The following is a 56,304-nucleotide window of genomic DNA, read 5'->3' as shown; positions in this document are numbered from 1 at the left end:
GTCGATCACGTGCGTCGGTGCTCAGACCCTCGAAGGGGCGCTGTCCCGGTTGAGCCTCGTGCCGACCCTCGGCGCGACGATGGGCGTCGTATTCGGCCTCGCGCTCGACGGAGACGTACTCCTGCGTGTCACCGAAGGACGGAATCTCGGCGAGCTGGTCCTGCGGCTCGTCCTTGGGTCCCTGCGCAGGGGCCGTCGCGATGTCGATCGTCTGGCGCAGTGGGCGATTCGGAATGAAGATCACCGCGATCAGCGTGACGATCGCAACGAAGCCGGCGATCATGAAGATGCGTCCGGTCGCGTCGCCGTAGGCGGTGCGGACGACTTCGAGGACCGGCGCGGGCAGTGCGGTGAGATCGAGTGATCCACCGCCACCCGACGAGCTGTCGACACCGAGCTGGGCCAGGCCTGCCGCGGACTTCTCGGCAACCCGAGTTGCCAGGAGCGAGCCGAGAACCGAGACGCCGATCGCGCCGCCGAAGGTACGGAAGAACGCCACCGTCGACGATGCCGCACCGACGTTCTGCACACTGACCGTGTTCTGCACTGCGAGAACGAGATTCTGCATCAACATGCCGGTACCGAGGCCGACGATGGTGATGAAGATGCCGACCGTTACCAGGCTGGTCGCGTGGTCGATCGTGCCCAGGAGCAGGAATCCGACGACCAACAGAACAGATCCGGTGACGATGAACGGCTTCCACTTACCGAACTTGGTGATGAGCTGACCGGAGCCGACGGAGGCGACGAGCATGCCGAACACCAGTGGGATGGACAGTAATCCGGCCTCGGTCGGGGTGTAGCCGCGAGCGGTCTGGAAGTACTGGCCGAGGAAGGTGGTGGCTCCGAAGAGGCCGACGCCGACGGCGATGGACGCGACGATGGCCAGGCCGGTGGTGCGTTCGGTGACGATCTTGAGCGGGATGATCGGCGACTTGTGCCGCGCCTCGACGATGATCGTCAGGATGAGCAACAGCACTCCGCCGCCGACCAGGTAGGCCGTCTCACGGGAGAGCCAGGCGTAGTAGTCGGCCTTGCCTGCGAACGAGACCCACACGAGGAGAACGGAAACACCTGCGGTGAGCAGAAGTGCACCGAGCCAGTCGATGGAGACGTTGTCCTTGCGGATGGTCTTGATGTGCAGGGTCTTCTGCAGCAGGCCGAGGGCGATGACGGCCAGCGGTACGCAGACGAAGAAGCACCAGCGCCAGCCGAGCGGGCTGTCCACGATGACGCCGCCCAGGATCGGGCCACCGGACATCGACACGGCCATGACGGCACCGGTGTAGCCGGAGTAGCGGCCGCGATCACGCGGGGAGACGATGGTGCCGATGATGGCGATGACGAGAGCCGTCAGACCACCCATGCCGATGCCCTGCACCACGCGTGCGGCCAGCAGGACCGGCACGTTGTGCGCGAAGCCGGCGATCAGTGAGCCTGCGACGAAGATGAGAATCGCGCTCTGGACCAGCACCTTCTTGTTGAACAGGTCGGCCAGCTTGCCCCAGATCGGAGTGGACGCGGCATTGGCCAGCAGGGCAGTGGTGATGACCCAGGCGTACGCGGTCTGCGAACCCTTCAGATCACCGATGATGGTGGGCAGTGCCGTCGAGACGATGGTGGTGCTCAGCAGCGCGGTGAACAGCGCGGCGAGCAGGCCGGTGAGGGCTTCGAGGATCTGGCGATGCGACATCGCGTCGGGATCGACGACTGGCTGATTGGGCGGAGTATCCGCAGATGTGGTCATGTCTTATCTCGCAATCGATTCAATACGTGCCACGTCCTGATGCTGGGCGTGGGCGTCTTCGGTGAAGGTGTCGTTCAGTTTGCGGATCGAGTCGAGTGCATCGAGTGCCTCGTCCTCGCTCCAGCCGCTCAACATTTCTGCCAGGCGGCGTGCGCGTCTGTTCCAAATTTGTGTCAGTCGAACCTGACCGATGTCCGACACACAAACCCGTGACGCCCTTCGGTCGTCGGGATCGGGATGTCGATCGATGTAGCCGAGGTCGACGAGGTCCGCGATCTGTCGGCTGAGGGCCGACTGGCTGACGCACAGCCTGCTGGCGAGGTCGGTCTGCCTGCATTCACCCTCGGTCGCCAGGATGGCCAGAACTCCGGTCAGGGCCTGCGGCAGTGGTGAATCCTCGACTCCGGTGGTCACGGCCCGCTTCAGCGTGCGCCCGAAGAGGAAGACCTCTTCGACCAACGACTCCGCTGTCGTGGATTGAACTGCCATGAGTACTCCAACGCCGATGTTCATTTACTTGCTGTCTGCAACCATATATATAAATACATGTGCTAAGCAAATAATATTTCTGTCTGGTGGGTCACAGTGGTCGGTCGGCTGCTGATCGGGTGGATCCGCGTCGAGGCTGGCTACCGCGGGTAGAAGAACGACCGCCGGACGGTCAGCGCGACGGTGTCACCCACCTCGGGACGCGGTCCGCGTACCGAGCATCGGAAGTCCACATCGCCGGAGCGCACCAGAACATCGCTGGCATCGCGGCCGAAGAGTGACGAGGTGACGGTTCCCCTGATGGTGCTCTCGCGCTCGCCGTCGGGCACGAGCTCGATATCGGTCGGCAGGATTGCAACCGTCCCGGGGCCGGAGCCCTCCGCCGCGAGTGTCAGGGAGCCCGAGGTGAAGGTGCCGTGGGCGACGGTGCCGTCGACGAGGGTGGCGTCGGACAGGAAGTGGGCGACGAACGCCGACGCCGGAGCGCGCACCACGTCCTCGGGTGTACCGATCTGCGCGATGCTGCCCCGATCGAGGACGACCACCCGGTCTGCGAGGGCGAGGGCCTCGGTGCGATCGTGCGTGACGTGTACGACGGTCAGACCGGCTGCGCGCGTCAGAGATCTCAGCTCGAGGCGAAGCCGGTCTCGCAGTGGCTCGTCCAATGCCGAGAGCGCCTCGTCGAGTAGTAGTGCCCGTGGCGAGCCGACCAGAGCGCGCGCGAGGGCGACGCGTTGCCGCTGACCACCGGACAGCGTCGACGGGTCCCGGTTCTCGAGCCCGGGCAGCCCGACGAGCTCGAGCACGTCGGCGACCTTCTTCGTGCGCTCCGGTTTGGAGACCTTGGCCAGTTCGAGTGGGTAGGAGACGTTGCGCCCGACGCTGCGGTGCGGCCACAGGGCGTGCTGCTGGAATACCATGCCGAGCTTGCGCGACTCGGGAGGCGTCGAGAGTTGTTCGCTTGCAACCACATCCGGTCCGATGGAGATCGAACCGGCAGTCGGGGTCAGGAAGCCGGCGACGGTACGCAGCAGCGTGGTCTTACCGGAGCCCGACGGCCCGACGAGTGCGACGAACTCGCCATCGGCAATCTCCAGGTCGATGCCCTCCACGCCGACCGTGCCGTCGTGGTACCGGAGGCCGAGACGTTCGATCGTGATGGCAGACATCGGTTCTCTCTTCTCAGCGTTGGATCTACGGTCGCCCGGCTCGGGTGGACGCCACGAGGCCGAGGCCCGCGAATCCGACGAGCGCGACGAGTAGGGACAGGGCGGAGGCGGCGTTGTAGTCGCCGGCCTGCTGCAGGTTGAAGATGGACACGCCGAGGGTCTGTGTACCCGGAGCGACGAGGAGCACCGACATGGTCAGCTCGCGCACTGCAGTGAGAGCAACGAGCACCGCACCGGTGGCTGCAGCGGGGATCGCCATCTTCCACGGCACGTCCCACAGCGATCGAAGATGTGACGCGCCGGAGGATCTGGCGACTTCTTCGAGGGCTGTCGGAGTGGAACTCAGCGGTGCTCGAACGGCCTGGACGACGATCGCGAGGAACGCCATCACGTAGGCGCACAGGATGACCCACTTGGTGTCGAACAGTCCGGTGTACCGGCCGATGATCAACCAGCCCACTGCGATGACGAGGCCGGGAATCGCCTGCGGCAGCATCGCTGCCAGATCCAGGCCGACGTTGTCGCGAGACCTGGTGCGGGTGGTCAGTACCCCGATGGCCAGACCCAGGAGTCCGCAGACGACAGCGGCTCCCAGCGCCAGCGTCACCGAATTCTGAATGCCGACGAGGGTTCCCGGTGCGGTGACCGCGCTCTCGATACTCTGCAGCGTGAGGTTGCCCCAGGTGAGCGGCACGCCGGGGGCCGGAAGCAGGGCCTGCGTCGCCAACGCCAGGATCGGCAGGACCGTCAGAACGAGGCCGAGGATCCACGCAGCGAGACCTGCTGCAATTCGGCTGCGGCCCAACGGAAGTAGCTGCGGGGCCGTGACCGCACCGTCGAGCTGAACGGAGCGACGCCCCAGAACGCGGTCGAGTGCGACCGCGACAACGGCCAGTGCGAGGAGCCCGATGCCGATGGTGGAGACCAACTCCAGTGGTCGATCGACGGTGCCCGACTGTATGTATCGATACACCATCGTCGACAGGGTGACGTAGCGCTCGGGGAGTCCGACCAGCGCCGGAATGCCGAAATCGGCCAGATTGGACACGGCCGTCAACGTCAGCGACGCCAGGAGGGCGGGACGCAGCAGTGGCAGCGTCACATCGCGCATGGCTCGCCAAGGAGATGCCCCGGCGATCCGAGCCGCCTGTTCCAGATCGCCGGGTACGCGTCGTAGCGCCGCCGAAATGATCAGGTACGCAAGCGGATACGAGTGGATCGTCAGCAAGAAGATCACTCCGTCGCCGCCGTAGATGTTCCACAGCGGTCCGCCGCCGAAGGCGTCGTTCCAGTACGAGTTGATCATCCCGCTCGGGCCCAGCAGGCCTGTCCAGGCGATCGCGCCGACGAACGGCGGAATCAGCAACGGGCTGAGCAGAATAAGGCGCAGTACCGATCGGCCCGGCAGATCGGTGCGATCGAGAACGAGGGCCATGATGGTCGCAATCACCACCGCCGCGGCCGCCGACACACCGGCCGACACGACGCTGTTGGTAGTGGCCGACGCGATTCCGCCGTCGAGCAGCTCTTGTATGTGGTTGCCGCCCAATCCGATCGAGACCACGGCCGCCAGTGGAGCGCCGACCAGGGCCAGTACTGCCAACCACAGGCAGGCGCGAACCCAGGTGACGCGGTCAGCCAAGAAGATCGTTGAACGTGGCGACGGCATCGGGCTGGGAGGCGGTGATGGTGTCGAGGTCCGGGTTCAGCAGTTCGATGTCGTCGAGAGCGGGCGCGCCTTCCGGCGTGCCGACATCGGACCGAACCGGCAGGTATTGCTGCTCGACGGCGATCTCCTGACCGCGCTTGCTGACCAGGAAGTCCACGTACTTCTGCGCGGCCTCCTGATTGGCCGAGTCCTTGAAGATTCCGGCCGGTTCGGAAATGTACGGGACGCCATCGGTGGGGTACGACGCGGCGATGGGCGAGCCCTTCTCGGCCAACTCGCGCACCAGGTAGTCCACCACGATCCCGACCGGCTGGGTGCCGGCCGCGACGGCCTGAGCGACCGGGCCGTTGCTCTCGGCGACCACGGGTTCGTTGGCGACGAGATCGGTGAGCCACGGAAGGCCGAGGTCTTCCTGGCCCAGCCAGACGGCGGTGTTGAACGCTGCTGCGCCGGACACATCGGGATTGGGCAGCGTGATCCGGCCCTTGTACTGGGGGTCCGCCAGGTCCTTCCACGATGTCGGGGGCTGCGAGACGGTCCCGGTGTTGTACGCGATGACCGTCGGGATGATGCGGGTTCCCACGTAGTAACCGTCGGGATCGACGACGTTCGGGTCGAGCGCGTCGACGTCGGCCGGGGTGTACTGCAGCAGCAGGTCGTCGGCCTTGTACTTCTCGAACGTGGGGGCGTCCGCGGCGAGCAGGACGTCGGCACCGATGGAGCCGGTCTGCCGCTCCGACGCGATGCGCGCATTGAGATCTCCGGTGCCCGCGCGGAACACCTGTACGTCGATGCCGGGGTTCTCTGCAGTGAACTCGGCGTTGAGAGCGTCGATCTTCGCCTGCGGCTCCGAGGTGTACACCGTGAGAGTGCCGCCGGCCCCGTCGCCGTCTCCACCGGCATCGGGAGCCGCAGGCTCGGAGCAGGACGCGAGGGTGAGAGCGGCTGCGAGACCGAGGATTCCACCGGTGGCAACGCGACGAACAGTGTTCACTAGGTACATCTCCTGGAAGCATCGAGCACGGAAGTTGCTCATGCTTCCGACCTGAATCGACACGCAGACATGTGTTGTGGGAACTGCACGTGTCGCCGGGGTGAACGACTCGGGGGCAGGGGTTGACTACCCAGCTCGAGACGACAAGGCGTGTACCGCGAACTGCCGTCCCCAATCCGGTCCGGCCCCTTCGCGACCCAGGGTCGACGGCACAGCGCCGATCAGAGTCAGGAAGTCCAAGGTCGGTCGAGCGAGGTACTGGGCGTACGGTCTCTCCCTCTCGGGGATCATCCATCCGAGCGCCTCGAGGCTTCGGAAGACGAGCGAATTGCGTTCGTCTACAGAGCAACTCGCCGCAACCGACACCAGGAGCAGAACGCCCGCGTCTTTCTCGTACTGCTCGCGCCCAACGGGCATCCGAGCCGCGGCGTGTGACCACAGGCGGACCGGGTCGGTGGCGAGGGTGTTGCCCAAACGGGTGCGAAGAAGCCGCCCCTTCAGGACACGAACGAGTCCGAGTTGCGTCACAGCAGTCCGAAGCCAGTGCACCTGTTGATGGTCCACCTCGCGGTTGGCGCTTCCGAACCATCTGGTGACCCACTCGAGCTCGGTACGCATCGCCGCAACGTCCCTGGGCGGCACATAGCCTGCAGCGGTCAGTGTGATTCCGTCTTCGCCCACGCGCGCCAGCATCCACGTCAGCTTTTCCATTGCCGATGCCGCCACTGCGGGGTCCACCTGATCCACATCGACATCGACGCGCGCGAGGACATCGGGCAGATCGGGGTGATACTCGAGGGGCCCGCGTTCGAGAAGCGAGCCGAGTTTGGGTAGCCGTTCCCGTACGCGACCGGCCAACTCCGTCACCGCGCGCCGCAACGCGATTCTGTTGTTCGCGTCGGCCACCGCGAAGCGCTCGTCGAAGTCGCCCGCCCAGAGCTTCATGTGGTCGTGCTCAGGATGGTCGGTATCAGCGAGAACCTTCAGCAGTTCGGCGTAGCCCGACGAGCCGCCGCAGTCTTCGGGTGGGCAGGCGCGGTCGCCGTCCAGGCAGGCTGCAGTACCGGCTACGGGCGATACCTCTTCCACGACCAGGTGGTGTGTCCATCCGTCACCGAAGTCGTACTCGTACCCGAGACGATCCCCGACGGCACCGAGGACGTCGTCCACCCGAACGCCGTCTTCGAGTGTCCCGGTGCCGTCGTCCCACTCCTCGAGCGAGGACTTCATCTCGTAGCGTCGAGTGCTTCGAAGAGGATCGTCGCCGACGAAGAACATGTGCAGATGTCGGTCTTCCCAACCCATGACGTCCTGAATGACGTCGTGCAGCTCGGGCAGTGTGGCGTCGGAGGCGATGGTGAACCGCCGTCACACCACCGGCTCGACGTCGGCCAGAGTCACCCTGATCGTCAGCATCGTCAGGATTGTCCATCATGTGTGAGATGTTCGTCGAGCACGTCCCCGCGGGGACGTTGTCGCCGATACAGTCCGGGCATGGATGTTCTGCGCGCGATGCCATTGCTCACGGTCACCGATCTCGATGCGGCGCTGGACAAGTACGTCCAGGTCACCGGCATGGAGGTGGTGATGAATCACGGCTGGATCGCCACGCTCGCTCCGGCGGGCGACAGTGCGGCGCAGCTGAGTCTGATCACCACCGATCCCACCGGGCCGGTCAATCCGTCGGCATCGATCGAAGTGGACGACGTGGACGCGGCGTACCGGGCAGCGATGGACGCCGAACTCGAGATCGTCTACGAGATCACCAACGAGGAATGGGGAGTCCGCCGATTCTTCTGTCGGGATGCGGGCGGCAACGTGGTGAACGTGCTGTCTCACCTGTGATCGGGATGCAACAACTCTCCGCGCCGGATTCCGCGAACAGTGCGGGTGGCCACGGTGAGCCAGGCGGCGAGCAGTAGGACGTACAGGGCAACGGCCAGAGCCTGCACCGCACCGAAGTTCAGCGCATGACCCAAGGCAGTCGCTCCGGTGACGCAAGTCCCGATGGGGAACGTGAACGACCACCACGTCAGCGAAAACCCCAGGTCTCTGCGTGCCGCGTGCACGGTCAGAGCTGTCGCCAGCGCGAACATCAGCATTCCGAAGCCGCCCATGATCAGCCCGTAGCCGATACCGAAGACGTGTAGCCCGACGGCGACCGACGCCTGTGTACCGGTGAACACCATCGATGCGTCGGTGCCCAGCAGGTTGGCCGCCGTGATCGACTGGCCGATCAACCCCAACGTGATCCACACGGTCGGGGCCGCGTCGACGGGCGGCAGACCGCCGTGCAGCAGGCGCCCGTAGATCAGAGTCAGCGTGATCATCCCGACGATCAGCGACAGCCCGAACATCGCATAACAGGCGCACAGCAGCGCCAGCCGCCACTGGCCCTCGGGTAGGTGCGGAAGCAGCAACGCCCCTGTCGACGCCGACACCATCGGCGGCACCACAGGCATCAGCCACGCGGGCAGGGCTGCGACGTCACGATGATCGGACGCGGTGATCATTCGATACGGAACGACGACACTGGTGAGCAGACCGGCGATCGTCCCGGCGGTCCACAGGCCGGCGAACAGCGCGGTGGCCGCAGTCGGTCCGAGCACGTCCGCGCCGAGCAGGCCCGCTCCCGCGCCGACGGTGAGCATCGCCATGGGCGGAGCGCCGTAGAACTGCACCATCACCGGGTGTCGGGCGTACTCGACGGCCCGGTCGCGGTGCCGGATCCAATGCCGCGCGAAGGCTCCACCGATCACGGCTAGCGCCGTAGCGGCGATCACCCATACCGCAACGGCAAAGACGTGCAGTGTAGGAAACTGCACAGGCAGAGTTGCGGCCGCAGTGGCGACGATCCCGGTACCCATCACCGCGGCGAACCAGTTGGGGGTGATGTGCTCGAAAGTCCTGGGATGCACAGCGGGGGTGAGGGCGGTGACGGTCATGACTTCAGCGTGCGCGTAGCCGGTCACGTCCGGTAGGTACCGAAATGTTCGTTACCCATAACTGGACGTTATGGCTGGGTCTTTGCCGCCACGGACAGCAATTCAGCGGCGGGGCCGGTGGGGATGCGGCCGGACGGCCAGATCGCCCTCAACTCACGACGCAGAGTCAGTCCTGGGATCGGTACGCGGACCAGGGTTCCCGCGGCCAACTCGGGGGCGACGGCCAACGAGCTCAGCACGGCTCCGCCGATTCCCGCACCGACGGCGGACTTGATCGCCGTCGTCGAGGAGACCTCGAGAAACGGCGACATCGGCTGCCCGAGACCCGCTGCAGCCACCGCGCTTTCGTAGGCCGAGCGCGTTCCCGACCCCGCCTCCCGCGTCACCAGTGCGGTGGCGACGATCTCGGCGGCCGACGGCGCAGTGATTGTCCAGGAGTGATCCGGTGCCACCACGAGCACCAGCTCGTCGGCGGCAACGGTCCGGTGATCCAGAGCTGCAGGGACACTCAGGCTTTCGATGAAACCGAGGTCGGCGGCTCCCGCAAGTACCTTCTCGGCGACCACTGTGGAATTGCCCGACGTGAGGCTCGGAACGATGTGCGGAACGAGCGTGTGCAGCGTGACCAGCCATCGGGGCAGAAGATATTCTGCGACAGTCTGACTCGCGGCGATCTGCACATGGCCGACGCGTTCGGCGTGCAACGTGGCGATGGCCGTCGCCAGATCCTCGGCGGACCGCACGACCGGCGCTGCCCAGCTCGCGACCAGCTCGCCGAACTCGGTCAGCACCGTTCCGCGTGCGCCCCGTTTCAACAATGGAGCGCCGACCCGTCGCTCCAATGCACGGATGCGCGCGCTGGCCGCCGGCTGCGACATGCCGTGCGCTCGACCCGCTCGCCCGATGCTGCCGAGCTCGGCGACCGACAGCAGCAGGTCGATGCTGGTGAGATCGGCAACGTGAGGGGGGAGCGGCACAGGGCGAGCGTACGACGACCCGAGTCAGAACTCGCTGAACAGGTCCAACTCGCCTTCTGGGTCTGTGGCTCCTTCGATGTCTTCGGGCTCGTCGTCCGAGTCCGGGGCGCGCTCGTGCAGCACCGAACCCACCAGCGCGGTGACGTCGATCGCGGCGGGATCGGGAATGGGATGCCCCTCGACGAAGGCGAGTCGCTCGGCCGACAGGTAGGCCAGGCGCACGGCCTGGACCACGAGGACGCGTCGTAGACCCTCGGAGACCTCGCCGCGTTCGCGAGTGACGGCTGCCAGCCGTGAGATGGTCTCGGCGCGGCGCGCGATGCGAATGTCGGGGTGCCCGCGCTCGCGGCGGGTCTGCTCGGAGATCAGCGACCGACGCAGTGACGCGGGGAGTGCGATGGGCTCCGAGACCGGCGGAATCTTCTCGTTGAGGATCGCCTTGTGTCGAGACTTGTCGATGGCCTCGAGGTACGCCGTGTACTCGTGCGCATTCAGATCGCGCTCGGCTGCGCGGAACTGCTCTGCGCCGTCGGACTTCTTGAGATCCTCGTACTGCCACAGAGGCCAGATCTCGATCTCGGCGACCTCGAAGACGTCGAGTACCCGCATCGCGACGGCGTCGGTTCGCTGGTTGGTCAGATGACGCTGCACTCGGACGCTGAGCTTCTCCTTGGTCTGCCCCACGTAGATCGGCTCACCGTCGTAATCGTAGAACGCATACACGCCCCATTTGGCCGCCGACCATACTCGGCCCTGATTGTCTTTCTCGCTCAGCACTTCTCGCAGTGCGGTGCGAAAGGACTGCACGTCGTCCGCGGGCAGAGTGCTCTTGCGCGGAGCGACGGCGGACGACCGCAGCGAGGACTTACCGTGACTGGACATGTGCGGCTGTCGAACTCAGGGTCCCGCTGACCAGCGGCATCAGATAGTGCTCGGCGAGCCAGGCGACCACGGGAACGCACACCGCATCACCGAAACCGAAGAGCGCCTGGTTGTTTCGCAAACCGTCGAGTGTGTACTCGCCGGCACCCATCAGGCGGGCGTATTCGAGTGGCGTCATCCACCGCACCTGCAACCGGCCGTTGCCCATCTTGACCACCGCTTGTTTGGACGAACCGCCGCGGGCGGTACGGAGGCAACCGGAGATGTCGTCGGGGCGAGCTTCCCAGACGGCGACGCCGTTACGGGTGCGACGGTAGGCGGTACGGTAGCTGACCTTGCGGGCCTTCTTCAGGATCTCGATGCGCTGCAACTGAATCGGCGACAAGGACTGCACGAATGCTGCGGTACGGTCTGCATCCCACCACCGCTCGTCGCGGTAGTCCATGCGCTCGACCAGATCACCGAGGCCACTGGTCAACGGAATCGGCGGACTGGGCAAGGGTGCCCGATGGGTCAGCAATGTCGAATCGCCGTACACCGCTTGCAGCCAATCCGGCCGAAGCTCACTGTTGGGATCGCGCGCGTCCTCCGGGGGATTCTGTGCACCGACCAGGAAAAGGCGCGGACGCGACTGCGGAACGAAGCGTCGAGCATCGATGGTGAGGACATCCACGGAGTAACCGAGCTGGTTGAGCTCCCGGACCGCTGCGGCCAGATCGTCTCCACCGTGACTGGTCGCCAGCCCGACGACGTTCTCGAGCGTCACCACTTCGGGTCGAGCATCACCGAGCTCGCTCAGTACCCGCGTGAAATGACGAAACGTCGACGAGTTCTTACCCGCGAGCCCGGCCCGGCCGCCGGCCAACGACAGATCGGTGCACGGAAACGACGCCCACGCCAACGACAGCCCCTCGGGCAGATCGTCTCCTCGAGTGCGTGCGACATCGCCGAGCTGAAAATGGCCGGCCTCGCCACCGAAGTGCTGGCGGTACATGTGATGCTTGTCGCGCTCGATGTCGTTGGCCCACGACACCTCGAAACCGGCCTGCTCCAAGCCCATTCGCACCAGGCCGATACCGGCGAAGAACTCCGCGACAGTATGGATCCGACCGAGCGCAGGTGCCGAAGAACCACCCGGCACCACAGTCAACTTCGGCATGCACCCAGGCTAGTACAGAGCGCCGACAAGCTTGGTTATGCAGTGGTCGCCAGCGCCGCAGCCAAGCCGAACGCCACCGCCAGCAGGCAGATGTGCGCTGCGGCTCGGCCCACCGAGTGCTCGACAGTGGATCGGTGCGCGGCGACGGTGGGTAACCACGTCCCACGGATTCGGTGAGCGGACGCGATCAGGATCACCGTGACGAGAAGCTTCGCGAGAACGATTCGGCCGTAACCGGTCTCGACCACGGCAGCAAGGCTGTCCAGCTTCAGCACCGCGTCGAGCACTCCGGTGGTGGCAACCCCGACGACGCACCAGAACGCGACTCGCGAATAGACCGGCAACAGCGTCGCCCACGCGGATTTGCTCCGTAGGCTCAGCGCCATCGCACCCAGGACGCCGAGCCACACCGCTGCGCACACCACATGCACGGCGACGGCAAAAGACCCGAACGTGAACTGAGACATGTGCCCGGTGATCGGCCGAGCGACCAGCGCGAGGGATGCCAGCACGACCACCGGAATCGGTGACCAGCTCGCCCTCAGTCGATACCCGGCCACCCCGATGGCGCACAGGGTGAGCGTCAGGATCACCGTCGCAGAACCCAGACGGCCCACCGAGATCGAGGTGGCGAACGTGGCGAAAGCGCTGGGCGACAACGTCAGTGGCGTGCGACCGGCAGAATCGGCTGCCGCGGCGGCCAGCAGAACGAACTCGGCCACCGCCCACAGTCCCGACAGGTAGCCGATCGCGCGCCACATCACCGGCGGGTCCACGGCGGGGCGTCGGGAATCGGAACTGGCGTCCAGGACTGCGAGAACCCCGAACCCCAACACCACCGAGCCCGACGCCACCGCGATCACCCGTAGCCACGACGACCCACCGGGAAAGGTGGGGAACGCCAGCGCGAACGCTGCCGCGACCCCCACCAGCGCCGCAGCTGCGGCGGCGAGTACCAGCCGAACACTTCTCTCGCCCACCGCAGCCACGTCGGTGCTACTTCCGGGTCTTGGGCTTACGGAGCGCGAATCCCAATGCCCCGGCGAAGGCCAGAACCGCCACGGCGATCAGCGCGATCCGACCGTAGCCGCCGAGGAACGAGCCCTCGGACTCCTCTGCGCTTCCCGACGCGTCGGCGGGTGCCCCCGGAGTCCCTGACCCCTCCTGCGTCAGCGTGAACGACGCTGTGCCGCTGACCGGATGGCCATCGGCCGAGGTGATGCGGTACGCGAGGGTGTACTCGCCGACCGGCCCCAGCTCGCCGACGTCGACGACGACGCTCTGGCCCTCGATGCGCGCATCACCTTTCGACCAGATGTTGCCGTCGGGCCCGACGACGTTGAGTGTGGCGAACTGCGACTGCGGCACCTCGTTGAACGACACGGACGCCGTGGCCGGAGACGCGTCCAGGGAGGACCCGTCGGCCGGGCTGTACCCGGTGACCTGCGAATGAGCCGAGGCGATCGGTGCGGCGATCAACAGCATCAGCAGTGCTGCGACCGAGACGACCAGCGCCCTCGTGGACAGGACCAGTGATCTCATGAGCGCCGCGCCCTGAGCGTTGCACCGATGCCAAGGCCTGCGCCGACGGCACCGAGCACGAGTCCGACGCCGGCGAGCCAGCGGGCGGTGTTGTCCTCCGAAGACGTCGACGCCTGAGAGGCGGCGGTGGTCTCGGTGTGGGCGCTGCCGTGCGCATCACTGCCGGCCGCGGCGAGAGTCAGGGTGGGAGCGGGCAATTCGGGCTCGCTACCGTCCTCGGTCATCGGCTCGTTCCAGTCGACGACCTCACCGTCGGTGTAGGTCTGGGTGGCCGGGAACGAGACGGTCTCCTGCTCGGGCAGCGGGCCCGCCGAGAGCAGGAACTGCTGGAACTGGCCTGGCCCGACCTCGGAACCGGGGTTCGCCGTCCACGTCACCGATACCGCGAGATCGGCGGAGTCCTTCTCGACGGTGGATGTCCAGCCCGGAACGGGCTGTGTGCGAGCGGAATTGAGGCCGGGGAGGGTCACCTTGACCGAACTGGTCGAGGCGGTATCGGACTCGGTGGGAACGCGGAACGTCAGCACCGAGTAGCCGCCCTGCGCGGCGTCGGGAGCGGAGACGACGACGTGCGCGGACGCAGCGCCTGCGCCGATCAGCAGTGCGCCGACGGTGGCTCCCGAGACGAACAGGGCACGGGAAAGAGAGCTCTTCATGGGTTGGGTCATTTCTGTGCAGAGAAGCGGAAAAGGGTGTCGGTCAGAATGCCGACCGCGAGTGGAGCCCGCGGAACGAGCAAGACGACATCGGGGGACCGCGACGAGAAATGACCCAGTCCAGAGCGGTGCCGTCTACCGACGGAACCGCGACGGACATGGACACGCGACCGACGGCGGAACCGTCGGGCAGGGGAGTGAGGAGCGCGAGAATCGCTCGGACGATGGACGTGATGGGGCCGTAGAGGCGCTCGGCCGCGGCGATCATCAGGCCGGTGACGACCGAGGCGGCCGCGTGAAAGGCGATCATCGCTGTGCTGGGCAACAGTGAATGCGCGTGCATCTCCGCTGCACTGCCGAGGCTCAGCGCGATATGGGCGACGAGTTGTCCGCCCAGCAGAGCGGGAAGCAGCAGGACGGTCGAACGTCTGGGCAGGGCCGTCATGGCACCCACCCCGATGCTGACGACGACGAGCAGAGCCAGTGCGGAACCGTCGGGCCAACCGCCGCCGGCCATGCCGTGAGCGGCCACCGCGAGCGCCGCGGTGACGATACCGACAGCTCCGCCGCGAAGCGGGGCGGCAGAGCTGTCGGTCATCGGTTGTGCAGGGTTCAGCGCACGCCGAGGCGGGCGAGCAGATCGGCCTCGATGCCGTCGAGCTCTGCGGAGATCGCGGCGTGCGCGGTCTTGCGGCGAGCGGGCGGCATCTGCTCGGATGCGCGGACGGCGGTGGTCAGATCGTCCAGACGCTCGCTGATCGCGGCACCGAAGCTCTTGGTCTCGGGATCGGAGTGGCGCGCACCGATGGTGTCGAGCGACTTCTCGGCACCGGCGATGCGGGCACTGAGCTTTCCGCCGTGGCCGGTGTACTCGCTGAGCTGGTCGGGAGCGACACCGAGCTGCTGTGCCTTGCGGCTGTCCAGCTGCGCGCGAACGACGGTCGCACCGCGGTAGAGGATGGGAGCCAGCACCGGAATCAGCAGTCGAGCGATGCCGAGGTACTTGCGGATCTGAGCCACGCTGAGCGTTCCCTGTACCGCGGCCTTCTGCTGCGCCTTGAGAGCGGAGACCTGGGCCTTCTCGACGTTCTTCTGCGACTTCGCCTCCACCGCGCTGAGCTTGCGCTGCGCCTTGGCGATCGACTTCAACTGCTTGCGCTCGTTCTTCGCGCCCAGCTTCGCTTCGAGTGTTGCCTTGTGCTTGAGCGCCTTGGCCTCTGCCTTGCGAGTGGCTCGACCCTTACGCTTGCGGAACAAACCCATCGAAAAGGCTCCTGACGTGTGCTGCTAGGCGGGACAGTGCGTTACCCACACCCTATCGGGCGCTGATCTGTGCAGGCTGTCGGAGGGCTGACCTAGTGTCTAACAGTGTGAACGGTCAACGAGGCGCGGCAGCCACATCACCTGTGCCCGTGCTGCTCGATGCCGGATCGTTGACGCGGTGCAGGCATCGGCTCTATCTCGACACCGCGTACGGATCGTTGCTGCGCGGTGAACCCGAGAACCCAGGGGTGCGGCAGCGTCGAGAAGCAGCTCAGGCTCACCGCGAGAACGTCCGCGCGCAGCTGGCCGTGGACGATTCGACGCGGTGGATGGAGATCGACGAACCCACCGCCCGAGAGGCTGCCGACGCGACCGTCGCCGCCTGCCGGACCGGCGTGGAACGCATCTGGAACGCGGTACTGCCCCTCGAACGCGACACCGGACGACGCGGGCGCAGCGAACTGCTGGTCCGCGACGCGGCGGGCGGATACATCCCGGTGATCGTCGTCAACCACAAGGTCACCGACCCCGGCCGTGGCGCGCGCACCACTCCGCTCGACCAGTGGTCTCCGGCGATCGACGAGACTCGAAAGGTGCGCAGCCAGCTGCGCGATCAACTCCGGCTCGCGCACCTGTATCGGATGCTCGCGCACGAGGGCCTGGCCACGGCCACACCCGTCGGCGGCGCGGTGGGCTACAAGGGTGAATGCATGCTGGTGCACGATCTCACGACGGTCCTCGACGAATACGACATCCGCTTCGCGGACCGGCTCGAGGTGGCCCAGGGCGTCGCGTTCACCGTGCCCTCCCAGGTGAGCGAATGTCGTTCGTGTGCATGGTGGTTCGACTGCAAGCCGCAACTCGAAGCCGTTCGGGACGTCTCGCTTGTCGCCTCCGGGTCCCGCGCCGAGGTGTTGCGCAGCGCGGGCGTGCGCACCATCGACGAGTTGGCGCAGTGGACCGGCCCGGCTCCCGAGGAGTGGCCGTTCGGAAACTTCGACGACGCCGTGTCCGCCGCGCTGGCCTGGCGAGCGGACGTGCCGCTGCTCCGGCGCTCGGAGACCGTCTCGGTGCATCGCGCCGACGTCGAGGTGGACGTGGACATGGAGAGCTACCAGGAACACGGCGCGTATCTGTGGGGCACGCTGCTCACCGAGGCGGGCGGCCCGCCGCCGTCGTATCGGGGTTTCGTCACGTGGGATCCGCTGCCGACCGTCGACGAGGGACGCTCGTTCGCGGTGTTCTGGAACTGGCTGATGGACACCAGGGCCGACGCCGCCGCGCGCGGTAAAACCTTTGCCGCGTACTGCTATTCGCGACAGGCGGAAGACAAGTGGCTGCTCGACTCGGCACGCCGTTTCGCGGACGTTCCCGGGGTTCCCACCGAGGCGCAGATTCGCGAGTTCATCGACAGTGAGCAGTGGGTGGACATCTACCAGGCCGTGAGCGATCAGTTCATCTGCCCGAACGGCAAGGGACTGAAGAAGATTGCGCCGGTCGCAGGATTTTCGTGGCGTGACGACGAAGCCGGCGGCGAGGCGTCGATGGGGTGGTACCGGGAGGCCGTCGGATACGACGCCGAGCCCGACCACACGCAGCGCGAGCGACTGCTCGTCTACAACGAGGACGACGTGCTCGCAACGAAAGTGTTGCGCGAGTGGATGTCCGACCGCGCGGAGAAGGAAATCCCGACGGTAGCGGACCTGCGCGCTCGCGCGTGACCCCGCCTCGATCGGCGGGGTCACGCGCCAGTGGTCAGAGGTTAACGCGGAGCCATGCGGATCGCGCCGTCCATGCGGATGGTCTCACCGTTGAGGTAGTCGTGCTCGGCGATCATCTGGACCAGCTGCGCGTACTCGCTGGGCTGCGCCAGACGTGAGGGGAACGGCACCGAGGCCTCGAGGCCCTGACGGTATTCCTCGGTGACGCCTGCCAGCATCGGGGTGTCGACGATGCCGGGGGCGATGGTGTTGACGCGGATGCCGACCTGCGCCAGGTCGCGAGCTGCGGTGATGGTCATCGCGTGCACGCCGCCCTTGGAAGCGGTGTAGGCGATCTGGCCGATCTGGCCCTCGAACGCCGCCACCGATGCGGTGTTGATGACGACGCCGCGCTGGCCTGCGTCGTCCACGGTCGACTGCGACTGCATCCGGTTCGCGGCCAGGCGCATCACGTTGAACGTACCGAGCAGGTTGATGGTGATGACGGTGCGGAACAGCTCTAGATCGTGCGGTCCCTTCTTGGACAGGATGCGGCCCGCCCAGCCCACCCCCGCGCAGTTGACGACGATGCGCAGCGGCACTCCGGATTCGACGATGGTGTCCAGTGCGGCCTCGACCTCGGCTTCGCTGGTGACGTCTGCCGGAATGAGAGTCACCCCGGCCGGGACGCTGTCTCCGGCCCGCTCGATGGACTGTGGCAGATCGAGTCCGAAGACGGTGACGCCCGCGGCGGCCAGACGTGCGGCCGTTGCGGCACCGAGGCCCGATGCCCCGCCGGTGACAAGTGCTGCTGTTCCTGAAATCTCCACGTCGTACGATCCCCTTCGCTCACGGTGGCGGGCCGCGGCACAGGCTGCGACCTCGTAGTCGCTTGCACCATAACCGGCGGGGCACCTCACCCGCCCTCAGGCACCCTGGAGTGGGGCCTACTTGATACCGCTGCGCGCGAATCCGGCGATGAAGTATTTCTGGAAGAACAGAAACAGCAACGCCATCGGCACGACGTTGATCAGCGCGAACGCCATCGTGGCACCGTAGTCGCTGTTCGCCTGGCCCTGCAGGTACAGCAGGCCGATGGGGAGGGTGAACAACTCGTTCTCCCGCAGTGCGATCAGCGGCCACGCGAAGTCGTTCCACGATTGCAGCAGGCTCATGAAGGCGAGGACGGCGATCAGCGGTCCCGACAGCGGCAGCACGACGCGTCGAAAGATCTGCCAATGCCCGGCACCGTCGAGTCGGGCCGCCTCGAGCAGCTCACGGGGAATGCCGAGCATGAACTGGCGCGCGAGGAACAGCCCGAACGCCGACGCCGAACTCGGCAGGATCACCGCCCAGTACGTGCCGTACAGACCGAGTCCGACGACGATGCGGAACAGCGCCACCATGATCACCTGCACGGGCAGTACCAACGTTGCCAGCGCGATGAAGAACAGCGGCGTCGAGAATCGGAACTTCAAGTGCGCGAACGCATATCCCGCGAGCAGACTCGTCACCACGGTGATGATCGTGACCACGACGGCAATCGCGATCGAGTTGCCCAGCCACGTCGCGACCGGGAACGAGTCGAATACGCGGGTGACGTTCTCCCACGTCACCTGGCGGGGCCACAACCGTAGCTCACCCCCGCCCAGCAATTCCCCGCGAGTCGAGAACGCCACGGCCAGCATCCAATACAGCGGTGCGACGGTGATCAGGCCGATGACGGCGATGATCACGGTGCGCAGCACCAGTGCGCGGCGAGCGGACGCGTTTCTCGGCCCGCTCATTCGACCAGATCCTTCGTTCGGCTCGCGCGCCACTGCGCGGCGGCGAAGGTGAGGGCGAACAGGAACAGCACCATGCCGATCGATGCGGCATAGCCCTGATCGCGGGTGACGAAGCCCGTCTCGTAGGCGTAGGTGACCAGCACCGACGTCGCCCCGCCCGGTCCGCCGCCGGTGAGGACGAAGACCAGATCGAACACCTGGAACGAGTAGATGACGTTGAGCACCAGCAGGAAGAACGACGTGGGACCCAGCAGCGGCACCGTCACGTTGCGGAAGCGCTGAAATGCGTTCGCGCCGTCCAGCCGGGCCGCCTCGTAGAGGTCGGGACCGAGACCTTGAAGACCGGCCAGATAGATCAGCATGTTCAACCCGGTGCGCCACCACACCGTGGCGATGACGATCGACGCGAAAGCGGGCCCGGGGGAGGACTGCCAGTCGATAGCAGGCAGCCCGAGGAAACCGATGAGATTGTTGAGCACGCCCGAGTTCTGGTCGAACACCAGAATGCCGATCAGTCCGGTGGCCACGCCCGAGACGGCCATCGGCAGGATCACCAGCGAACGCCACAGCGGCCGCGCCGGCAACGCGGAGTTGAGCAGGACGGCCGCGATCAGACCGAACAGCATCGACAGCGGAGTGACCAACGCCGTGAACAGCAGTGTGTTGATCAGCGCCCGCCAGAACAGCGGATCATCCACCAGGCGTGCGTAATTGGCTGCCCCGACGAACTCACCTGCACCGAAGCCGTCCGTCTGCTGCAGGCTGACGACAAACGCGGCGACGAGAGGAACGAGGACGAACACGGCCAACAGTGCATAGCTGGGGGCCAGGAATCCGGCGGCCGCGAACGCTTCCTTCCTGGCCCCGGCGCGTTTGGTCTTCGCTCGTACTACAGCCGTCATGCGCCGGTGACCCCGGCGATTCCGCTCTGCAACGCCGAGACGGTGGCAGCGGCATCCTGCGAACCGGCGAACGCAAGATCGAGTTGCTCCTTGAGAACCGGAATGATCGCCGACATCGACGGCGACGCGACCTGAGCGGCATCCTGCGGCTGCACCGTAGTGGCCTGAGCTGCGAAGATCGGGGCCAGCTCCGACCGGATATCGAACTCGAGGTCGGAGTTGAGCAGATCGGTACGCGTCGGCAGCAACGAGGCGGCCCTGCAGAAGTTGCGCATCTGTTCCTGCTGGGTGACGAACTCGAGGAACGACGCCGCCAGCTCCGGCTGCGAGGTCTGCGACGTGGCGACGAGTGCGTTGCCACCGAAGTCGCCGCCGCCCCGGCGATCTCGGGGTGCGAAGGTGGCCGTCCAATCGAAACTGGCCGTCGCATCGGCGTCGGGCAATTGGAATGCACCCGACCACACCATGGCCACCGATTGCGAGAACCACGCCTCGCTGGCGTAACTCGACGACGCGATGGTGTTGTTCGCCGGCACATAGCCGTTCGAGAAGAACGACGACGAGAATTCGACGGCTCGACGTGCGTCGTCGGAGTCGATCAGTGGAGTCTTCTGGTCCTCGGCCAGAAAGGACCCGCCGGCCTGGAACAGCAGACTCAACCAGCGGGTGACGCCGTTGCCCTGCCAGTTGTAGGCCCACGGGTACTTGTCGGCCGGCAGCGAGGAACGCAGTCGATCGCCGATCGACGCCAACTCGTCCCACGTCCAGGCGTCGTCCAGGCTTGTCGGAACCGAGTCGATACCGGCCTGCGACAACAGGTTTCGGTTCACCAGAATCGCCGAGGTATCGGTGTGGTGCGGCAGGCCGTAGGGGATTCCGCCGTTCTGCACCGCCGCCCATGCGGTCGGGGTGAACTGATCCCGCGTGTCCGACGCCAACAGCGGCGACAGATCCAGCAGTTGGCCGCGGCCGGCGTACGCACCGAACGTGTAATACGGAACGCGGAAGATGTCGGGTGGATTCCCGGCCTGCAGCTGGGCGTCGATGTTGGTGAACATCTGCTCGTACGGCACCGCGTTGAGGGTGATCGTCGACCCGGGATTGGCCGCCTCGAACGCGCTGATCGAGTCCCGGAAGCCGGCCAGCTCGGCATCGGTACCCCAGGTGGTGAACGTGAGTGTGCCCTCGGTCTGCTGCGACGGGCTGGATCTGACGAAGCCGCATCCGGCCAACAGCAACGGCACTGCGGCAGCACCGGATCCGATCAGAAACGAGCGACGATCGAGTGCCATGAAAGATCTCCGTTCACCGGCTGCAGCTGTACAGACCGACTGGTCCGCCGCAGAGTAGCCAGGGGAGCAGCGGTCCAAACCACTGTTCAGTGCCGGACGTGACCGGTTTCGTCGTACTCGACGCGGTGCGCACCGTCGCCCAGGTCGTCGAGCAGAATCGTTGCCGCCGCGGTCCGGCCGGGCGGTAGAAGGCGGACCGTCACCGCGCCCGCCTCGGCGGCATCGAGAGCACCCGACGCGGCGGCCACGATGCGTTCACGCGCGTCGTCGTCGAGTACGTCCGGGGATCGGTCGTCGAGCATCATCACCTCCACCCCGCGGGCCCGAGCGGACCTGGCGGCACGAGCGAGATCGGGTCGCACCAGACCGCGGGCGCGGAGGGAATCGCGGAGCTCGGCTTCGAGGAGTCGACACGCGAGGACTTCCTCCTCGGTGGGATCGGGGCCGTCGGCGATGCGCTGCAGCAGCGGACGGGCCAACGCGTCGAGACTGGCCAGGCGAGCGTCGCGTTCCTCGAGCACGGCCGCCGCCGCGGCCTGGGACGCGATACGCACCGTCGACTGCTTGCGCAGCTCGAAAATTGCGGCGGCCAAGGGACGAATGGTGAAGGCGAAGAACGTCGCCATCAACAGCGGCGCGATGTTGATCGCGCTGAACGAGAGCCCGTACAGAAATCCCTGACCCGTCACCACCGCCCACCCGATGGCCACCGACATGGTCAGTGCCAGCCCGAGCCACGCGGCGAGTGTGCGACCGCGGACACACATGAAGGTGTAGATCACCACCGACATCCCCAGGGGCCAGGTCTGCAAGCTTCCGGTCAGCGGCACCGGCAGGACGGCGAAGACCAGCGCGGCTGCCACCGGGCCCGATACGGTCATCAGTGCGGTCGACTGCGCGGTCAGTGGGTCACCAGGTGCCCGGAGCAGCAGGATGACCGCGGCCGAGAGTGCAAGCACAGCTGCGTACTCGGGCCACGCTGCGGACACCCCGGTCAGGGTTGCGGATGCGCACACCAGGCACGCGAGGATGAAGAAACCGGCAACCGCGTACGCCGCCGCCGACCTCATCGACAGCAGGTCGCGGATGTCCTGGCCGTTCATCGCTTCCACCCCAATCGCACTATGGTGCCTGCGGTGGAGGATTGGATCTCGGCCGATCCACCGTCGAGTTGACGCATCCGGCCTTCGATGCTGACGGCGACGCCGAGTCGGTGGGGCGGCACCGAACGTCGATCGAAGCCGACGCCGTTGTCCTGAACGGTGATGCCCATCGACGACGGGGCCAGCTCCACGGAAACCGAACGATGTGATGTCTGTGCGTGAATCACACTGTTGCGCAGCGCTTCTGCCAGTGCCGCGGCGATGGCGCGTACCGTCTCGGCCGGGTAGTGCTCTGTCCGCTCGAGCGCGCCCTCGTGCACGGTGAAGTCGATCGCTTCGTCGACTGTCGTTGCGGCAGAACGAAGCTGAGCCAGAGTCTCGTCGGCCGAGAACGTTTCCGAGACGGTGCCGGTGGTCAGGTCATCGAGATGTAGCAGAGTCGAGCGCGCCTGACGCGCCAGGCTGGGCGTGCGGCCATGGCGGGCAACAGCCAGCAGCGAAGACATGACCTCGTCGTGGATCAGCGCGTCGAACCGTTCGCGCTCGACTTCACGCGCGGTGGCCGCAGCCGCCCGGGCTGCGTCGTCGTGTGTGGTCGAGATCGTCGCGTCGAGAATGCGTCCGGTGCGCACCGCGGCGAGTGTCGCGGCAACGAACACCGTGCAGAACATCATCGCGAAGAAGATCTCCGCAATGATGTTGCTGCGGGGGAACGGTTCTCGCACAGCCTGGTTGGCCAGCTGCACAAGAACGACGCTGACGCTCATGTGGATGAACGCCGGGACGGGGTGCCACACCGTGGCGGCGGCGAGTGCCGCCAGGCCGGGAAACACCGAGAGAAACGTCCCGGCTTGATCGAAGGTGGCACCGTCCCACGCCACCCACCACAGCAGGGCCATGATCGGGAACGCCAACGCGGCCACGGAACCGGCAACGCGAATGACCCCGATGCGCGGGTGAAAGGTGGAGGCCGCGAACGCGAATCCGGTGCCGAACACGACCGCAACGGTGACCGGAGTCCACCAACCGGGAACCACCTCGCTGCTCCGTTCGATATCCGGGATCAACAGCAGCAGGTAGATGAGATAGCCGGTACCGACGAAACGGCCGAAGATTCTGATCAGCCGGTCGGTCGAGTGGTGCGCCGCGTCGGTCGTACTCACCTGCTGCTCGTTGTTCATGCACCCCTCCCGGGAGAGGAGTGTAAACCAAGGTCAGGCGTGTTCGGTGCTGGTCTGCTGCGCCGATTCCCGCGCTGCCCTGATGCGGGAGCGTCGAACGAACACGGCGACGACGACGGCGGAGATCGCGACAATTGCTCCGGCAGCGATGTAGGGAGCTGCGGTGCCGGGCATCAGGCCCTCGAAGAACAGGACAGCACCGAAGACGAAGAACAGGATGGCCGCGCCGTACTGGATCATGCGCTCCGGCAGGTGCTTTCCGAGTACCGCGCCGACCACGATGGCGAGTGCATCGGCAGCGACCATGCCGACGGTAGAGCCGATCCACACGCCCACCCAGTCGTTGTCGGCGGCGAGAGTGACGGTGGCCAGCATCGTCTTGTCGCCGAGCTCGGCCAGGAAGAACGCCGACGCGATCGCTAGGAACGCAGATTTGGTGACCCGAGAGGCCTTCGCGCCCTCGTCGTCGGACAGGGAGTCGCCGCGTAGCGTCCAGAGGCCGAAGATGACGAACGCGATGCCGCCGACGATGGAGATCGCCTCGGTGGGGATCGATACACCGAGGAAGTGGCCGACCGCGACCGAGACCAGGTGCACCACGGTGGTGGCAACGGTGATGCCGCCGATGACGACGTACCACTTGTAGCGCAGGGCGAACGTCATGGCCATGAGCTGGGACTTGTCACCCAGCTCGGCGACGAAAATGACAGCGAAACTCAACAGTAATGCGGACAGCACAGCGGACTCCTCGGTCGTCGAACGGACCGAAGGTCTCGCCCACCGGAACTGGCCGGTTCAGGTGCCGGGTCGCAATGGGGCGACCAGTATGTCGACACGATGATTGGGGGCTACTCCCCTTCGCTGCACACGACTTTAGGGGCCTCGCCGCGAATTGTCCAATGCGCCAATAAGTTTGGGTTCCCGAAAATTCGTGTGCGGATGGCGGTCAGGATGCGAGGAGCATCGCCAAAACTGCGGTGTCGGGATCGCTGATGGGATCGAGACCGACCCGGCTGACCATCGAGGTCACGGTGCCGTCGGACTCTGCCTCCACCCACGCCGCCCGGTGGTCGAGTCCGAGATGTGGAAGGCCGGGGAGCAGAACGCAGCCGGACGCCGCGCCGACACATTCCGGGAGCGTCGGTGTCGTCTCCGACGGGGGATGCAGCATCAGCAGGGCGGCAGGTTGATGCGCGGCGAACCGTCCGGGAGCCAACGCGAAGTCACCGATCACCGGACCCTCGGCGACGACCAAGCCGACCGTTCCCGGCGCGGGGTCGTCGGGCAATTCCTCACGCACCCCGAACACCGTCGACGTCGCCAACAGGCCCGGCATCGAGGCCACCCGCACAGCGAGGGCCAGAAACTGGGCCCATTCCTTGGTGGTGTCCGGCCAGCGGCCGGAAACAACGAATCCGCGCAGCAGACCGGCGGCATGAAACGGTGAAACACCGATGAGATCTCGCTCGTCCATCTCGATCGTTCCTCCCAGACAGGTACAGGGCTCGAAGCCGGGTACACGACGTTGGGTAGGAAGAGAATGACGCGAAAACGGCTGGCACACAAGATGGGGAGAGTGCCAGCGAACTCCCTTCGAAGCGTGAATGGACCACTGCACCCGTCTGAGCGGGGCAGTGGTCCATCGACGCTGTCGGTGAAGCCGGTGGTGCGAGGACCTACGGGAAGATCAGACCCGGGGTCTTCGACGTTGCGGCCTCGAAACGAGCCTGGACGTCGGCCCAGTTGACGACGTTCCAGAACGCCTTCACGTAATCGGCCTTGACGTTCTTGTACTGCAGGTAGAAGGCGTGCTCCCACATATCGACCTGGAGCAGCGGGATGATGCCGAGCGGCACGTTGGCCTGCTGATCGTAGAGCTGGAAGGTGAGTAGCTTCTTGCCCAGCGAGTCGTAGCCCAGAACTGCCCAGCCGGAGCCCTGCAGGCCGTTGGCGGCAGCGGTGAACTGTGCGCGGAACTTGTCGAAAGAACCGAACTGGTCGTCGATCGCGGCACCGAGCTCACCCTCGGGCTTGTCGCCACCGTTGGGCGAGAGGTTCTTCCACCAGATGGAGTGGTTGACGTGGCCACCGAGGTGGAACGCGAGGTTCTTCTCCAGCAGGAAAATGGCTGCATGATCGTCGTTGTCACGCGCGGCGGCGAGCTTTTCGACCGCGGTGTTCGCGCCTGCGACGTAGGTCGCGTGATGCTTGGAATGGTGAAGCTCGTTGATCTCGCCCGAGATGTGCGGCTCGAGGGCGGAGTAATCGAAATCAAGGTCGGGCAAGGTGTACTCGGACACGTGGTTCCCTTCTCTAACGACGCCGTACCCATCGTGTGATGCGGGCACGTTCGTCCTACTGCGGATCTTTCGTAGGGTTCAACCCAATCTCATTCCTACCCCCAGTGCAACAGTTGTAACCGAGATGCTTTTCTCGGAATAAATTCGTGTGAACGAGACAGGCAAATAATTCGGCTGTGAATCTGCTCCGAATATCACGAATCAGTTGCGGAGCGGCCGCGGATTGGTCCTACAGATGAACGGAACCTAAACTCGCGGGTGTGGAAGGGGACCGACCGAGCCAGAATACGGTCGACAAGTCCGCCGCCACGCAGCCGGTCGACGCGCCCCGAGTCCAGATGGACGGTGCCGACCTCCTCCGCGTCATCGCCGTCCTCGCGGTGCTGTACTCACACATTTCGTTCTATCTGCTCGACGACATCGGCGGTGGCTGGTGGATGATCGACGTCGTCAACACCGTCCTCATCGAGGACGCGGGCCTCAACATGCACCTCTCGTTTGTCGGAGTCAGCATCTTCATGCTGCTCACCGGCCTGCTGATCACCCGATCCGCCATGCGGCAATCGCGTCGGGACTTCATGGTCGCGCGCCTCGCCCGCCTCGTCCCGGCGCTCTGGTTCGCCGTCGCCATGGCCGTCATCCTGGTCAAACTCGGCCTCAACGGAATGTTCAGCGGCCAACCCGGCATCACCAACGGCGAAGCGTTCCTCAGCTTCTTCCTCGGCGGCTTCTTCCTGCGACCGGAAGTTGCCGTCCTCGGCGTCACCTGGACCCTCGTCGTCCAGATCGTGTTCTACCTCTACTGCATCTCGATGCGCGGAACGCTGAACACCAGACCCATCGTGGTGCCACTCGTCGGAGCTGCACTGTGCGCCCTGGTGATCGTCTACAACCTCTACCTACCGCAGCCCTACACAGTCCCGTTCCTGACCAAGGTCGCGGGCGTACTCCCCACGCTGTTTCTCGGCCAGATCGCCTACCTCGGATGGGCACGACTGATCACCTGGCGATGGGTCGTCGTCGGCGTCATCGCCCAGATCGAAGTGATCCGACTCGCCATCGAAGTCCACACCTTCTGGATGGGCGACACCTACCTCTGGACACTGCTCGTCGTCACCGGAACGGTCCTGATACTCGCCCGATACAACGGACCCATCACCCGCTGGCCCGTCATCCGATGGATCGGCACCCGCAGCTACGCGATCTACCTGATCCACACCCTCGTGCTGTACCGCATCTACGCAACCGTCGAACCACACCTGGGCCCCAGCGCCGCCGTCCTGGCATTCCTGGCCGGTACCGCCGCACTCGCCGAAATCATGTACCGATGGATCGAACTGCCCGCGGCACGACATATCAGCACTCACTACGCCCGCCTACGCGCCCGATCCGCCACCTGACCGACCCCCTGGGTACTCAATGTGACATTCAGTGGACTTTTGGGCAGTCAATGTCACGTTGAGTGGACTCAGGGGGCGGGTTTCGGCGGGGGTCAGAGCTGCGGGAGAACTTCGGATGCGACGAGTTCGAGGTGATCGAGGTCGGTGAGATCCATGGTCTGCAGGTACACGCGGGTGGCTCCGACAGCTCCGAAGCGACCGATTTTGTCGACGAGTTCAGCGGGGCTTCCAGTGGCACCGTTCTCGCGTAGTTCGGATACCTCGCGGCCGATGGCAGCGGCGCGACGTGTGATTTCTTCTTCGGTGCGGCCGCAGCAGAGGACGAGGGCGTTGGAGTACACGAGGGAGTCGGGATCGCGATCGGCTGCTGTGCAGGCTGCGCGGACGCGACCGAACTGTGTCTCGGTATCGGCCAGCGAGGCGAAGGGGATGTTGAACTCGTCGGCGTATTTCGCGGCGAGTGCCGGGGTGCGCTTCTTGCCTCCGCCGCCGATGACGATGGGCGGGTGCGGCGTCTGCACCGGCTTGGGGAGCGCGGGGGAGTTCGTGACGGGGTAGTGCGTGCCCGCGTGTGAGAACGTCTCGCCGGCGGGGGCGTCCCAGAGTCCGGTGATGACGGCGAGTTGCTCCTCGAGCCGGTCGAAACGTTCACCGAGCGGAGGGAACGGGATGCCGTAGGCCTTGTGCTCGTCCTCGAACCAGCCGGCACCGAGGCCGAGGTCGACGCGGCCGCCGCTCATGGCGTCGACCTGGGCGACGCTGATGGCCAGGGGCCCCGGGTAGCGGAAGGTCGCGGAGGTGACGAGGGTGCCCAGCCGAATGGTCGAGGTCTCGCGGGCCAGCCCGGCCAGGGTGATCCACGCGTCGGTGGGCCCTGGGCCGCCGTCACCGCTCATCGCGAGGTAGTGGTCGGATCGGAAGAATGCGCCGTAGCCGAACTCCTCGGCAGCTTTCGCGACGCGCAGCAGTTCGTCGTACGTGGCACCCTGTTGCGGTTCGGTGAAGACGCGTAGCTCGATGGACGGGAGGGGAGCCTGCGGAACGACCTGCGGTGGGTTAGTCATGTTCGCCAGCCTAAACAGCGGCTTCGCAGGACCGCAGACGATGGCTGTGTCAAATCACCATCGATCCACAGGCCGAGTTGGTACTCGATACACCGGGGGACCGACTCGACGCTCTGACCTGTGGATAGAAACCGGCACAGACCCCGATTCTGTGGATCGATCTGTGGATACTGTGGATAACTTCTGTGACTGCAGTGACGTAGGTCATAGCGAGGTGGCGCTTCGGTCGCGAGGACACGGGTGGCAGCCCCGCGCGGACGCGTGACAAGATCGAGGCGTGTCGCATCCCGAGCAGCCGCCTGCCGTCACCGTCGATCGCCTGCCGGTGCCGTTCCCTACGACGGCCATCCTGCTCGACGTGCGCGAGGACGACGAGTGGCAAGCCGGACACGCTCCGGACGCAGTGCACATCCCGATGGGCGACATTCCGTCCCGCGCCGGTGAGGTCGACAACCAATCCGAGGTGTACGTGGTCTGCAAAGCCGGTGGTCGCTCGGCTCGCGTCGTCGAATATCTCAACCGCGTTGGCTACGACGCGATCAACGTCGACGGTGGGATGCTCGCCTGGCAGGCCGCTGGTCGACCGATCCAGAGCGAGAACGACGCCCACGAAGCGAGAATCATCTAGATGTCGGCACCGCAGGGGCGCGCTCAGGCGTTCCAGGTCTGTGCCCGCTGCAGCACCCGTTGGGCTGTCGGCGCACGGCCGGGCACCTGGTGCCCCCGCTGCCATGGCGTGCTGCTCTCGCCGGTGTCCACCAGGGCACCCGCGCAGGGTGCCCGAAACTTCCGATGGGTAGCCCGACCGGCGACCTCGTCGACGAAAGCCGCACGCCGCGGCCGATCCGCAGCACCGACCCCGACGCCGCACTACGCCTCGACGCCCACCTGGGGATTGCGCGACATCCCGCGCGATCCCGAGGCCGATCGCCGCGTCGGTCGCGTCGAGCGGTACGCCGCGAACGCTCAGAACCTGGTCCTCGTCACCGCGATGTTGCTGGCGCTCGCCGCGTTCGCCGAAGTGTTCCGGTACGGCATCCTGCTGCACAACCGCGTGCGACTGATCTCGCCGATCACCCTCGCCGTATCCGACGCGTTGGTGTATTTCGCCCAGGTCGGCGCGCTCGTCATCGGTCTGGCCGCGCTGATCACTTCGTCCTGCTGGCTGATCGACCAGCGCAGACTCGCCTTCACTGCCGCCGGCTCCACCGACCCGCGATCGGTGCGCCCGATGCTGCTGTTGTCGATGCTGCCTCTTGTCCGCATCGTGATGCCGGGGGTCTACCTCACCGAGGTGGTCCGTCTCCGCGGCGGTGCCGATGCCGACGTGCACCGCGAACTGACACTGGTTCGCATCTGGTGGGCGGTCTGGGCAGCGAGCAACGCGCTGGTCATCGTCCAATTGCTGTGGAACCTGCGCGATTCACTTCAGGCCCGCGCCGACGGGGTTCTGCTGTCGGCATTCGTGGCACTGGTGGCCGCGGTCTCGGCCGTGCTGACCCTGGCCGTGATGCGCCGACTCGAAGGCCGCACACTGCGCGGCTCCGCAATGTCGCGTCCGACCCGCTGGGTGATCGCCACCGGCACCGCGCCGAAGTCGAACCAGGGCGAACAGAACCAGCCCGAACACGAATCCGAGACGGTGACGGCGTCGTGAGTCCCGATCGCCGTGGGCCACTGGTCGTCGCGCATCGAGGTGCGTCGGCGGCAAAGAAGGAGCACACTCTCGCGGCCTACGACCTCGCGCTGCGCGAGGGAGCGGACGGCGTCGAATGCGATGTGCGGCTCACCAGGGACGGCCACATCGTGTGCGTGCACGATCGCCGCGTCGATCGCACCTCGAACGGCACCGGCATCGTCAGCGAGATGGACTTCGCCGATCTGGCCCGACTGAACTACGGCGACGACGACGAACCCGCCGAACTCCTGACGTTGCACGACCTCATTGCTCTCGTCCTGGACTGGACCAGCAAGCCGGTCAAACTCTTCATCGAAACCAAGCATCCCGTGCGATACGGCTCGCTGATCGAAAGCACGGTGCTCGCCGAGCTGCACAAGTTCGGCATCGGCGCGCCCGCGTCGGCAGACCACTCACGGGCGGTCATCATGTCGTTCGCGCCCTCGGCCGTCTGGCGCGTACGGCGGTCGGCTCCGATGCTTCCGACGGTGCTCCTCGGCGACAGCTCGCACTACCTCGGTGGGGGAGCGGCGACGACCGTCGGGGCCACTGCCGTCGGGCCGTCGATTCGCGCGCTACGCGAGCACCCGGCCATCATCGACCGCGCAGCCGCGTCCGGCCGGGCCAGCTACGTGTGGACCGTCGACGAGAAAGAGGACGTGGACCTGTGCCGCGAGCTCGGCGTCGGGTGGATCGCCACCAACCACCCCGGCCGAACGCGAGCCTGGCTCGAATCGAAGAACGTGTAGGTTTTCGGGCGTGGGTAAGAGCAAAAGAAACAGTGGACCGAAGCAGGACAGCAACCGAGCAGCGAAGCTCGCGCAGCGAGAAGCAGAACGCGCGAGCATCGAATCGGCGTCGGCTCGCCCGTTCGAAGGCCTCGCCGCCGAATGCGACCTGGTAGCGCTGCGCGAGTTCGTGCCGTCGGCGACGGCCACCGCGCCGATCACCGTGGACGGTCGCACCATCACGCTGGCCACGGTGCTACCCGGTGCCGTCGCGGCACTGGTGCGCGAAGACGCCGATACCGTCGAGGGATTCGTCGGCCTTCAGGTGCAGAATCAGTCGAAAGATGTTGCGGCAGATATCAGTAGCGCGCTCGGCTGGGCGTCCACCGCGTCCGCGGGCGAGTCGCTCGAAGCCGCGAAGATCACCGACAGCACGCCCGCGTTGACCGCGCTGCTCGACGCCTCCGCGCTGCTCGAGATCACCGTTCATCAGGACTTCAACTGGTGGATTCCCGAAAGTGCCACTCCCGCAGCCGATGTGACTGCAACCGTGGAACGTGCGAACCAGGCGATCATGCCCTCGGCGCGGATCGAGGCCGACGGCGTCGTCGCGGCCTGGTGGGTGGATGCAGGCGACAAGGCACACATCCGGTGGGTTCGTCCGGAGAACGAAGACGACGTGATGCTCGCGTTGGCTCGCCTGCATGCGGCGGGCGATCTGAACCTGGGTGAAGGTTCGCGCTACGCCGGTTCGTTCCGCACGCACGGGCTGCTGGTGCCGGTGTTCGATCTCGATCCCGAGATGCACCCCACCGAATGGGCAAAGCCGACAAAGGAATTCGGCGAGAAACTGAGCGAGGCACTGGCTGTCGACGCTCCGCTCACGGCGGCTCAGTTGCGTTCGCGCGACGGCCTACGCGGCCGCCAGGTCACTCTGCGCTAGAACGCACTCTGCGCTAGAACGCGAAACGGGTGGCCGCTCGAACAAGGAATCCTCGTTCGAGTGGCCACCCGTATGAGCGCGTCATCCGCGCAGAGTTGCGGTGCGAATCTACAGCGATCCGCCGGCGACGGTGGGTGCGCCCGAGTCGGCGGTCACGCTGGTGTTCATCTCACGGGCGACGAACTGCTCGAGGTCGAACAGGTTGTGGCCCGCACGATCGGCGATGTTGAGCAGCGTCTTCATGCTGGCAACTTCCTCGACCTGCTCCTTGAGGAACCACTGCATGAACTGCTCGCCGAGGTAGTCGCCCTCTTCGCGTGCGGTGCTCGCCAGAGCGATGATCTGCTCGGTGACGGTCTCCTCCTGTGCCAGCGCCAGGGCGATGGCCTCACGCGGATCGGTGAAGACGGACTTCGACGCGTCGACGCCGGTCAGCTCGACCGTGATGTCGCGATCGAGGAAGTACTGCACGATCATCATCGCGTGGTTGCGCTCTTCGACCGACTGCGCATAGAAGTGCTTGGCCAGCTGCGGCAGATCGACATTCGCGAAGTAGACCGCGGTGGCGATGTACTGCTGCGAGGCGTTGAACTCGTTGCGAATCTGGTCGCGGAGAAGTGCGTGGAACTTGGTGTGGCTGGTTTCTTTGATGTCTACGCTCATGCTCAGGACAATATGCCTGGTCAGAAGCGTTGTCATCCAAGTCGATCCTTATTGAGGCGAACGTTGCCTAATACAGTCGATCCTAAATGTCCGCTCTGAGCAGGGCTGCAAACTACGCTCTTCCGGCTTCTTTGGGGGCATTGGTGGCGCGGATCACCGTGGAACCGATCTCGCGAGCGACGTACTGCTCGATGTCGAACAGGTTCGATCCGGCTCGGCGGACGATGTTGAGCAGGCTCTGCATCGCCGCCACCTCCTCGACCTGCTCGGTGAGGAACCAGTGGGTGAACTGCTCGCCGATGTAGTCGCCCTCGGCCCGGGCAGCACGTGCCAACGCGCTGATCTGCTCGGTCACCGTCGACTCCTGGGCCAACGCCAGTTCCACCGGTTCGACGACCGACTGAAACTCCGTCACCACGTCGTCGATGCCCGACGCATCGACCTCGAGTCGGTTGTCGATGAGAAAGCGGATCATCATCATGGCGTGCCGACGCTCCTCGGCGGACTGAGCGTAGAAACGCGTGGCCAGCTGTGGCAGATCGTTGCGGTCGAACCACACCGCGATCGCGACATACTGCTGCGAAGCAGTGAACTCGTGCCGCACCTGGGCGCGCAGCAAATCGTGGAACGACGTACCGGGTGTTGCGGCGGGCTGGGCAGACGGCGATGTCATGGTCCACAACTTACATTCAGGGTCGTCAGGGCCCGCCGGTCAGCAGTTCCGGAGGTATTTCGCGATCCTGCGCGATGGCGTCGAAGAACACCGGAGCGCGAGTGTCGTCCCACAGCAATACGTTTCCGACGTCGGAGTCCTGGAATCCGCCGACGGGAACCGTCGTGGTCACCGGACCGCTGCGCATCGCCCAGGCGAGTGCGGCGAGGTTCCAGATGTGATCTCCCTCGTCGACGCTCAACGACGACGCGGTATCGGACACCAACGGCCACAACTTGAACGGGTTGAGGAAAGTCGAAGCGCTGGTTGCCTTTTCCAAGAGGGCGGACATGAACGCCCGCTGATTGTTCATCCGGTCGATGTCGGCCAATGCCGTCGCGCGGGATCGCACGAATCCGAGCGCCTCGGCTCCCGTGAGATCCTGGCAGCCGGCGGCGATGTTGATGCCCGCCAACGGATCGTCGATCGCATTCTGCACGCACACGTTGACTCCACCGACCGCGTCGACGATACCGGCGAAGCCGCCGAATCCGATCTCGGCGTAGTGATCGATGTGCACACCGGTTGCACCCTCGACCGTCTGGACCAGCAACGGCGGACCGCCGAATGCGAAGGCCGCGTTGAGCTTGTCCTGGCCGTTGCCCGGAATCGACACGTACGAATCGCGCGGCAGGCTGACCATCGTCGGCGCGCCGCTGCCCTCGGGGATGTGGATGAGAATGATCGTGTCGGTGCGGCTCGGGCCCACCTCGCCGCCGGTTGCGAGCGCGGCTTCCTGCTCCGGCGTCAGGCCCGCTCGCGAATCCGACCCGACGAGAAGCCAGTTGGTGCCGGGGGTGTCGCCGATGCGCCCGGGATACGAGGTGAGGGCGTCCACGCGCGTCAACGAGCTGTCGACGTAGTAGACGACGCCGCCGATTCCCAGCACCAGGACCAGCAACACGATCAGGAAGCGTCGACCCCAGCGTCTGCGCTTCCGCGGCTTCGCGACCTTCGGCGGCCGAGAGTCACGTTGCGGCCGAACGGGTTCGGGTCGACGCAGAGCCCGCTGCGCCGGTGCTGCCGGTTGCCTGCGCTCCTCGGTGAACGGCTCCGGTTGCTGCCGCGGGGCGTACCCGGTGCGGCCCGGTGGACCGTCCTGGGAACGCGAGTACTGACGCGTCGATTCGGATGGCGTGGGTGTGTCGGACTTCGCCGATCCGGGTTCGGGAGCCTGCGACCACGCCTGCTGTGCGGCGGCCGAGCGCGCCGGACCGGCAGTGGGCCTGCCGTCGCGGCGGATGAACTCGGTGCCCTCCGGCGGCGGACCCTGTGGGCGGGGACGGTGCTGTGCCGGACGCTCGGGCGGAGGTCCCTGACGGCGCGGGGGCCCAGGTTCGTACTGACGCGGGCCCCGATCCGGTGGCGGCTGGCCGGGACGATATCCGCGAGGGGGTGGCGGCTGTCGGCCGGGCGGCACCTGACCTGGGGGCGGCTGCGGTGGTCGCGATTGGCTCGGCGGTTGCGGGCCTCGTGGTTGCTGGCCGGGCGGTGGTCGACGAGGCGGTGGTTGAGAAGGCGGTGGCTGGCGCGGCGGTTGGCCCCCGGTCGGGCGCGGTGCGGGTCCTGGCGCTGGGTCCGGCCGACCGTGACGACTCCGTTCTGATCGGTCGGGCGGCGTTCGCCGTTCCGGCGCGCCGTGCCGTCCGTAGCGATCGTCGTCGTTCACGGGTCGACTGTAACCGTCGCCACGGAAACACCCGGGTTCCTCGCGTGCCGATTCACGGGAGCCACGACAGATGTTCGCGCAGGAGGGCGTACCCGACGAAGGCCACGATGTCGATAAGAGCGTGTGCGATCAGCAGTGGCCACAGTCTGCCGGTGCGCTGCCAGTAGCGGCCGAACACCAGACCCATGAGGAAGTTTCCGACCCCACCGCCCACGCCCTGGTAGAAGTGATAGCTGCCGCGCAGCAGCGACGAGCACAGCAGGGACGCGTTCTCGCTCAGTCCGAGTCTGCGTAGGCGAGAGATCAGGTACGCCACGACGATGATCTCCTCGGCACCGGAGTTGGCCAGCGCGTACAGAATCAGTGCCGGGACGCGCCACCAGTGGTCGTCGAGGGCGCTGGGAACGACGTTGAGGTTGAATCCGAGGGCGTTGCCCACGAGGTACAGCGCCAGGCCGGGCAGCCCGATCAGTGCGGCCAATCCGACGCCGTGACCGAGGTCGATCTTCAGCCGCGGCCGGGCCAGCCCGATCGCGCGGGGTGCCAGATCTGCTCGCCACAGCAGGTACAACCCCAGTGCGCCCCAGGCCCACAGACGCAGGATGCTCAGCAGCTGGAACAGCAGATCGATCAGGCTGAAACTCGACCGTGACGAGTTCAGCGCCACGGTCTGATCGGACAGGGCGGCGGTCTGCAGCGCGTCCTCGACGAGCGAGAGGATGCTGCTCATACCGCTCAGCCCGAACGTGACCAGCAGGACGATCGCGATCTCGACCTTGATCGTGGTGCGTTCGCGGGCATCGGGCGGTGGAGCCGTGCTCGCGGGCGGCGGTGGCGTCAACCAGCTCTTGAAGTCGATCACCGCACGAGTCTGCCCTGTTTCTCCGAACGTGCGTCAGCCGCGGGCGCGTAGTCCGTTCAGAAACGGGCAACCGGCGAGCACGCGCAGCGCGCGACTGAGCGAGAGGACGTCCTCGACGGGCTCGGCGAACCCCAGCCGGACGTCGTTGTCGCCGCATTCGCCTTCGATCCGCAGCCGAATGCCGTAGCGATCGATGCCGAGCGGCCGGATTCGGCCCTGCCGGAGCGACGGCGGGAGGCGTCGGGCCAATTGGGCGAGCAGGTCCGGGTGGTCGGAGTCGAGGTGCTCGAGCCAGCTGGTCTCCATCTCCCAAAAGGGATCGGGTTCGGCTTCCAGCAGCGTGTCGACGTCGACCGGCTCGGCTCCGGTGCTGTCGGCGACCACGGCGGAGGTGACGATCAGCCGCATCAGCGAGGTGGTGTGCCCGACGTCGAGGAGAGCGGGATGCGGATGTTCGGCGGCCACCGCTCCGGCCATCGGGCGCATCAGCGAGTCCGGGACCGGGCGTAGATCGCCGCGAAGCCACACCAGCGAACGCACCGGTTCACGCAGCGCGAGCGGCGCGTGATCGGTGAGTTCGAGGACGGCGGGGATGCCGGCACGGGAGGACTGCCAGGTGTGCGCGTCGTCGAGGGAGTCGGTGGGGACGGCCAGGATCATCTCGCCGTTGGGTCGCAGATGATGCAGGGACGTGATCACCGGGTCGCTGCCGTCGATGGCCAGGGCGGCGCCCTCGGCGCGCATGCAGGCACTGCGTACACGTTCGGCAGTGGTCGGTCCGGTGGTGGTGGTTGCGCCGAGCATGGGCTCCTCCGATGCGATCGGTCAGGCGAGTAGGTGAGGCAAACCTAAGTTAGCGTGGTGTGGCGAGGATCGCAAGACCGTCCCGGGTCTACCGTGAAGGCGTGCCGATTCCGCTGACCCTCGGTGTGCCCCACCGACCCGACCCGAACGCGCTCGTCCACGAGCTGCTGCAGCCGATATGCGCCGACGCATCCTCGCTGGCCGCAGCTCCGCGTGGAGCCGAGTACGGACCGCCCGTCGTCCGGGCATCGACCCTGCTCACGCTGTCCGACTCGGACGACCACGGACGCATCGTGGTGGACCTCGACATCGACCCCGACGAGCTCCGAGCAGGGAGGACCTGCGGTTACGAGGCCGTCCGGTTCGACGTCGACGCCCCGGCCGAGCACCTCGCCGACGCGCTCGGGCTGCGATTGCCCTCGCCGCTGGTCGTCTTCCCGATGTTCGACGCGATCGACGTGGCCGAGATCGCGGAGGCCGTCGTCCTCGCCCACCGGACCCCGGGCATCCGCGTCGGAGACACCCCGCGGCGCATCGCCGACGTACTCGCCGTGGTCTCGCATGCAGATGTGGGCCTCGTCGCCCGCGCCGACTCCGGTGACGAGGTGCTCGCGATCCTCGCCGCGACGGTGGCGTCGCTACGCGGAGACGACATCGCCGCGGCGCTTGCTGCCCCGAACGTCGCCGCACTGCGAGCTCTCATCCCCGAGGCCGCCGAGGCGGTGCGCGAGGTGCTGCTCGGAATCGAGATCGTCGACGCCGCCCGCGCCCGCGCCCGGCTCGTCGACGTCGGTTTGATCGCTTCGTAGGCGTCCACAACGTAACCTCGAGACGTGCCTCGCATCGCTTACTTCGGCCCATCGGGAACGTTCACGGAGATGGCGCTGGCGCAGTTCGAAAAGCTCGGAACCTTCGGCGCGGTCGGTCTGGACGGCGCGGTCGAGCGGGTGTCGGCGTCGAACCCACCCGCTGCGCTCGAGGCCGTGCGATCGGGCGCGGCCGACGCCGCCGTGGTCCCCATCGAAAGCTCCATCGAGGGAGCGGTCCCACCGACGCTCGACGCGTTGTCGGAGGGCCGCCGGCTGCAGATCGTCGCCGAGACGGAGATCGAGGTGGCCTTCACCATTCTCGGTGGTCCCGGCGTCACCCTCGACTCGGCCCGCACGATCAGCGCGTATCCGATCGCGCTCAATCAGGTGCGCCAGTGGCTGCAGACCGCCATGCCCGACGCCGTGGTGCAGTCCGCGTCGTCCAATGCCGGTGCAGCAGAAGACGTTGTAGCCGGAATGGTCGATGCTGCGGTGTCGACGCGGCTCGCCGGTGAGCGCTTGAAGTTGTCGATGTTGGCCGACGGGGTCATCGACGTGGAGGGCGCGCGGACTCGTTTCGTGCTGGTGACGGCGCCGCAGTCGGTGCCTGCGCGCACCGGTGCAGACCGAACGTCGGTGGTCCTCGAGCCGCCGAACGATCCGGGCACGCTGCCGGCAGCGTTGGCCGAGTTCGGAATTCGCAACATCGACCTGACCTTCATCGAATCACGGCCCACCCGTTCGCGATTCGGAACGTACAGGTTCTTCATCGACTGCGCCGGGCACATCGACGACCCGCTCGTCGCGGAGATGTTGGCCGCATTCCACCGCAAGATGCCCCTCCGGTTCCTCGGATCCTGGCCCACCGCAACAGGAACGGGCGGTTCGGTGCCGCCGCCGATCGACGAACACGTGCAGTGGGTCGCAGACATTCGTGCCGGACGCGGTGATCTGTGATGGGCAAATTGATTCTGGTTCGGCACGGTCAGACGACAGCGAACGTCGCGAAGATACTGGACACCTCGCCGCCAGGAGCCGAGCTCACCGAGCTGGGGCACCAGCAGGCCGACGCGTATGCGCAGACCTGGATCGGACGCCCGCCCGCGGTGCTGGTGTCCTCGGTTGCGTTGCGTGCCAAGCAGACTGCGGGTTACATCGAACGAGCGACCGGGGTTCCCTTGGTAGTGACCGAGGGAATTCAGGAGACCTTCGCCGGAGATCTGGAGGACCGCGACGATGCGGATGCGCACCGGGAGTTCACCGATATCTTCAGTCGCTGGCACGCCGGAGATCTGGCGGCGACCGTGCCCGGCGGCGACAGCGGACATTCGGTGTTGGAGCGTTACGTCCCGGTGCTCGACGGCCTCCGCGCGCAGTATCTGAGTGACGAGACAGCGGGCGACGTCGTTGTCGTCAGTCACGGTGCCGCAATCCGACTGGTTGCGGCGGTACTGGCAGGTGTCGAGGGCACGTTCGCGGCCGACAACCACCTCGACAACACGCACACCGTCGAGCTGCTGCCACTGCCCGACGGTGGATGGTCCTGCACCAGGTGGGGCACGTTCCTGCCGCCGTTCGAGGGCAAGGGCAGCAACAAGGCGGACAACCCGATCAGCTAGCGCAGATGCTCACCGGCCGATGCGATCAGCTCGGTCAGGGCAGCGGTCACTCTGCGATCCGTCGCCCCGGTCAGTGAGCTCCACGACGTGCCGTCGGCGGCGAGGGTCGAGGTGGCGAGAATGCGTCCGGCTCTGGTGTCGAACAGGGCCACGGGTCTCCCGGCCACGTGACGGGTTCCGTGCCTACGGGCGACGGCGGTGATCTCGGTTCTGCCGGCGCAGGTGGCCATCGCCGACGCCAGAGCCGCGGCGCGCTCGTGCGCTACGCCGATACCGCGCAGCCGAGACGCGGTTGCTCCGACGTCGGTCGGTGCCGCGTCGAGTGCTTCGGCCAGCAGATCGGTCGGCGCGTTGATGCTGCCCGGGTCGAACGACGCGGCCGAGCCGATCGCCGACGCGAGGTCCCGGGCCGGATCACCGTGGACGGCGCGGATGGTGACCACGTCGTCTCGCCGCACCGCCGACACCGCGATCCGATCGTCGGATGCAACGCAGATGCGAATGGTCGGAACGGGCTCTGGGTTCTCGACGTCGAAGACACGAGCCGAGACGTACCAGTGAGGTTGTTCGAGAACCCGCAGCCACTGCTCGAGATCCTCGTGGACGCGGCCCTCGGTGATCAGGCCGGCGTTGTTCAGTGCGCTGCGCCCGTGCTCGAGCGCACGATCTCGGGCACCGACGTCGTCGAAGCGCGGGAACACGTCCAGGACCACGGGTAGTTCGGCGATCGACAGTTCGTCGACCAGGAAATCCATCTCGTCCACACCGAGTGCGGCGATCGGCAGTGTGTGGCCCACCGGCACGGTTCCCAAGTCGATCAACGGCCGTTCCCGCTGGTATCCGTGTGCGGCAGGGTCGGGTCCGCGCCGATGACGGACGGTGCCACGGTCCGACCGTCGGAGAAGTGCTCGAATTGCTTGAGGTAGTCCGGGGTCTCGTGTTCGTCGTCCTCGGCCTGCCCGCGCGGGCCGGAGGCAGGAGCGCCTGCCGCGCCCGTTCCGCGCTGAGCGAGGCCTGCATCGGCCGAGGTGGTTGCGCCGAACGCGGACGGACCGCTTAGGCCTGCACCGGCCTGCATCGAGCCACCACCGGCGGGACCCAACGCCGAACCGGGCATTCCGACGCCGCCGCCGATGCCACCGGGCCCGGCTGCTCCACCTGCCCCGCCGCCGAACGACACCGGACGCGTGGACGCCGGACCGACAGCGGGAGATGCCGAACCACCGGGTGCGAAACCGTACCCGCCGCTCGCTCCCGATCCGCCGGACAACGCACTCGACCCGATGGTGGACGCGGCGGTGGCCACGGTCGACACGCCGGTACTGGCGATGGAGGTGGCAGCACTACCGATCTGACCGGCCGCCGCTGCCACGCCGGGGTTCTGGGTCGCGGCCATCAATCCGCCGATCGCGGCCTGGACCGGGGATGTCATCAATGCGCCGTTGGCGAACTTGCCGGAATCGGAGACGATGGCCGGCGGCTGATCGAATGTGGTCTGGACGATGCGGTGCGAGGAGACCAGCTCGAAGCCCTCCATCACCATCGCAGCGCGGATGTCGAGCAGTCGATCGGCCACCTCGGCAGCCTCGTAGCTGCCGTTCATCACGCCGCCCGTCGATGCGGCGGTGACCTTGGCGGCCTGAACGGCTCCGATTTCCACGAGCGAGGGCATGGTCGCCAACGCGACACCGTACGAGGTTCCTGCGGCCGGGGCCTCGACCGAGAGCGCCGCCGCCTTGACTGCCGTGGCGGCGGTCCAGGTCGCGAAACGGCCGAGCGCAGCCTGAGCCAGCAGTGCCGACTCGCCCTCCCAGCCTGCGGTCAGAGCCGCGGTGACAGCCGCAATGCTCGCCGATGCCTCGGTGAACGCCGCAGCGACCGAACCCCACGCGCCACCGGCGACGTGCAACGGCACCGGTCCCGGCCCGAGCAATCGCGTCGAGTTTCCCGTCGCCGTGCGTGGCAGCCACACCACACCTGTCACTCCGAGCGTCATCCTCTGGCCCCCATGATGTTCGAGCGTTGTGTCGTTTCGAGCTTTGTGTCTTGGTGTTGCGGTCGAGTGCGGTGCGTCAGATTCCGGGTAGGCCGGGTAGGCCCCCGGCCGTGTCGTCGTCGGTGGCCACGTAGTCCGCAGCCTGTTTCCGCAGTTCCTCGGCCGCTCGGTGCAACTCCGAAATGCCCTGCGCTGCAGCAGGTCCGAAGGTATCGGCCGCGGTGCCGAAGAACCGTTCGGTGAGCAGCGAGACCTCGTCGGTACCGGGCGGCAGTGGCCGCACGGGGATTGCCGTTGCAGTGACAGCCGCCTGCAAGCGAGCGGCGACCGCATCGAGTTCGGAGGCAGCAAGCTGTAGGGCCACCGGATCCACCTTGATGACGGTCATGAGCCACGCTCCCTGATCGAAGAACTTTGCGCTGTCGGTAGGTAAGACGCCGCCGTGTTCTGTTCGGTTCCCTCCGCGCGAGAAAAATTCAGACGAACTTCTGGGCCACCGCGCCGACAGTCCAGACGCCGCCTCGATGGCTGACGGACGTGCGCGTCAGCGGGGAAACGTCGATTCGCCAAAACGAGCGGATCGGGGCGTCCAACACCAGCACCACCACGGCTCGGACGACGGCAGGAGAGGTCACCGCCAGAGTGCGGCCCGGCGTCGATCCAACAGCGCTCAGCCACTTCTCGACGCGAGAGAACAACGCGTCGAGGGATTCTCCGCCCGGAGGAACGAACGCCGGATCGCTCAGCCAGGCCATCGCGTCGGCGTCGGGCAGGTCGGTCATCTCGAGACCGGACCACCGGCCGTAGTCGATGTCGGCCAACGCGGGCTCGACGGAGATCTCTGTTCCGAACACCTGCGCGGTGGAGATCGAGCGGGTTTCCGGGCCGGACAGGACGCGGTCGGCGCGGGGAAGGTCGGTTACCGCCTCGAGATCGCGCAGGCCCGCGTCGTCGAGTGGTTCGTCGCCGGGAAACCGGCCGGTGCGCATGGCGTCGGTTCGCGCGTGAGCGACCAACATCAGTCGGGTCACGAGAGCGGGCACTGCGTCATTGTGGCACCGCAGCTTTGTGGCATCGAGCTGCAGTCGGTCGGGACAGCGATTGACACAGAGTCCGGAGCGATGCCACAGTTCGCTGGTAATACGCGATGTACGCAGGTAATCCGGTGAAAATCCGGAGCGGTTGCGCCACTGTGATCGACGTCGGCGAAATGCCCGAATTCGAGAGTCAGAAAACTCGTTCATCGCATGGCCGTCCCCGTTTTCGAGCGGGGACTACGGGACGCACAATCCCAGGAGGACACCATGGCAATCATTCACGCACCCAGTAATACGACGGAGTCGGCTGCTCTTGCCGTCATCGTCGCCGCAACGATTCTGCTCGCTTTCGTCGTGCTCTACCTCGTCGGTTTCGATCAGGGCGCGATCTCCCGCAGTGGCATGTACATGCACGAGTTGATGCACGACGGCCGCCACCTGCTGGGCCTGCCATGCCACTGACCGACATCCACGGCCCGACGCTGCAGGGCACATTCGTCCAACTACTGGTGCGAGGTCTGCTCGCCGGACTTCTCGCAGGCCTGCTCGCCGGAGCAGTCGCCTACGTCGTCGGTGAACCGCACATCGACTCGGCCATCGCCATCGAGGAAGCGGCCGGAGCCGACGCTCATCACGCCGACGCCGATGCGGCCGCGCACTCCCACGGCGAGGACGCACTGGTCAGTCGAGACGGACAACGCGTCGGACTGTTCCTCGCCACCGGACTCGCCGGCCTGGCGCTCGGCGCGATCTTCGCCTCGGCGCTGCACTACGGGCGACGCTTCACCGCACTGCCGGGCTCGATTCTCGCGCTCGTCGGAGCCGGTGCCGGATGGTTGGCCATCGAAGCGGTGCCCTTCTTCAAGTACCCGGCCAACCCACCGGCCGTCGGCGATCCCGAGACCATCACCCAACGCACTTGGCTGTGGTTGGCGTCGGTGATTCTGGGTCTGCTGGCGGTCGCATTGGCCGTCTACGCGGCGAAGGCGGTGGCATCGCAGCATTCGGTGGCGATTCGCGTCGGAGCGCCGTTGCTGGCGTTCCTGGTTGTGGTCGGCGTCGGCTACGCGCTGCTGCCCACCGTCAACGAGGTGGGCGCGGACTTCCCGGCAACCCTGCTGTGGGAATTCCGACTGTCGTCCCTGGCCACCCAGGCAACCCTGTGGCTGGCCTTGGGATTGGGATTCGCATTACTCACCGATCGCGCTGCTCGATCCACTCGCCGAGAGACAGTCGCGGCGTAGCCCGGCGTTCGCTTCGGCCCCCACGTTGGGATGAATGCGCCATTCAGGCCATCTGAGTGACTGAAACCCACATTCATCCCAACCTGGGGGTGCGTTCGGGGTGAGCGGGCGGGCGACGAGTGAGTGCTGTCAGCCGAATCCGAGTTGATGCAGTCGCTCGTCGTCGATGCCGAAGTGATGTCCGATTTCGTGGGCTACGGTGATCGCAATTTCCCGTCGCGCCTCGTTTTCGTCGTCGACCATTTCGAGGATCGGTTTGCGGTAGATCGTGATGACGTCCGGTAGGTGGCCGCTGTATTCGTAGCGCTCGGTCAGTGCGATGCCCTCGTACAGTCCGAGGATGTCCTCGGTGGGGTGCTCTTCCTCGACGAGAACGACCACGTTGTTCATGAAGTCGGTGAGCTCACGCGGCAGAGTGTCGAGGGCGTCGGACACTGCTTCCTCGAAGTCGACGCGCGTCATGTGCGTGGGAATGTCACCCTCCGGTGGTGATCGGTGCGGCACCGGGCAGCGGTGTCGGCAGTGCGCGGCCGTCGGGAGCGGAGGGCGGCGGTACGGGGGCTGCACCGTTGATGAGGATGTCGCCCTTGGCGGTGCCGACGATGGTCGCGAAACCGCCGGAATCGAGTTCGGCACCCACCGAGCACGTCACCTGGCGACTTCCGGCCAGCCAGCTCGCGACGTCGATGGTGTCCCAGAACAGGGTCAGCGTCTTGTCGCGCAACGCGGTGTCCGAGCCGAGGTAGCCGTTGACCGCGTCGGTGCACGTCCGCTCGAGGTACGCATCCTGGTCGCCCTCCGACGGGTGCCCGCCGGGGAACTGCTGCGTCAGGTTGATCACCGACGCCACCTCGTACGCGTGCGGAGCGGCGCAGTCCACCGGATCGGCCGGCACGTTCTGGTTGATGCCGATGCAGGTTCCGGTAGGCCAGACCTTCGACTGGTCCTGATCGAGAATCGACCCGGTCATCTCCATCAGCGCGCCGGTGTTCGACGGCATCTGCACACCGCAGCGCAGCGTCCGCTCACCCTTGGCCCATCCGGCCTGGCTGGGGAACATCAGCCCGACGCCGAAGCGTCCGTTCGGATCGAATTTGGCACCGACGTAGTCGTCGACGGCGGCCGCGCAGTGTTCGTCGCGCAACTCGCTGAACCGGATGGAACCGGGATACGCCGCGGCAGGACCGAACTCGACGCCGGGGTAGACGCTCATGTCGATGTCGCGAGCCACCTCGAAGCGATGGGGATCGGCGCACGAGACCTCGGCGAGGTCCTGCCGATCGGTCTCGGGATCGTCGGTGGGCGTCCACTGCAGGCAGGCACCAGGGTCGGCGGCACCGAAGGAGGACGCCGACACGGGCCCGTCGGTCGCAGGCCCACTGGCCGTCGCATGGGTGGTGATCTTCTCGGGTGTCGAGAATCCGTCGGAGAGAAAAACCGTCGCCCCGGCGGCCAGCACCGCACCGACCGCAACCATGGCGAGTCCACGTCGAGCTGTGGTTGCAGACAGTGTTCGCCGAGACTTCTCGCTCGTCGGGGGGTCTGTTTCGTATCCGGACATCGCCCTCCATCATGCCCGAGTATGTTCGGTCCTCATGAGCGACCCAACGGGTGACGACGACCTCAGCGAGCTCGCCGGCCGACTGTTCGCGATGGCCCGCACCGGTGACAGTGCCGCTCTGGCGAGTTACGTGGACGCGGGCGTCCCGGTGAATCTGCACAACGAATCAGGCGACACGCTGGTCATGCTCGCCGCGTATCACGGGCACGCCGACGCCGTGCGTGCGCTGGTCGAGCGCGGTGCCGATGTGAACAAGCCCAACGACAAAGGGCAGACCCCACTCGCGGGCGCGGTCTTCAAAGGTGAGGACGAGGTGGTGCGCGTGCTCGTCGAGGGTGGAGCCGATCCGCACGGTGGCCACCCGTCGGCGATCGATGCCGCCACGATGTTCGGACGCGAGGACTATCTGGGGTTGCTCGGCAAGTAAGGTTCGTTCTCGTGATCGACCTGAAATTCCTTCGCGAGAATCCCGACGCAGTGCGCGCCTCGCAGCGCACCCGAGGCGAGGACCCCGCTCTCGTCGACGCACTTCTGGGTGCCGACGCATCCCGCCGGGCCGCGGTGCTGGCCGGCGATCAGCTGCGTGCCGAGCAGAAGGCGCTGGGAAAGCAGGTCGGTAAGGCCTCCGCCGAGGACCGTCCGGCTCTGCTCGCCGGGGCATCGGAACTCGCCGCCAAGGTCAAGGCCGCCCAGGCCGCCGAAGCCGAGGCCGATGCAGCCCTCGACGCGGCCCACCGCGCGATCTCCAACATCGTTCAGGACGGCACGCCCGCAGGCGGCGAGGACGACTTCGTACTGCTCGAGACCGTCGGGCAGATCCCGGAGTTCGACTTCGAGCCGAAAGATCACCTCGAGCTGGGTGAGTCGCTGAAGTTGATCGACATGGAGCGCGGAGCCAAGGTCTCGGGCTCGCGCTTCTACTTCATGACCGGTTACGGCGCGTTGCTGCAGCAGGGATTGCTCCAGCTCGCTGCCCAGAAGGCCGTCAAGAACGGCTTCACCATGATGATCCCGCCGGTGCTGGTTCGCCCGGAGATCATGTCGGGAACCGGATTCCTCGGCGCGCACGCGGACGAGATCTATCGCCTCGAAGCCGACGACCTCTATCTCGTCGGAACCTCGGAAGTTGCTCTCGCGGGTTACCACTCGGGCGAGATCATCGACCTCGCCGACGGCCCGAAGCGCTACGCCGGATGGTCGTCGTGTTTCCGCCGCGAAGCGGGCAGTTACGGCAAGGACACCCGCGGCATCATCCGCGTCCACCAGTTCGACAAGATCGAGATGTTCTCCTACATCAAGCCCGAGGATGCAGCGGCCGAACACCAGAAGTTGCTGGAGTACGAGAAGGAAATGCTCGCCGCAGTCGAGTTGCCCTATCGGGTCATCGACACCGCAGGCGGCGACCTCGGCTCCTCGGCCGCTCGCAAATTCGATTGCGAGGCATGGGTTCCCACCCAGAAGGCCTACCGCGAGCTGACCTCGACCTCGAACTGCACGACGTTCCAGGCCCGACGCCTCGGCGTGCGGTACCGCGACGATAACGGCAAGCCCCAGACCGCAGCGACGCTCAACGGCACCCTCGCCACCACCCGCTGGATCGTCGCGATCCTCGAGAACCACCAGCAGGCCGACGGCACCGTCCGCGTCCCCGAGGCGCTGGTGCCTTTCGTCGGGACGGATGTCTTGCGCTGACCCCGGGTCGTTCCGCGGGCTCCACTCCTGCGCAGAACCGGTTCAGGCGATGTCGCCGATGCAGTAACCCTCGCCGCCGACGGCCAGCACGAACGTACGGTTCTGGTACGCCCCGGACGCGTCGATGATGTCTGCGTTGACCTGGGTGTAGATGCCGTTCTGCCCGGTGACGAACACGCTGTCGGGATCGAACGAGGTGATGCCGGGCAGGATGTTCGGATTCTGCACCAGCGGCGGGGCAGTGGGAACTCCGGTGCCGAGGGCATCCCAGGTCTGACGGCCGTCGCACACGAGTGGGTAGGTTTCTTCCACATCGCTGGGGTTCACCGGAATCCCAGCCAGACGCCCCAGGTAGCGATCGACGGTGTAGACGGCGTCTGTCGCGTCGAACACGGGAGCGGTGCCGGTGGGGTAGACGGTGGGGCACGCATAGCCGGCTGCGATCTCACTGCGCTTGACGCTGACCGTGGCGATGGGCCCGGTCCACGTGACGGCGTACTGACCGTCGACGCCGGGGGCGGCAACGGCAGCGAGGATGGCCTCGGCGTCGACGTACATCGCCGGGATCTCGGTGGGCGGAACCGTCCAGCACCGCGCCGTGACGACGCCGATTCCGCCGCCGATGAGGTCGCCCACGAACGGTCGCAACGCCATCGCGGCGTCCGGGTTTCCGGGAACCTCGCCGACGGGTGGGCCGGGCGGGATCGGTGGGGGCGTGGTGGTGGTCGGGGCTGCCGTGGTCGGAGTTGCCGCCTGTGAGTCGTCGCTCGGTGCCTCGGTGGTGGTGCTCGTCGCTCCCGACTGCTCGGATGGCAGTCCGACTGCGGAATCGCAGGCTCCGACCAGAGCGAGCGTTGCGATCAGCGGCAGCGCGGTTCGGACGACCCTGGTCCGCCGCGGTGATGCCGCACTGTTCTTCACGTCGTTTCTCCCCCGTTGCTTTCGAGCGGACCTGACATCTCCCGGACCTTTTCCCCGGCATCGTCCACCGACTACGCTAACGGACTGTGGAACCCGTCTACCGATCAGTCATCGGCATCGCTCGTGCAGTGTTCGCGTTCGAGGGCCTGAAATTCGATGTCAAGGGCGAGGAACACATCCCTGCCACCGGCGGAGCCGTCATCGCCGTCAACCACACCGGATACATGGACTTCACCTACGCCGGGCTGCCGCCGCGACGGGTGAAGCGCTACATCCGGTTCATGGCGAAGAAGGAAGTCTTCGACAACAAGATCTCCGGCCCGATCATGCGCTCGCTACGGCACATCCCTGTCGACCGTGGAGCCGGTGCCGAGTCCTACAAGGCGGCCGTGGAGAGCCTGCGCAACGGCGAGCTCGTGGGCGTGTATCCCGAGGCGACCATCAGCCGCAGCTTCGAGATCAAGGAATTCAAGTCCGGCGCAGCACGCATGGCCATCGAGGCAGGCGCGCCGATCATCCCGACGGTGATCTGGGGCGCGCAGCGTGTGTGGACCAAGGGATACCCGAAGCGGTTGGGCCGCACCAATACTCCTATCTCGATCGCTGTCGGTGAGCCGCTGCCTCCGGTCGGTCCGCCGAACGAACTGACCGAGAAACTGCGTACGGTGATGCAGAAGATGCTGCTGGAACTGCAGGAGAACTACCACCACGAGCCGGGCGCGTACTGGGTTCCGGCACGATTGGGCGGCAGCGCACCGACTCTCGAAGAAGCGGACAAGCTCGACGCCCAAGACCTCGCTGCCCGTGCCGCGAAGCGGGCCGAGTAGAACTGTGCGATGAACCTCCGCGGTGAACGGGTCGTGTTGCGGCCCGTCACCACCGAGGACGTGCCGGAGCTCCGCCGAATACTGCACACCCCCGAGGTGTACGCGCGGTGGGGCGACGAGGACGCCGACGAGAACTGGCCGTTCGACAACCCCGAAGAGCATCGATTGGTCGTCGAAATCGACCGCGCAACAGTGGGATTGATCCAGTACGGCGAAGAGACCGATCCGATGTACCGGCATGCGTCGATCGACATCTTCTTGGACCCGGCTGTACACGGTCGCGGGGTCGGAAAGGACGCCGTGGGCACGCTGGTGCGATACCTGACAGTCGACCTCGGACATCATCGGTTGGTGATAGATCCGGCCGCCGACAACGCGGTAGCGATTGCCTGTTACAGCGCAGTCGGATTCGAGCCCGTCGGGATCATGCGCAAGTACGAGAAGGGCCCGACCGGCTGGCACGACAGCCTGCTGATGGATCTGATCGTCGAGTAGCTATCGATCTTCTCTCGGCAGTGTCATGCGGAATCTCGCGCCCGTAGGCCCTGCGGCACAGACGAGTTCGCCTCCGTGCGCTCGCGCCAACGTCCGCGCGATCGACAACCCGAGCCCGACGCCACCGGAGGAACGGTCGCGCGCGGAGTTGAGTCGAACGAGCCGCTCGAAGATGCGCTCACGGTCCGCCTCGTCGACCCCGGGACCGTCGTCGTCGACGGTGACGAACGCCTGTGAGTCGGCCCCTGTCTGCACTCGGATTCTCCCGCCGGGCGGAGTGAACCGAGCGGCGTTGTCGAGGACGTTCGACAAAATTTGCTCGACGCGGCCCACGTCCACCCTGACCGGCACCGGTTGCGATCCGTCCACCTCGAACCGGGCCTGCGGCGACAGCAGTGCCGCGCGCTCGACGGTGCGCCGCGCAATGTCGGTGAGATCCGCGTCGGTCAGCTCCAGCTCCGAAGTATTCTCTGCACGAACGGAATCGAGCATGTCGCCCACCAGGCGCGACGCCCTGGCGGACTCGCCGACCAACAGTTCGCTCCACCTGCCGACCCGATCGGGGCGGTGCTCGGCGTCGCGCTGCAGCGACTGAGCCAACGCCGAGATCCCGGCCACCGGTGTGCGCAGTTCGTGTGCCGCGTCGGCCAGGAATCGGCGCATGTCCTCCTCCGCTCGGCGCGCCGCCTGCGCGGCCGCGGCCTCTTTCTGCTCGGCGTCCTCGAGGGCGTCGAGCATCTCGTCGACGGCCGATGCGGTGCGGCCCAGGTCTGTCTTCGGCTTGGATGGTAGTAGCCGTCTTCCTCTGTCGCCGTTGGTGATTCGGCGTGCAACGGACGTCATCGAGTCCAGGGGCGACAGTGCTCGCCTGACCGCGTAGATCAGCGCGGCGGCGGCCAGGAGCAGAGTGACTGCACCGGCACCCACCATCAGAATGCGCAACTGTTGGCGAACATCGGCGATCGCGGTGGTGTCGCCGAGGAGTGACAGTGTCGATCCGTCGGGTAGGGGCTTCGTGATCTCCAGCGAATCGGAACGTGGGGCAGGCGGATTGGGCGGTCCCGGGGGAGTGGGCGCATTCGACGGGCCGGACGGAGGGTTGGGTGCCGCGGGCCGATCGCCCTGCGCGGGAGGCTCGCCACCGGGCACACCGTAGACCGTTCCGTCGGCGGTGGTGATCCGAACTCGGATAGCGTCACCCTGCAGGGCTTGCACCAAGTCCTGCGCGCTGACCCCGCTGTCGACCAGTTCGACCGCTCGGTCGGCCCGATCGCTCAAGCGAGCATCGAGATCGCGTCGAAGCTGCTGGCCCAGAACCACATCCACCGATGCGCCGACCACAAGTAGCAGCACCGCGAACAGGACGACAACGGTGGCGACCACTCGCGTACGCAACGACGGCGTCGGTGTGCGGTTCACTGCGGTGCCCGCAAAGCGTAACCGAGGCCGCGGACAGTGTGAATCAACCGCGGTCCGTGGGCTTCCATCTTGCGGCGCAACGCACTGACGTGCACTTCCACCAGGTTGGCGTCGTACGCGCCGTAGCCCCAAACCGATTCGAGTATCGACGTTTTCGAGACAGTGCGACCGCGCTGCGCGACGAGGAAGGTTGCCAACCGGAGTTCGGTCGCCGTCAGGTCGAGGACGTGGCCGGCGCGGGTGACCACCCCCGCGGATTCGTCCACGAGTAGATCGCCCACTTGGATTGCGTCCGACGACCTGCCGCGTCTACGCAGCACCGATCTGGCTCGCGCGACCACCTCGTCGAGCTGAAACGGCTTGACCACGTAGTCGTCTGCACCGTCGCTCAGACCACGCAGGCGGTCTTCCAACCGGTCCTTCGCGGTGACCATGATGATTCCCGCATCGCTGCTCTGGCGGACGATGTCGATCAACGCGAACCCGTCCCGAGCACCCGGCAGCATGACGTCGAGAATCACGACATCGGGGCGAAAGCCGGCCATCGTGGTCTCGAAGTCGTCGCCGTCGGGCAAGGACGCGGCGGTGAATCCCGCGTCCTCGAACGCGGCCACCAGCGCTTCTCGGATGGGCAGCGAGTCCTCCACCACCATCACCCGGGGAGCGGAACTGTATGTCATTCCTCGATTGTCACTCACCAGCTGAAGTGATCCTGAAGATGCGCCCAGCTTCAGGGTGACTTCAGCTAGCGGCGGCAGGGTCGGTGACAGAACGAATCGAACGAGACAGTGCGAACAAGGAGTGAACGTGAACGATCAGACCCAGCCGATCCCCGCCGCCTCGAACCCGGCCGAGCCCGCTGCTCCCCAGCAGAACAAGCCGAAGCGATCGAAGGGCCGTGTGCCACTGGTGGCAACAGCGGCGGCGGGACTCGCAGTAGGGGCGCTTGTCGCGTCGGCAGTATTTGCTGCCACCGGGCCGGACGTCTCGCCCGGAGTGTCCACGGTCGCGTCGTCGTCGACGCTCGGGGAGCGGACCGACGGCGGTGGCGGGTCGGATGCACCTGCGGTGCCGGCCGCTCCGGACTCCGGCGACGGATCGACGGCTCCCACCCCGTCCGATGATGCGACGCCGCCTGCTCCGGGTAACGGCGAAACCCCGCCTGCTCCGCCCGCGGGTGGTCCGGGCAAGGGTGGACCGGGAGAGGGTGGCCCAGGTCCGAGTGGGCCGGGTAAGGGTGGACCGGGTGCCCTGTGCGCACCGGAAGACGGTGCGACGCCGCCCGCTCCGGCCGACGGTGCGACGCCGCCTGCTCCGGCTGATGGTGCGACGCCGCCTGCGCCGCCGACTCCGGGTGCTGAGGGAGACGATGCGACTGCGCCTGCACCCCCGGCTCCGGCCGATGGCGCTACTCCTCCCGCACCACCTGTCGCTCCTTCTGGTTCCTGATCCAACCTTCTCCAGCCCCGCACCGGTGTTCTCGGTGCGGGGCTGGAGTGGTCTGTGGGCGGGTTCAGGCGATGTGGGGGCCTGCTCGGGCGTGGGATGGTCGGGGTTGTCGGTAGGGGTCGACGGTTGCTGGCGGTACGAACCAGGGGTGGTTGTCGGTGCCGATGAACACTTCCCAGTCACTGTGGTGGATCAGTCGGTGGTGGAACCCGCAGAGTAGGACGAGGTTGTTCATGTCGGTGGGGCCGCCGTCGCCCCAGTGCCAGATGTGGTGTCCTTCGGTCCAGGCGGCAGGTTTTCCGCAGCCGGGGAACGCGCAGCCGTGATCGCGGGCGGTGAGGGCTCTGCGTTGTTTGGCGGTGACGGTGCGGGCGGTGCGGGCGAGGTTCAACGGGTTGCCGTTCTCGTCCATCACGATCGCGGTCAGGACACAATCACACGCCAACTGGCGGGAGGTGTTGCGCGAGAGCGGCCCCATCCATGGCAGCCACCCGACCGAAGCGCCGTCGCCGAACAAGTCTCGATACGCGCCACGATCAGCAGCTCCGCCTTCACCGTGATCGCCACTGCCACTGCCACTGCCACTGCCACTGCCGTTTTCGTTGTCCGGTTCGGTTTCTGCGTCGGTGTCTACGGGGTTGCCGGTAATGATGTCGACGAGATCGACTGTGTCGGTCTCGGATTCTGTTGCTGCGCGTGAGGTTTCGTCGTCGGTGATGTCGTCTTCGCCGCCGCAGTTCTGGAGGTCGGTGAGGTCCTGCAACCGGATGTGCAGGTTCAGGTGGGGGCGTTCTCCGCCTTCGATGGGGCGATCGCTGGAGGCGAGGTAGTGGTCGAGGATGTGGCCGAAGGCGTCGGCTCTGCGTTTGGCGGGGCTGCGCTGGTCTTGGGTGCCGTCGGCGGCGGGGTGGGGTTCGGTCAGCGGGGAGAGTGCGGTGAGCAGCTTTTCGCCGGTGATCGCATCGAAATCACCTTGCAACACCAGCCGACCGTTCAAAATCTTGGAGGCGAAGAGTTCGTTGCGGTCGGGGTTCTCGGCGGGTGGTTTCTTGGTGCCGAAGCTGTCTTCGAGTCTGGTGATCGCTGCTCGGATGCGGCCGGTGCGTGCGTCGGGTCCTGTCGCAGCTTTGATCAAGGCGGCGCGCGCGGCATCGCGACCCTTTTGCGGCAGGTGTTCCGGTGGGGTTTCGGCGAAGGCAAGGATCAGGGCAGCGTGGTCGATGGTCATCACGCCGGTGTTCACGGCGTCGGCGATGTCGGGAAACGCAGCCATGCCGCGGGCGAGGGCGACGATCTTGGTGGCCTTGGACGGTGAGAGCAGGGTGGTGGAGGTCAGCCATCCGGCGGGTCCGGGGACGCCGAGTTTCTCCCGGCTCACGCGGGTGTCGATCTCGGCGACGAGAGCGATCCGGCGGGCTTCGAGCAACTGGATTTGATGGGAGACCGCGGCGGCGTCGGCGAGCAGTTCGCTCTCGCTCAGTTGCCAGATCTCCGTGGTCATGGAAGCCAGTGTATCGAACGCGCGTTCGACTGGAAACCATAGTGCAATCGAAAACTATTGTCCTGCTTAACTATTCGCTATCCAGAACCTGTCGGTGGCGTGTGCTAGGCGTTGGTAAAACCTGACGTCAGGTGATGCGCTCAGTCAGCTTCTCTGGCAACGGTTTCCAGTTCATCTCGGTAGGCGGCCCACCATGCTGCGTCGCCGTCGGTCATGTTTTCGTTCCCCAGTCGCAGCCCGACGGAATCGTCGATGAGCTCGCGCACGATGTCTGCGTGTCCGGCATGTCGATTCGTTTCGATGCACACATGCACCAGTACGCGGTGCAACGTGACTTCCTGCTTCTCGGCGGGCCAGTGCAGGACGCGTCCGACGGTGTCGAGGTCGTTCGATTCGATGGTCTTGTCGGCGTGCAACCAAGCCTCGCGGTACAGGTCGACGATGAACTCGGAGGATTCGTCGGCGGCTGCCCACATGTCGGAGTTCGATCGCGCCGCAGCTGATTTCTCCAGCTCGGTGAATCGGGCCGGGAATTCGCGGCCGAAGGTGAGGCCGAAGTAGCCGTATTCGACGATCGCCAGGTGCTTGATCAGCCCCAGGAGGTTCGTCCCCGTCGGCGTCATCGGCCGTCGTTTCTGGTACTCGGTGAGGCCGTCGAGCTTCCACAGCATGTTCTCGCGGTCGATCCGCAGGTACTGGTGCAGGTCGTCTTTCATGCTGGTCGGCTCGGTCATGCTCGTCAGCTCACCGACGCGTGCCAGACCAGAGCAGCGGCCAGCGCGCCGAGTCCGTTCAACGACCAGTGCAGGGCGATGGGGGCGATCAAACTTCCGCTGCGGCTGCGCAGCCACGTGAACACCACACCCGCCGCCGCAGTCGCCACGACGGCCAACGCGATACCGACGATCTGCCCGAACAGCCCGCCACCGAGAAATCCGCTCAGCCCCACGTTGCCCGCCGTCAGCCCCAGCGACGACGCGATGTGCCACAGACCGAACAGCAGGGATCCTGCAGCGAACACGCCTCGAGCTCCGTAGATGCGCCCCAGCGTGCCGTGCAGCACCCCGCGGAATGCGAGTTCCTCCGGGATGACGGTCTGCAGCGGAATGACGATCATCGATGCGACGATGGCTGCAGAAACGGTTGCGTATCGGTCGGCCATGAAGAACGGCCGAGTCAGCGGCAGCAACGCACCGATCGCGACGACGGTCAGGACGACCCCGACGGCTCCGAGTGCGTACAGAGATCCGGTCTTCCATTGCTTGGGAGAGAGTCCCAGTTCGGCCCACCCCAGACCGCGCCGGTTCGCCAGGACTACCAGCAGAACCGCGGCGATCGGAACCGTCGCGATGCTGGCCCACACCGTGGTGAAGTGCGCGATGAGGTTGGTGCCCACGAGTACGAGGACGACGATGGCGACGTCGAGGTAAGCGTGGAAGGCGCGTCGGGGTGCCACGCTCCCGGCCGGATTCACAGCAAGCATTGGATCGAGTGTACTGGCGTCAGCTGTGAGCGCCCGGTGAATCGAGGCTTCGGTCGAGGCCTTTGCGGTCGTAGATGCGGGTGAACACCACACCGAACACGAGCCCGATGAGCAGTCCGAGAGACGTCATGCCCACCGAGTGCAGCAGCCCTGCGTCGAGTGAGGCGTTGAAGTACAGGATCGAGCGGGTGCCGAGGAAAATCTGGTGCATCGGCTCGAACTGCGCGAGCCAGGTGAAGAGCCGCGGGCTGGCTTCGAGGGGAATGGTGCCACCCGAGGACGGCAACGCCAGGATGATGAACACGATCAAATTGATCAGCAGTCCTGCGGTGCCGAACGCGGACATCACCGCCAATGCCGTGATGCCGACCGCGGTGATCGCGAACGCGCCGTACATCCACAGGGTCCAGGCGTGGGTGATCGGCATACCGAGCAGATGACTGATCAGCAGATACAGGGCAGACACCAGCATGGCCAGTACGACCATGACGAGCCACTTCACGAGCAGCGTCTGGAAGCGGTTGATCAGGGTCGGTCCCCGATGGATGTACTTGGGACCGATCTCTGTGGGCGTGAATCCGAGTAGGCCGTCGACGAGTGCGCTGACGATGGTCGCACCGGTGAAGCCCGCAAGGACGAGCAAGAGCGCGTAGTAGAAGGCGGACAGGCCACCGCCGGTGCCGTCGGGCAGAGGATCGTATTGTGCAACGATCACATCGATCGGCTGCGCGAGGGTGAGAGCACTTGCACCGGCGAGCTGAGTCTCGCCGAGCTGTTGGCGTACCTGCTCGGTGATCTGCTGTCCCACAGTTTCATTGACCGACTCGAACGCCGGTGTCGCCACTCCGGTCACGAGTGACATTCCGAAACTGCCGGCACGTGGGTTGGTGTAGACCGTGATGATCGGCTTCTCGACGTCCCCGGGAATCACGCTCGCCTGGGCGAGGATTCCCATTCTCTTGGTGAAATCGCTGGGGATGACGATGGAACCGTAGGCCTCGGCCGTCGACAGCAGTGATTGAGCTTGCGCCGGACCGACTTCCCGGAAGTCAACCTTCTCCGAATCGACGTTCTGCAGCAGACCCTCGACGATGTCGTTGCCGATGTTGCGCTGCTCGCCCGCGAGGGTGTCGCCCTCGTCCTGGTTCACGATCGCGATGGGGAGGTCGTGCAGATTGCCCCTGGGGTCGAGCACGCCGCCCAGGTACAGCGCGGCGAGGAACGACATCAGTGCCGACACCACCAGAATGGGCGCGAGCCAGAAACGCGGCGAACGAAGGACGTCGGCCATCGACCGAGGAGTTCTGTCGGAGGTCACCGGATCAGTGTCGCAACTTCGGCTCCCATGTGCGCGGTAGTTCGACCGCTGCTTCGCTTACCCCGGGGATCGGCAGAACGCCCGCCGGACTGTTGCGGCGAGGGCAGCCCGGCGTCGATCGTGCGCGGCCTCGGGTTCGCTGCGGTCGGCTGTATGGATGATCGCCGCCTGAGCCCACGTCCCGGCCAGCGCGATGAGCATCGACCAGATGTCGGCGGCGTCCACGTCGTCCACCAGCAGCCCGGTCCGTTGGGCGTCGGCGATCATCGCGTATTTCTCGTCGTCGTGTCCGGGTCTGCGGTCGAACAGCGGCCCGGCCGGGGTGCGCTCGAGACGTGCCCACGTCAGCAGTCGTACCAGCGTCGGGTCGTCGAGATACATCTCGTAGAGCCTGACCGCGTAGCCCGGTAGGTCGTCCGGGGTGAAGACGATGTTCTCGATGTCGGTGTCGACTCGTGTGTCGAACGCGATGTCGAACAGGGCGTCCTTGTTGCCGAAGTAGCTGTAGATCAGGGATTTGTTCGACTTCGCTTCCGCCGCGATGCGGTCCACACGTGCGCCGGCAATCCCGTGCGTCGCGAATTCCTCGGTGGCCGCCGCCAGTAGTCGGGCACGCGTGGCGGTCGAATCTCCCATGGGCCGACCCTACATTT

The 56,304-nt window shown here is 66.1% G+C and carries 61 protein-coding genes (1 of these 61 running past the window's edge); 17 read left to right on the top strand and 44 right to left on the bottom strand.

Features of this window, described 5'->3' with window-relative positions; all coding sequences use genetic code 11:
- The 6 genes from CH283_RS12245 to CH283_RS12220 form a co-directional block, all read right to left on the bottom strand.
- A protein-coding gene (locus CH283_RS12245; RefSeq protein ID WP_068045179.1) for an MDR family MFS transporter crosses the window boundary here: on the bottom strand, positions 1-1,693 show its 5' portion. It extends 254 nt beyond the left edge of the window; the window shows 1,693 of its 1,947 coding nt (coding positions 1-1,693); its start codon is at positions 1,691-1,693; its stop codon lies beyond the left edge, outside the window.
- A 57-nt stretch (positions 1,694-1,750) separates the two neighbouring features.
- On the bottom strand, positions 1,751-2,236 hold the full coding sequence (locus CH283_RS12240) for a MarR family winged helix-turn-helix transcriptional regulator (RefSeq protein WP_068045167.1): 486 nt from the start codon (positions 2,234-2,236) through the stop codon (positions 1,751-1,753).
- A gap of 140 nt (positions 2,237-2,376) precedes the next feature.
- Positions 2,377-3,405 carry an ABC transporter ATP-binding protein gene (locus CH283_RS12235; protein ID WP_094638510.1) on the bottom strand — a complete coding sequence of 343 codons (1,029 nt, stop codon included), beginning with the start codon at positions 3,403-3,405 and terminating at the stop codon, positions 2,377-2,379.
- A 25-nt stretch (positions 3,406-3,430) separates the two neighbouring features.
- On the bottom strand, positions 3,431-5,074 hold the full coding sequence (locus CH283_RS12230; protein ID WP_094638511.1) for an ABC transporter permease: 1,644 nt from the start codon (positions 5,072-5,074) through the stop codon (positions 3,431-3,433).
- Positions 5,040-6,077, bottom strand: a complete 1,038-nt coding sequence (locus CH283_RS12225) for an ABC transporter substrate-binding protein (protein ID WP_094638568.1) — start codon at positions 6,075-6,077, stop codon at positions 5,040-5,042. The genes CH283_RS12230 and CH283_RS12225 overlap by 35 nt, the downstream gene beginning before the upstream one ends.
- A gap of 117 nt (positions 6,078-6,194) precedes the next feature.
- Positions 6,195-7,424 carry a plasmid pRiA4b ORF-3 family protein gene (locus CH283_RS12220; RefSeq protein WP_094638512.1) on the bottom strand — a complete coding sequence of 410 codons (1,230 nt, stop codon included), beginning with the start codon at positions 7,422-7,424 and terminating at the stop codon, positions 6,195-6,197.
- A gap of 138 nt (positions 7,425-7,562) precedes the next feature.
- Here CH283_RS12220 and CH283_RS12215 point away from each other — a divergent pair, with 138 nt between their 5' ends.
- Positions 7,563-7,913, top strand: a complete 351-nt coding sequence (locus CH283_RS12215; RefSeq protein WP_176460228.1) for a VOC family protein — start codon at positions 7,563-7,565, stop codon at positions 7,911-7,913.
- Here the strand turns inward: CH283_RS12215 and CH283_RS12210 are convergent.
- The 9 genes from CH283_RS12210 to CH283_RS12170 form a co-directional block, all read right to left on the bottom strand.
- Complete coding sequence (locus CH283_RS12210; protein WP_094638570.1) at positions 7,904-9,013, bottom strand: TDT family transporter; 1,110 nt, start codon at positions 9,011-9,013, stop codon at positions 7,904-7,906. The genes CH283_RS12215 and CH283_RS12210 overlap by 10 nt on opposite strands.
- A 68-nt stretch (positions 9,014-9,081) precedes the next feature.
- Positions 9,082-9,990 (bottom strand): LysR family transcriptional regulator, encoded by a 909-nt coding sequence (locus CH283_RS12205; protein ID WP_094638513.1) that lies wholly within the window; start codon positions 9,988-9,990, stop codon positions 9,082-9,084.
- A 24-nt stretch (positions 9,991-10,014) separates the two neighbouring features.
- Entirely contained in the window at positions 10,015-10,872 is an 858-nt protein-coding gene (locus tag CH283_RS12200; RefSeq protein ID WP_068045131.1) for a GIY-YIG nuclease family protein, read from the bottom strand.
- On the bottom strand, positions 10,856-12,031 hold the full coding sequence (locus tag CH283_RS12195; protein WP_255183192.1) for a DNA cytosine methyltransferase: 1,176 nt from the start codon (positions 12,029-12,031) through the stop codon (positions 10,856-10,858). Before CH283_RS12195 ends, CH283_RS12200 begins: the two co-directional genes overlap by 17 nt.
- Before the next feature lie 35 nt (positions 12,032-12,066).
- Positions 12,067-13,020 (bottom strand): CopD family protein, encoded by a 954-nt coding sequence (locus tag CH283_RS12190; RefSeq protein ID WP_255183191.1) that lies wholly within the window; start codon positions 13,018-13,020, stop codon positions 12,067-12,069.
- A 7-nt stretch (positions 13,021-13,027) separates the two neighbouring features.
- Complete coding sequence (locus CH283_RS12185; RefSeq protein ID WP_094638514.1) at positions 13,028-13,573, bottom strand: copper resistance CopC family protein; 546 nt, start codon at positions 13,571-13,573, stop codon at positions 13,028-13,030.
- On the bottom strand, positions 13,570-14,229 hold the full coding sequence (locus tag CH283_RS12180) for a YcnI family copper-binding membrane protein (protein WP_094638573.1): 660 nt from the start codon (positions 14,227-14,229) through the stop codon (positions 13,570-13,572). The genes CH283_RS12185 and CH283_RS12180 overlap by 4 nt, the downstream gene beginning before the upstream one ends.
- A 43-nt stretch (positions 14,230-14,272) precedes the next feature.
- Positions 14,273-14,827 (bottom strand): hypothetical protein, encoded by a 555-nt coding sequence (locus CH283_RS12175; RefSeq protein ID WP_068045053.1) that lies wholly within the window; start codon positions 14,825-14,827, stop codon positions 14,273-14,275.
- Between the two features lie 14 nt (positions 14,828-14,841).
- On the bottom strand, positions 14,842-15,492 hold the full coding sequence (locus tag CH283_RS12170) for a DUF6474 family protein (protein WP_037186611.1): 651 nt from the start codon (positions 15,490-15,492) through the stop codon (positions 14,842-14,844).
- A 107-nt stretch (positions 15,493-15,599) separates the two neighbouring features.
- Between CH283_RS12170 and CH283_RS12165 the strand changes: the two genes are divergently transcribed.
- Positions 15,600-17,213: a TM0106 family RecB-like putative nuclease gene (locus CH283_RS12165; protein ID WP_373557616.1), complete on the top strand. Its 1,614-nt coding sequence runs from the start codon at positions 15,600-15,602 to the stop codon at positions 17,211-17,213.
- 41 nt (positions 17,214-17,254) lie between these two features.
- Here CH283_RS12165 and CH283_RS12160 read toward each other — a convergent pair whose 3' ends face one another.
- The 9 genes from CH283_RS12160 to CH283_RS12120 form a co-directional block, all read right to left on the bottom strand.
- Complete coding sequence (locus tag CH283_RS12160; protein WP_068045041.1) at positions 17,255-18,022, bottom strand: SDR family NAD(P)-dependent oxidoreductase; 768 nt, start codon at positions 18,020-18,022, stop codon at positions 17,255-17,257.
- Positions 18,023-18,139: 117 nt separating this feature from the next.
- A complete protein-coding gene (locus CH283_RS12155) occupies positions 18,140-18,979 on the bottom strand; it encodes a carbohydrate ABC transporter permease (RefSeq protein WP_068045038.1) in 840 nt (279 codons plus the stop codon).
- Positions 18,976-19,881: a carbohydrate ABC transporter permease gene (locus CH283_RS12150; protein WP_068045035.1), complete on the bottom strand. Its 906-nt coding sequence runs from the start codon at positions 19,879-19,881 to the stop codon at positions 18,976-18,978. Before CH283_RS12150 ends, CH283_RS12155 begins: the two co-directional genes overlap by 4 nt.
- Positions 19,878-21,173, bottom strand: a complete 1,296-nt coding sequence (locus CH283_RS12145; RefSeq protein WP_094638515.1) for an ABC transporter substrate-binding protein — start codon at positions 21,171-21,173, stop codon at positions 19,878-19,880. The genes CH283_RS12150 and CH283_RS12145 overlap by 4 nt, the downstream gene beginning before the upstream one ends.
- A gap of 86 nt (positions 21,174-21,259) precedes the next feature.
- Positions 21,260-22,276: a hypothetical protein gene (locus tag CH283_RS12140; RefSeq protein ID WP_094638575.1), complete on the bottom strand. Its 1,017-nt coding sequence runs from the start codon at positions 22,274-22,276 to the stop codon at positions 21,260-21,262.
- The gene (locus CH283_RS12135; protein ID WP_094638516.1) at positions 22,273-23,457 is read right to left on the bottom strand and encodes an ATP-binding protein; all 1,185 of its coding nucleotides are present in this window, start codon (positions 23,455-23,457) and stop codon (positions 22,273-22,275) included. The genes CH283_RS12140 and CH283_RS12135 overlap by 4 nt, the downstream gene beginning before the upstream one ends.
- Positions 23,458-23,490: 33 nt before the next feature.
- Positions 23,491-24,195 carry a TMEM165/GDT1 family protein gene (locus CH283_RS12130; RefSeq protein WP_094638517.1) on the bottom strand — a complete coding sequence of 235 codons (705 nt, stop codon included), beginning with the start codon at positions 24,193-24,195 and terminating at the stop codon, positions 23,491-23,493.
- A gap of 208 nt (positions 24,196-24,403) precedes the next feature.
- Positions 24,404-24,931, bottom strand: a complete 528-nt coding sequence (locus CH283_RS12125) for a peptidase (RefSeq protein ID WP_094638518.1) — start codon at positions 24,929-24,931, stop codon at positions 24,404-24,406.
- Between the two features lie 202 nt (positions 24,932-25,133).
- Positions 25,134-25,757, bottom strand: a complete 624-nt coding sequence (locus tag CH283_RS12120) for a superoxide dismutase (RefSeq protein WP_037186603.1) — start codon at positions 25,755-25,757, stop codon at positions 25,134-25,136.
- A 260-nt stretch (positions 25,758-26,017) separates the two neighbouring features.
- On the opposite strand from CH283_RS12120, the gene CH283_RS12115 reads away from it, so the two are divergent.
- Complete coding sequence (locus tag CH283_RS12115; protein WP_068045010.1) at positions 26,018-27,157, top strand: acyltransferase family protein; 1,140 nt, start codon at positions 26,018-26,020, stop codon at positions 27,155-27,157.
- A 92-nt stretch (positions 27,158-27,249) separates the two neighbouring features.
- On the opposite strand, the gene CH283_RS12110 is transcribed toward CH283_RS12115, so the two are convergent.
- Entirely contained in the window at positions 27,250-28,176 is a 927-nt protein-coding gene (locus CH283_RS12110; protein WP_094638577.1) for an LLM class F420-dependent oxidoreductase, read from the bottom strand.
- Between the two features lie 322 nt (positions 28,177-28,498).
- Here CH283_RS12110 and CH283_RS12105 point away from each other — a divergent pair, with 322 nt between their 5' ends.
- The 4 genes from CH283_RS12105 to CH283_RS12090 are packed head-to-tail and all read left to right on the top strand — an operon-like array spanning position 28,499 to position 31,570.
- Complete coding sequence (locus tag CH283_RS12105; protein ID WP_094638519.1) at positions 28,499-28,849, top strand: rhodanese-like domain-containing protein; 351 nt, start codon at positions 28,499-28,501, stop codon at positions 28,847-28,849.
- Positions 28,850-29,878 carry a DUF4328 domain-containing protein gene (locus CH283_RS12100; RefSeq protein ID WP_094638520.1) on the top strand — a complete coding sequence of 343 codons (1,029 nt, stop codon included), beginning with the start codon at positions 28,850-28,852 and terminating at the stop codon, positions 29,876-29,878.
- Positions 29,875-30,648, top strand: a complete 774-nt coding sequence (locus CH283_RS12095) for a glycerophosphodiester phosphodiesterase (RefSeq protein WP_068045617.1) — start codon at positions 29,875-29,877, stop codon at positions 30,646-30,648. The genes CH283_RS12100 and CH283_RS12095 overlap by 4 nt, the downstream gene beginning before the upstream one ends.
- Positions 30,649-30,658: 10 nt before the next feature.
- The gene (locus CH283_RS12090) at positions 30,659-31,570 is read left to right on the top strand and encodes a DUF5926 family protein (protein ID WP_094638521.1); all 912 of its coding nucleotides are present in this window, start codon (positions 30,659-30,661) and stop codon (positions 31,568-31,570) included.
- A gap of 108 nt (positions 31,571-31,678) precedes the next feature.
- Here CH283_RS12090 and CH283_RS12085 read toward each other — a convergent pair whose 3' ends face one another.
- The 5 genes from CH283_RS12085 to CH283_RS12060 form a co-directional block, all read right to left on the bottom strand.
- Positions 31,679-32,233 carry a ferritin gene (locus tag CH283_RS12085; protein ID WP_032396487.1) on the bottom strand — a complete coding sequence of 185 codons (555 nt, stop codon included), beginning with the start codon at positions 32,231-32,233 and terminating at the stop codon, positions 31,679-31,681.
- Between the two features lie 112 nt (positions 32,234-32,345).
- On the bottom strand, positions 32,346-32,906 hold the full coding sequence (locus CH283_RS12080) for a ferritin (protein WP_094638522.1): 561 nt from the start codon (positions 32,904-32,906) through the stop codon (positions 32,346-32,348).
- A gap of 25 nt (positions 32,907-32,931) precedes the next feature.
- Positions 32,932-34,188: an LCP family glycopolymer transferase gene (locus CH283_RS28760; RefSeq protein WP_373557622.1), complete on the bottom strand. Its 1,257-nt coding sequence runs from the start codon at positions 34,186-34,188 to the stop codon at positions 32,932-32,934.
- A 478-nt stretch (positions 34,189-34,666) separates the two neighbouring features.
- Complete coding sequence (locus CH283_RS12065; RefSeq protein WP_373557618.1) at positions 34,667-35,476, bottom strand: CPBP family intramembrane glutamic endopeptidase; 810 nt, start codon at positions 35,474-35,476, stop codon at positions 34,667-34,669.
- Between the two features lie 33 nt (positions 35,477-35,509).
- Positions 35,510-36,280 (bottom strand): DUF2470 domain-containing protein, encoded by a 771-nt coding sequence (locus CH283_RS12060; RefSeq protein ID WP_094638523.1) that lies wholly within the window; start codon positions 36,278-36,280, stop codon positions 35,510-35,512.
- A gap of 101 nt (positions 36,281-36,381) precedes the next feature.
- On the opposite strand from CH283_RS12060, the gene CH283_RS12055 reads away from it, so the two are divergent.
- Genes CH283_RS12055 through CH283_RS12045 form a run of 3 tightly spaced genes read left to right on the top strand, consistent with a single transcriptional unit; the run spans position 36,382 to position 38,708 of the window.
- Positions 36,382-37,089, top strand: coding sequence for a hypothetical protein (locus tag CH283_RS12055; RefSeq protein ID WP_094638524.1), 708 nt, complete (start codon positions 36,382-36,384; stop codon positions 37,087-37,089).
- 24 nt (positions 37,090-37,113) lie between these two features.
- Positions 37,114-38,046, top strand: a complete 933-nt coding sequence (pheA, locus tag CH283_RS12050) for a prephenate dehydratase (RefSeq protein ID WP_094638525.1) — start codon at positions 37,114-37,116, stop codon at positions 38,044-38,046.
- Positions 38,043-38,708 (top strand): histidine phosphatase family protein, encoded by a 666-nt coding sequence (locus CH283_RS12045; protein WP_094638526.1) that lies wholly within the window; start codon positions 38,043-38,045, stop codon positions 38,706-38,708. Before pheA ends, CH283_RS12045 begins: the two co-directional genes overlap by 4 nt.
- Here the strand turns inward: CH283_RS12045 and CH283_RS12040 are convergent.
- From CH283_RS12040 to CH283_RS12025, 4 genes are all read right to left on the bottom strand, one after another.
- A complete protein-coding gene (locus tag CH283_RS12040) occupies positions 38,705-39,529 on the bottom strand; it encodes an ESX secretion-associated protein EspG (protein ID WP_094638527.1) in 825 nt (274 codons plus the stop codon). The two genes, CH283_RS12045 and CH283_RS12040, sit on opposite strands and share 4 nt — an antisense overlap.
- The gene (locus tag CH283_RS12035; RefSeq protein ID WP_176460227.1) at positions 39,526-40,692 is read right to left on the bottom strand and encodes a PPE domain-containing protein; all 1,167 of its coding nucleotides are present in this window, start codon (positions 40,690-40,692) and stop codon (positions 39,526-39,528) included. Before CH283_RS12035 ends, CH283_RS12040 begins: the two co-directional genes overlap by 4 nt.
- Before the next feature lie 88 nt (positions 40,693-40,780).
- Positions 40,781-41,092, bottom strand: a complete 312-nt coding sequence (locus CH283_RS12030) for a PE family protein (RefSeq protein WP_032381057.1) — start codon at positions 41,090-41,092, stop codon at positions 40,781-40,783.
- An 88-nt stretch (positions 41,093-41,180) separates the two neighbouring features.
- Entirely contained in the window at positions 41,181-41,747 is a 567-nt protein-coding gene (locus CH283_RS12025) for a histidine phosphatase family protein (protein WP_176460226.1), read from the bottom strand.
- A gap of 261 nt (positions 41,748-42,008) precedes the next feature.
- On the opposite strand from CH283_RS12025, the gene CH283_RS12020 reads away from it, so the two are divergent.
- Both CH283_RS12020 and CH283_RS12015 read left to right on the top strand, forming a co-directional pair.
- Positions 42,009-42,203 (top strand): CbtB domain-containing protein, encoded by a 195-nt coding sequence (locus tag CH283_RS12020; protein ID WP_032396459.1) that lies wholly within the window; start codon positions 42,009-42,011, stop codon positions 42,201-42,203.
- Positions 42,194-42,985 (top strand): CbtA family protein, encoded by a 792-nt coding sequence (locus CH283_RS12015; protein WP_094638529.1) that lies wholly within the window; start codon positions 42,194-42,196, stop codon positions 42,983-42,985. Before CH283_RS12020 ends, CH283_RS12015 begins: the two co-directional genes overlap by 10 nt.
- Before the next feature lie 129 nt (positions 42,986-43,114).
- Here the strand turns inward: CH283_RS12015 and CH283_RS12010 are convergent, their stop codons facing one another.
- Positions 43,115-43,447, bottom strand: a complete 333-nt coding sequence (locus CH283_RS12010) for a metallopeptidase family protein (RefSeq protein WP_082073870.1) — start codon at positions 43,445-43,447, stop codon at positions 43,115-43,117.
- 13 nt (positions 43,448-43,460) lie between these two features.
- Positions 43,461-44,546 (bottom strand): septum formation family protein, encoded by a 1,086-nt coding sequence (locus tag CH283_RS12005; RefSeq protein WP_094638530.1) that lies wholly within the window; start codon positions 44,544-44,546, stop codon positions 43,461-43,463.
- Positions 44,547-44,580: 34 nt separating this feature from the next.
- Between CH283_RS12005 and CH283_RS12000 the strand changes: the two genes are divergently transcribed.
- Together CH283_RS12000 and serS are read left to right on the top strand one after the other, a co-directional pair.
- On the top strand, positions 44,581-44,973 hold the full coding sequence (locus CH283_RS12000) for an ankyrin repeat domain-containing protein (RefSeq protein ID WP_094638531.1): 393 nt from the start codon (positions 44,581-44,583) through the stop codon (positions 44,971-44,973).
- Between the two features lie 11 nt (positions 44,974-44,984).
- Positions 44,985-46,238: a serine--tRNA ligase gene (gene serS / locus CH283_RS11995; protein WP_094638532.1), complete on the top strand. Its 1,254-nt coding sequence runs from the start codon at positions 44,985-44,987 to the stop codon at positions 46,236-46,238.
- A gap of 42 nt (positions 46,239-46,280) precedes the next feature.
- Here serS and CH283_RS11990 read toward each other — a convergent pair whose 3' ends face one another.
- Entirely contained in the window at positions 46,281-47,159 is an 879-nt protein-coding gene (locus CH283_RS11990) for a hypothetical protein (protein ID WP_094648540.1), read from the bottom strand.
- Between the two features lie 86 nt (positions 47,160-47,245).
- On the opposite strand from CH283_RS11990, the gene CH283_RS11985 reads away from it, so the two are divergent.
- Complete coding sequence (locus tag CH283_RS11985) at positions 47,246-47,986, top strand: lysophospholipid acyltransferase family protein (RefSeq protein ID WP_094638947.1); 741 nt, start codon at positions 47,246-47,248, stop codon at positions 47,984-47,986.
- A gap of 9 nt (positions 47,987-47,995) precedes the next feature.
- Entirely contained in the window at positions 47,996-48,481 is a 486-nt protein-coding gene (locus CH283_RS11980; RefSeq protein WP_094638946.1) for a GNAT family N-acetyltransferase, read from the top strand.
- On the opposite strand, the gene CH283_RS11975 is transcribed toward CH283_RS11980, so the two are convergent.
- Positions 48,482-49,900 (bottom strand): sensor histidine kinase, encoded by a 1,419-nt coding sequence (locus CH283_RS11975; protein WP_094638945.1) that lies wholly within the window; start codon positions 49,898-49,900, stop codon positions 48,482-48,484. It lies immediately after the preceding gene.
- On the bottom strand, positions 49,897-50,580 hold the full coding sequence (locus CH283_RS11970; RefSeq protein WP_094638944.1) for a response regulator transcription factor: 684 nt from the start codon (positions 50,578-50,580) through the stop codon (positions 49,897-49,899). Before CH283_RS11970 ends, CH283_RS11975 begins: the two co-directional genes overlap by 4 nt.
- A 127-nt stretch (positions 50,581-50,707) precedes the next feature.
- Here CH283_RS11970 and CH283_RS28270 point away from each other — a divergent pair, with 127 nt between their 5' ends.
- Positions 50,708-51,349 (top strand): hypothetical protein, encoded by a 642-nt coding sequence (locus CH283_RS28270; protein WP_176460225.1) that lies wholly within the window; start codon positions 50,708-50,710, stop codon positions 51,347-51,349.
- 64 nt (positions 51,350-51,413) lie between these two features.
- Here the strand turns inward: CH283_RS28270 and CH283_RS11960 are convergent, their stop codons facing one another.
- From CH283_RS11960 to CH283_RS11940, 5 genes are all read right to left on the bottom strand, one after another.
- Positions 51,414-52,850 carry an HNH endonuclease signature motif containing protein gene (locus CH283_RS11960; protein WP_094638943.1) on the bottom strand — a complete coding sequence of 479 codons (1,437 nt, stop codon included), beginning with the start codon at positions 52,848-52,850 and terminating at the stop codon, positions 51,414-51,416.
- A gap of 140 nt (positions 52,851-52,990) precedes the next feature.
- Positions 52,991-53,584: a DinB family protein gene (locus tag CH283_RS11955; protein WP_094638942.1), complete on the bottom strand. Its 594-nt coding sequence runs from the start codon at positions 53,582-53,584 to the stop codon at positions 52,991-52,993.
- A gap of 5 nt (positions 53,585-53,589) precedes the next feature.
- Positions 53,590-54,333 (bottom strand): CPBP family intramembrane glutamic endopeptidase, encoded by a 744-nt coding sequence (locus CH283_RS11950; protein WP_037187130.1) that lies wholly within the window; start codon positions 54,331-54,333, stop codon positions 53,590-53,592.
- Between the two features lie 19 nt (positions 54,334-54,352).
- Entirely contained in the window at positions 54,353-55,624 is a 1,272-nt protein-coding gene (locus CH283_RS11945) for a YhgE/Pip domain-containing protein (RefSeq protein WP_094638941.1), read from the bottom strand.
- Between the two features lie 84 nt (positions 55,625-55,708).
- Positions 55,709-56,287, bottom strand: coding sequence for a TetR family transcriptional regulator (locus CH283_RS11940; RefSeq protein ID WP_094638940.1), 579 nt, complete (start codon positions 56,285-56,287; stop codon positions 55,709-55,711).
- Positions 56,288-56,304 lie beyond the last annotated feature (17 nt).

The organism is Rhodococcus sp. 05-2254-2 (genome assembly GCF_002259095.1).
GTDB lineage: Bacteria > Actinomycetota > Actinomycetes > Mycobacteriales > Mycobacteriaceae > Rhodococcoides.
This window is presented reverse-complemented; position numbering and strand designations above follow the sequence as displayed.

Excerpts from the sequence above, each read along its gene's own strand:
- CH283_RS12155 (WP_068045038.1), bottom strand. The coding sequence starts at position 18,979 with ATGAGCGGGCCGAGAAACGCGTCCGCTCGCCGCGCACTGGTGCTGCGC.
- CH283_RS12140 (WP_094638575.1), bottom strand. The coding sequence starts at position 22,276 with ATGAACGGCCAGGACATCCGCGACCTGCTGTCGATGAGGTCGGCGGCG.
- CH283_RS12000 (WP_094638531.1), top strand. The coding sequence starts at position 44,581 with ATGAGCGACCCAACGGGTGACGACGACCTCAGCGAGCTCGCCGGCCGA.
- CH283_RS11955 (WP_094638942.1), bottom strand. The coding sequence starts at position 53,584 with ATGACCGAGCCGACCAGCATGAAAGACGACCTGCACCAGTACCTGCGG.
- CH283_RS12210 (WP_094638570.1), bottom strand. The coding sequence starts at position 9,013 with ATGACCGTCACCGCCCTCACCCCCGCTGTGCATCCCAGGACTTTCGAG.
- CH283_RS12020 (WP_032396459.1), top strand. The coding sequence starts at position 42,009 with ATGGCAATCATTCACGCACCCAGTAATACGACGGAGTCGGCTGCTCTT.
- CH283_RS12185 (WP_094638514.1), bottom strand. The coding sequence starts at position 13,573 with ATGAGATCACTGGTCCTGTCCACGAGGGCGCTGGTCGTCTCGGTCGCA.
- CH283_RS12060 (WP_094638523.1), bottom strand. The coding sequence starts at position 36,280 with ATGCTCGGCGCAACCACCACCACCGGACCGACCACTGCCGAACGTGTA.
- CH283_RS11950 (WP_037187130.1), bottom strand. The coding sequence starts at position 54,333 with ATGCTTGCTGTGAATCCGGCCGGGAGCGTGGCACCCCGACGCGCCTTC.
- CH283_RS12230 (WP_094638511.1), bottom strand. The coding sequence starts at position 5,074 with ATGCCGTCGCCACGTTCAACGATCTTCTTGGCTGACCGCGTCACCTGG.
- CH283_RS12145 (WP_094638515.1), bottom strand. The coding sequence starts at position 21,173 with ATGGCACTCGATCGTCGCTCGTTTCTGATCGGATCCGGTGCTGCCGCA.
- CH283_RS11980 (WP_094638946.1), top strand. The coding sequence starts at position 47,996 with ATGAACCTCCGCGGTGAACGGGTCGTGTTGCGGCCCGTCACCACCGAG.
- CH283_RS11940 (WP_094638940.1), bottom strand. The coding sequence starts at position 56,287 with ATGGGAGATTCGACCGCCACGCGTGCCCGACTACTGGCGGCGGCCACC.
- CH283_RS11945 (WP_094638941.1), bottom strand. The coding sequence starts at position 55,624 with ATGGCCGACGTCCTTCGTTCGCCGCGTTTCTGGCTCGCGCCCATTCTG.
- CH283_RS12240 (WP_068045167.1), bottom strand. The coding sequence starts at position 2,236 with ATGGCAGTTCAATCCACGACAGCGGAGTCGTTGGTCGAAGAGGTCTTC.
- CH283_RS12195 (WP_255183192.1), bottom strand. The coding sequence starts at position 12,031 with ATGCCGAAGTTGACTGTGGTGCCGGGTGGTTCTTCGGCACCTGCGCTC.
- CH283_RS11970 (WP_094638944.1), bottom strand. The coding sequence starts at position 50,580 with ATGACATACAGTTCCGCTCCCCGGGTGATGGTGGTGGAGGACTCGCTG.
- CH283_RS12100 (WP_094638520.1), top strand. The coding sequence starts at position 28,850 with ATGTCGGCACCGCAGGGGCGCGCTCAGGCGTTCCAGGTCTGTGCCCGC.
- CH283_RS12180 (WP_094638573.1), bottom strand. The coding sequence starts at position 14,229 with ATGAAGAGCTCTCTTTCCCGTGCCCTGTTCGTCTCGGGAGCCACCGTC.
- CH283_RS12030 (WP_032381057.1), bottom strand. The coding sequence starts at position 41,092 with ATGACCGTCATCAAGGTGGATCCGGTGGCCCTACAGCTTGCTGCCTCC.
- CH283_RS12215 (WP_176460228.1), top strand. The coding sequence starts at position 7,563 with ATGGATGTTCTGCGCGCGATGCCATTGCTCACGGTCACCGATCTCGAT.
- CH283_RS12235 (WP_094638510.1), bottom strand. The coding sequence starts at position 3,405 with ATGTCTGCCATCACGATCGAACGTCTCGGCCTCCGGTACCACGACGGC.
- CH283_RS12010 (WP_082073870.1), bottom strand. The coding sequence starts at position 43,447 with ATGACGCGCGTCGACTTCGAGGAAGCAGTGTCCGACGCCCTCGACACT.
- CH283_RS12135 (WP_094638516.1), bottom strand. The coding sequence starts at position 23,457 with ATGAACAACGAGCAGCAGGTGAGTACGACCGACGCGGCGCACCACTCG.
- CH283_RS12225 (WP_094638568.1), bottom strand. The coding sequence starts at position 6,077 with ATGTACCTAGTGAACACTGTTCGTCGCGTTGCCACCGGTGGAATCCTC.
- CH283_RS12005 (WP_094638530.1), bottom strand. The coding sequence starts at position 44,546 with ATGTCCGGATACGAAACAGACCCCCCGACGAGCGAGAAGTCTCGGCGA.
- CH283_RS12170 (WP_037186611.1), bottom strand. The coding sequence starts at position 15,492 with ATGGGTTTGTTCCGCAAGCGTAAGGGTCGAGCCACTCGCAAGGCAGAG.
- CH283_RS12085 (WP_032396487.1), bottom strand. The coding sequence starts at position 32,233 with ATGAGCGTAGACATCAAAGAAACCAGCCACACCAAGTTCCACGCACTT.
- CH283_RS11960 (WP_094638943.1), bottom strand. The coding sequence starts at position 52,850 with ATGACCACGGAGATCTGGCAACTGAGCGAGAGCGAACTGCTCGCCGAC.
- CH283_RS12125 (WP_094638518.1), bottom strand. The coding sequence starts at position 24,931 with ATGGACGAGCGAGATCTCATCGGTGTTTCACCGTTTCATGCCGCCGGT.
- CH283_RS12080 (WP_094638522.1), bottom strand. The coding sequence starts at position 32,906 with ATGACATCGCCGTCTGCCCAGCCCGCCGCAACACCCGGTACGTCGTTC.
- CH283_RS12200 (WP_068045131.1), bottom strand. The coding sequence starts at position 10,872 with ATGTCCAGTCACGGTAAGTCCTCGCTGCGGTCGTCCGCCGTCGCTCCG.
- CH283_RS12015 (WP_094638529.1), top strand. The coding sequence starts at position 42,194 with ATGCCACTGACCGACATCCACGGCCCGACGCTGCAGGGCACATTCGTC.
- CH283_RS12150 (WP_068045035.1), bottom strand. The coding sequence starts at position 19,881 with ATGACGGCTGTAGTACGAGCGAAGACCAAACGCGCCGGGGCCAGGAAG.
- CH283_RS12175 (WP_068045053.1), bottom strand. The coding sequence starts at position 14,827 with ATGACCGACAGCTCTGCCGCCCCGCTTCGCGGCGGAGCTGTCGGTATC.